The organism is Winogradskyella sp. A2 (genome assembly GCF_046762865.1).
Taxonomy (GTDB): Bacteria; Bacteroidota; Bacteroidia; order Flavobacteriales; family Flavobacteriaceae; genus Winogradskyella.
This window is the reverse complement of sequence record NZ_JBKQXM010000004.1, coordinates 57,672-115,342: the sequence shown is the minus strand read 5'-3', so window position 1 is coordinate 115,342 and position 57,671 is coordinate 57,672. Positions and strand designations below refer to the sequence as shown.

General features: G+C 33.0%; 48 protein-coding genes and 1 other RNA gene (2 of these 49 cut by a window edge). 29 read left to right on the top strand and 20 right to left on the bottom strand.

The features are described from left to right. Positions 1-731 carry the 5' end (the start) of a catalase/peroxidase HPI gene (gene katG, locus ACFWV9_RS09050; protein WP_411894887.1) on the bottom strand. Its footprint begins 1,471 nt before the window's first position, so 731 of the gene's 2,202 nt are visible here — the first part of the coding sequence; the start codon lies at positions 729-731; its stop codon lies off the left edge, out of view. 276 nt (positions 732-1,007) lie between these two features. On the opposite strand from katG, the gene ACFWV9_RS09045 reads away from it, so the two are divergent. Together ACFWV9_RS09045 and ACFWV9_RS09040 are read left to right on the top strand one after the other, a co-directional pair. After that, positions 1,008-1,727, top strand: coding sequence for a hypothetical protein (locus ACFWV9_RS09045; protein WP_411894886.1), 720 nt, complete (start codon positions 1,008-1,010; stop codon positions 1,725-1,727). 65 nt (positions 1,728-1,792) lie between these two features. Continuing rightward, positions 1,793-2,035, top strand: a complete 243-nt coding sequence (locus tag ACFWV9_RS09040; protein ID WP_411894885.1) for a putative signal transducing protein — start codon at positions 1,793-1,795, stop codon at positions 2,033-2,035. An 18-nt stretch (positions 2,036-2,053) separates the two neighbouring features. Here ACFWV9_RS09040 and ACFWV9_RS09035 read toward each other — a convergent pair whose 3' ends face one another. After that, positions 2,054-3,679 (bottom strand): ABC-F family ATP-binding cassette domain-containing protein, encoded by a 1,626-nt coding sequence (locus ACFWV9_RS09035; protein WP_411894884.1) that lies wholly within the window; start codon positions 3,677-3,679, stop codon positions 2,054-2,056. 133 nt (positions 3,680-3,812) lie between these two features. On the opposite strand from ACFWV9_RS09035, the gene ACFWV9_RS09030 reads away from it, so the two are divergent. Beyond that, entirely contained in the window at positions 3,813-5,273 is a 1,461-nt protein-coding gene (locus ACFWV9_RS09030) for a TlpA family protein disulfide reductase (RefSeq protein WP_411894883.1), read from the top strand. 30 nt (positions 5,274-5,303) lie between these two features. Here the strand turns inward: ACFWV9_RS09030 and fsa are convergent, their stop codons facing one another. The 4 genes from fsa to ffs form a co-directional block, all read right to left on the bottom strand. Then, positions 5,304-5,957 (bottom strand): fructose-6-phosphate aldolase, encoded by a 654-nt coding sequence (fsa, locus tag ACFWV9_RS09025; RefSeq protein WP_411894882.1) that lies wholly within the window; start codon positions 5,955-5,957, stop codon positions 5,304-5,306. Positions 5,958-6,074: 117 nt separating this feature from the next. Next, entirely contained in the window at positions 6,075-6,479 is a 405-nt protein-coding gene (locus tag ACFWV9_RS09020; RefSeq protein ID WP_411894881.1) for a hypothetical protein, read from the bottom strand. Positions 6,480-6,525: 46 nt separating this feature from the next. Continuing rightward, on the bottom strand, positions 6,526-7,329 hold the full coding sequence (locus tag ACFWV9_RS09015; protein WP_411894880.1) for an SDR family oxidoreductase: 804 nt from the start codon (positions 7,327-7,329) through the stop codon (positions 6,526-6,528). A 58-nt stretch (positions 7,330-7,387) separates the two neighbouring features. Next, an RNA gene (gene ffs / locus ACFWV9_RS09010) (signal recognition particle sRNA small type) lies at positions 7,388-7,486 on the bottom strand. 89 nt (positions 7,487-7,575) lie between these two features. Between ffs and ACFWV9_RS09005 the strand changes: the two genes are divergently transcribed. The 5 genes from ACFWV9_RS09005 (at position 7,576) to ACFWV9_RS08985 (ending at position 12,237) form a co-directional block, all read left to right on the top strand. Further along, positions 7,576-8,604, top strand: a complete 1,029-nt coding sequence (locus ACFWV9_RS09005) for a glutaminyl-peptide cyclotransferase (protein WP_411894879.1) — start codon at positions 7,576-7,578, stop codon at positions 8,602-8,604. A gap of 32 nt (positions 8,605-8,636) precedes the next feature. Beyond that, positions 8,637-9,323, top strand: coding sequence for a class I SAM-dependent methyltransferase (locus ACFWV9_RS09000; protein WP_411894878.1), 687 nt, complete (start codon positions 8,637-8,639; stop codon positions 9,321-9,323). A gap of 12 nt (positions 9,324-9,335) precedes the next feature. Next, a complete protein-coding gene (locus ACFWV9_RS08995) occupies positions 9,336-9,725 on the top strand; it encodes an acyl-CoA thioesterase (protein WP_411894877.1) in 390 nt (129 codons plus the stop codon). Positions 9,726-9,806: 81 nt separating this feature from the next. Then, positions 9,807-10,577, top strand: coding sequence for a hypothetical protein (locus ACFWV9_RS08990; protein ID WP_411894876.1), 771 nt, complete (start codon positions 9,807-9,809; stop codon positions 10,575-10,577). Between the two features lie 85 nt (positions 10,578-10,662). Continuing rightward, the gene (locus tag ACFWV9_RS08985; RefSeq protein ID WP_411894875.1) at positions 10,663-12,237 is read left to right on the top strand and encodes a hypothetical protein; all 1,575 of its coding nucleotides are present in this window, start codon (positions 10,663-10,665) and stop codon (positions 12,235-12,237) included. A gap of 58 nt (positions 12,238-12,295) precedes the next feature. On the opposite strand, the gene glyA is transcribed toward ACFWV9_RS08985, so the two are convergent. Next, positions 12,296-13,570, bottom strand: coding sequence for a serine hydroxymethyltransferase (glyA, locus tag ACFWV9_RS08980; RefSeq protein WP_411894874.1), 1,275 nt, complete (start codon positions 13,568-13,570; stop codon positions 12,296-12,298). A gap of 112 nt (positions 13,571-13,682) precedes the next feature. Here glyA and fahA point away from each other — a divergent pair, with 112 nt between their 5' ends. Next, on the top strand, positions 13,683-14,963 hold the full coding sequence (gene fahA / locus ACFWV9_RS08975) for a fumarylacetoacetase (RefSeq protein ID WP_411894873.1): 1,281 nt from the start codon (positions 13,683-13,685) through the stop codon (positions 14,961-14,963). A 24-nt stretch (positions 14,964-14,987) separates the two neighbouring features. Here fahA and ACFWV9_RS08970 read toward each other — a convergent pair whose 3' ends face one another. Beyond that, a complete protein-coding gene (locus ACFWV9_RS08970; RefSeq protein ID WP_411894872.1) occupies positions 14,988-16,673 on the bottom strand; it encodes a pseudouridine synthase in 1,686 nt (561 codons plus the stop codon). Positions 16,674-16,776: 103 nt separating this feature from the next. Between ACFWV9_RS08970 and ACFWV9_RS08965 the strand changes: the two genes are divergently transcribed. Next, positions 16,777-17,958 carry a hypothetical protein gene (locus tag ACFWV9_RS08965; protein WP_411894871.1) on the top strand — a complete coding sequence of 394 codons (1,182 nt, stop codon included), beginning with the start codon at positions 16,777-16,779 and terminating at the stop codon, positions 17,956-17,958. Positions 17,959-17,995: 37 nt separating this feature from the next. Here the strand turns inward: ACFWV9_RS08965 and ACFWV9_RS08960 are convergent, their stop codons facing one another. Next, the gene (locus ACFWV9_RS08960; RefSeq protein ID WP_411894870.1) at positions 17,996-18,847 is read right to left on the bottom strand and encodes a C-GCAxxG-C-C family (seleno)protein; all 852 of its coding nucleotides are present in this window, start codon (positions 18,845-18,847) and stop codon (positions 17,996-17,998) included. A gap of 230 nt (positions 18,848-19,077) precedes the next feature. On the opposite strand from ACFWV9_RS08960, the gene ACFWV9_RS08955 reads away from it, so the two are divergent. Continuing rightward, a complete protein-coding gene (locus ACFWV9_RS08955; RefSeq protein WP_411894869.1) occupies positions 19,078-20,262 on the top strand; it encodes a CHASE2 domain-containing protein in 1,185 nt (394 codons plus the stop codon). After that, a complete protein-coding gene (locus ACFWV9_RS08950) occupies positions 20,262-21,056 on the top strand; it encodes a hypothetical protein (protein WP_411894868.1) in 795 nt (264 codons plus the stop codon). Before ACFWV9_RS08955 ends, ACFWV9_RS08950 begins: the two co-directional genes overlap by 1 nt. A gap of 5 nt (positions 21,057-21,061) precedes the next feature. On the opposite strand, the gene ACFWV9_RS08945 is transcribed toward ACFWV9_RS08950, so the two are convergent. From ACFWV9_RS08945 to ACFWV9_RS08905, 9 genes are all read right to left on the bottom strand, one after another. Next, positions 21,062-21,898 carry a T9SS type A sorting domain-containing protein gene (locus tag ACFWV9_RS08945; protein WP_411894867.1) on the bottom strand — a complete coding sequence of 279 codons (837 nt, stop codon included), beginning with the start codon at positions 21,896-21,898 and terminating at the stop codon, positions 21,062-21,064. A 20-nt stretch (positions 21,899-21,918) separates the two neighbouring features. Further along, the gene (locus ACFWV9_RS08940; protein ID WP_411894866.1) at positions 21,919-25,590 is read right to left on the bottom strand and encodes a hypothetical protein; all 3,672 of its coding nucleotides are present in this window, start codon (positions 25,588-25,590) and stop codon (positions 21,919-21,921) included. A 9-nt stretch (positions 25,591-25,599) separates the two neighbouring features. Continuing rightward, positions 25,600-26,742: a tail fiber domain-containing protein gene (locus tag ACFWV9_RS08935; RefSeq protein WP_411894865.1), complete on the bottom strand. Its 1,143-nt coding sequence runs from the start codon at positions 26,740-26,742 to the stop codon at positions 25,600-25,602. Positions 26,743-26,962: 220 nt separating this feature from the next. Further along, on the bottom strand, positions 26,963-30,286 hold the full coding sequence (locus ACFWV9_RS08930) for a CHAT domain-containing protein (protein WP_411894864.1): 3,324 nt from the start codon (positions 30,284-30,286) through the stop codon (positions 26,963-26,965). Positions 30,287-30,405: 119 nt separating this feature from the next. Then, positions 30,406-31,953 (bottom strand): leucine-rich repeat domain-containing protein, encoded by a 1,548-nt coding sequence (locus ACFWV9_RS08925; RefSeq protein WP_411894863.1) that lies wholly within the window; start codon positions 31,951-31,953, stop codon positions 30,406-30,408. Between the two features lie 64 nt (positions 31,954-32,017). Next, on the bottom strand, positions 32,018-32,542 hold the full coding sequence (locus tag ACFWV9_RS08920; protein WP_411894862.1) for a hypothetical protein: 525 nt from the start codon (positions 32,540-32,542) through the stop codon (positions 32,018-32,020). A 25-nt stretch (positions 32,543-32,567) separates the two neighbouring features. Beyond that, the gene (gene ytxJ / locus ACFWV9_RS08915) at positions 32,568-32,951 is read right to left on the bottom strand and encodes a bacillithiol system redox-active protein YtxJ (RefSeq protein ID WP_411894861.1); all 384 of its coding nucleotides are present in this window, start codon (positions 32,949-32,951) and stop codon (positions 32,568-32,570) included. Between the two features lie 98 nt (positions 32,952-33,049). Beyond that, on the bottom strand, positions 33,050-34,720 hold the full coding sequence (locus ACFWV9_RS08910) for a toll/interleukin-1 receptor domain-containing protein (RefSeq protein WP_411894860.1): 1,671 nt from the start codon (positions 34,718-34,720) through the stop codon (positions 33,050-33,052). 2 nt (positions 34,721-34,722) lie between these two features. Further along, entirely contained in the window at positions 34,723-35,895 is a 1,173-nt protein-coding gene (locus ACFWV9_RS08905) for a hypothetical protein (protein WP_411894859.1), read from the bottom strand. Positions 35,896-36,252: 357 nt separating this feature from the next. On the opposite strand from ACFWV9_RS08905, the gene clpB reads away from it, so the two are divergent. From clpB to ACFWV9_RS08855, 10 genes are all read left to right on the top strand, one after another. Further along, positions 36,253-38,859, top strand: a complete 2,607-nt coding sequence (gene clpB, locus ACFWV9_RS08900; protein WP_411894858.1) for an ATP-dependent chaperone ClpB — start codon at positions 36,253-36,255, stop codon at positions 38,857-38,859. 162 nt (positions 38,860-39,021) lie between these two features. Continuing rightward, the gene (locus ACFWV9_RS08895; protein WP_411894857.1) at positions 39,022-39,891 is read left to right on the top strand and encodes a TraB/GumN family protein; all 870 of its coding nucleotides are present in this window, start codon (positions 39,022-39,024) and stop codon (positions 39,889-39,891) included. A 293-nt stretch (positions 39,892-40,184) separates the two neighbouring features. Continuing rightward, positions 40,185-40,847, top strand: coding sequence for a deoxyribose-phosphate aldolase (gene deoC / locus ACFWV9_RS08890; RefSeq protein ID WP_411894856.1), 663 nt, complete (start codon positions 40,185-40,187; stop codon positions 40,845-40,847). Between the two features lie 29 nt (positions 40,848-40,876). Then, positions 40,877-41,575, top strand: coding sequence for a purine-nucleoside phosphorylase (gene deoD / locus ACFWV9_RS08885; protein ID WP_411894855.1), 699 nt, complete (start codon positions 40,877-40,879; stop codon positions 41,573-41,575). Positions 41,576-41,651: 76 nt separating this feature from the next. Further along, positions 41,652-42,536, top strand: coding sequence for a histidine phosphatase family protein (locus tag ACFWV9_RS08880; RefSeq protein ID WP_411894854.1), 885 nt, complete (start codon positions 41,652-41,654; stop codon positions 42,534-42,536). 155 nt (positions 42,537-42,691) lie between these two features. Continuing rightward, positions 42,692-43,438, top strand: a complete 747-nt coding sequence (locus tag ACFWV9_RS08875; protein ID WP_411894853.1) for an SDR family NAD(P)-dependent oxidoreductase — start codon at positions 42,692-42,694, stop codon at positions 43,436-43,438. Positions 43,439-43,446: 8 nt separating this feature from the next. Next, positions 43,447-44,271, top strand: a complete 825-nt coding sequence (locus ACFWV9_RS08870) for an SMP-30/gluconolactonase/LRE family protein (protein WP_411894852.1) — start codon at positions 43,447-43,449, stop codon at positions 44,269-44,271. Positions 44,272-44,274: 3 nt separating this feature from the next. Continuing rightward, on the top strand, positions 44,275-45,525 hold the full coding sequence (locus tag ACFWV9_RS08865) for a glycosyltransferase family 2 protein (RefSeq protein WP_411894851.1): 1,251 nt from the start codon (positions 44,275-44,277) through the stop codon (positions 45,523-45,525). A 10-nt stretch (positions 45,526-45,535) separates the two neighbouring features. Beyond that, positions 45,536-46,822 (top strand): carbamoyl-phosphate-synthetase, encoded by a 1,287-nt coding sequence (locus ACFWV9_RS08860; RefSeq protein WP_411894850.1) that lies wholly within the window; start codon positions 45,536-45,538, stop codon positions 46,820-46,822. A 93-nt stretch (positions 46,823-46,915) separates the two neighbouring features. Continuing rightward, the gene (locus ACFWV9_RS08855) at positions 46,916-47,689 is read left to right on the top strand and encodes an SDR family oxidoreductase (protein WP_411894849.1); all 774 of its coding nucleotides are present in this window, start codon (positions 46,916-46,918) and stop codon (positions 47,687-47,689) included. 7 nt (positions 47,690-47,696) lie between these two features. Here the strand turns inward: ACFWV9_RS08855 and ACFWV9_RS08850 are convergent, their stop codons facing one another. Further along, on the bottom strand, positions 47,697-48,446 hold the full coding sequence (locus tag ACFWV9_RS08850; RefSeq protein ID WP_411894848.1) for a DUF6503 family protein: 750 nt from the start codon (positions 48,444-48,446) through the stop codon (positions 47,697-47,699). 105 nt (positions 48,447-48,551) lie between these two features. Between ACFWV9_RS08850 and smpB the strand changes: the two genes are divergently transcribed. The 4 genes from smpB to ACFWV9_RS08830 all read left to right on the top strand — a co-directional run bounded on the left by smpB (position 48,552) and on the right by ACFWV9_RS08830 (position 54,053). Continuing rightward, positions 48,552-49,010: an SsrA-binding protein SmpB gene (smpB, locus tag ACFWV9_RS08845; RefSeq protein WP_411894847.1), complete on the top strand. Its 459-nt coding sequence runs from the start codon at positions 48,552-48,554 to the stop codon at positions 49,008-49,010. Positions 49,011-49,125: 115 nt separating this feature from the next. Further along, positions 49,126-51,588, top strand: coding sequence for a DUF5686 and carboxypeptidase regulatory-like domain-containing protein (locus ACFWV9_RS08840; RefSeq protein ID WP_411894846.1), 2,463 nt, complete (start codon positions 49,126-49,128; stop codon positions 51,586-51,588). Between the two features lie 9 nt (positions 51,589-51,597). Further along, a complete protein-coding gene (locus tag ACFWV9_RS08835) occupies positions 51,598-52,122 on the top strand; it encodes a hypothetical protein (protein ID WP_411894845.1) in 525 nt (174 codons plus the stop codon). Positions 52,123-52,211: 89 nt separating this feature from the next. Continuing rightward, entirely contained in the window at positions 52,212-54,053 is a 1,842-nt protein-coding gene (locus ACFWV9_RS08830; RefSeq protein WP_411894844.1) for a Xaa-Pro dipeptidyl-peptidase, read from the top strand. Here the strand turns inward: ACFWV9_RS08830 and ACFWV9_RS08825 are convergent. Next, positions 54,050-54,691 carry a protein-L-isoaspartate(D-aspartate) O-methyltransferase gene (locus ACFWV9_RS08825; RefSeq protein ID WP_411894843.1) on the bottom strand — a complete coding sequence of 214 codons (642 nt, stop codon included), beginning with the start codon at positions 54,689-54,691 and terminating at the stop codon, positions 54,050-54,052. The genes ACFWV9_RS08830 and ACFWV9_RS08825 overlap by 4 nt on opposite strands. 152 nt (positions 54,692-54,843) lie before the next feature. Here ACFWV9_RS08825 and ACFWV9_RS08820 point away from each other — a divergent pair, with 152 nt between their 5' ends. The 3 genes in view from ACFWV9_RS08820 to ACFWV9_RS08810 are tightly spaced (at most 26 nt apart) and all read left to right on the top strand, a layout consistent with a single transcriptional unit that may run on beyond the window. After that, positions 54,844-55,803, top strand: a complete 960-nt coding sequence (locus ACFWV9_RS08820) for a Gfo/Idh/MocA family protein (protein ID WP_411894842.1) — start codon at positions 54,844-54,846, stop codon at positions 55,801-55,803. 26 nt (positions 55,804-55,829) lie between these two features. After that, on the top strand, positions 55,830-56,717 hold the full coding sequence (locus ACFWV9_RS08815; protein ID WP_411894841.1) for a 3-hydroxybutyryl-CoA dehydrogenase: 888 nt from the start codon (positions 55,830-55,832) through the stop codon (positions 56,715-56,717). 22 nt (positions 56,718-56,739) lie between these two features. Next, a protein-coding gene (locus ACFWV9_RS08810) for a DUF1015 domain-containing protein (protein WP_411894840.1) crosses the window boundary here: on the top strand, positions 56,740-57,671 show its 5' portion. The gene runs 307 nt beyond the window's last position; only the first 932 of its 1,239 coding nucleotides appear in the window; the start codon lies at positions 56,740-56,742; its stop codon lies off the right edge, out of view.

Here is a 57,671-nt window from a genome sequence, read left to right as displayed (position 1 = left end):
GAAGCTAACGGATCTGGGTTACCATCTGGCCCTTCAGGATTTACATATATCCAACCCATCATAACAGCTGCTAATGGATCTTCCAAGTCTCTTTTTGTTGGATCTTTTTCTCCATCATATCGTGCTGCATTTTCTCCCCATTCAGTTTCACTTCCCCAATACACATCCTGTTCTGGTTCATAAATATCTTCACGTCCACCAGAAAAACCAAAAGTTGGGAATCCCATAGATTCTAAAGCTACATTTCCAGCTAAAATCATTAAATCTGCCCAAGATAGCTTGCTTCCGTATTTTTGTTTAATAGGCCATAATAACAAACGTGCTTTATCCAAGTTTCCATTATCTGGCCAACTATTAATTGGAGCAAATCTCTGATTTCCTGTAGCCGCTCCTCCTCGACCATCACCAACTCTGTAAGTCCCTGCACTATGCCACGCCATACGAATCATTAACCCTCCGTAATGCCCATAATCCGCTGGCCACCAATCTTGTGAATCAGTCATTAGATTGGTTAAATCTTTCTTTAACTCATCATAATCTATCCCTTTAAACGCTTTAGCATAATTAAAATCTTCTCCATAAGGATGATTCTTTTTAGCGTGCTGCCTTAAAATATTAAGCTTAAGCTCGTTTGGCCACCAATCTCTATTATTGATACCATGACCTGCAGTTGATTTCTGATTTCCTGCTAAAAAAGGACATTGACTTGGGTCTCCACTACTATTATTCATTGATTCTATATTTTGTGATTAACACTTATTTCTATGCACTGTAAAGTTATGAAATTATGTATTTGAGAATTGAAAGTATATATACTATATTTTTATTTTCTAATAGGAATTATCAATAACTACATTATTTAGAATTGTTTTAAACAATGGTATTCGAATTCGTTTTGTTTAATATTTAAGGTTTTTACATGAATTTTGTAGATAAAAACTTAAACACATTTGTTAAAGACTTGCAATGCATTGCTTTGCGTATTACTTTTATAAAAAAAATCGCTTATGCTATTGAAAAAGACAAACATTGAAGAGAGATTACAGCGCTTAAAAAACAAACAGAATAATGAGCATTTAATACTTGATGCGGTTTATAATATTCTGGAAGAAGACAATAATAAAGATTCTCTTATTATTGACACATTATCTTCACATAATTCTTCAGACAAAAACGACTTTGAATTTGATCTTTTAGAAACAAATAGAATTTATCATATAAACCAAATAAAGGAAATATGTATAGATTATAGATTACGTTTTTTGGACTCCAAATATTTTAAAGGTGAGCTTCCTTATGAAGCAATATCTAAAATTAAATCTATAGAAAAAGATCATAACACCAAGCTAAACGGATTTAAGATAATTGCTCCTTCTAAATTGTTTAAATTAGAAAATGCTGATGATCCATTACTCTTTGCCCCAATTGGCAATGGTTATTACTACCTTATCCATAAATGGGGAAATGATTTAAATCCATTTAGAAAATTATTAATGTGGCCTTATAAGAGTTTTGGTAATTTAATTGTCGCTACCCTTCTTATAAGTTTGATCGCTACTGGATTATTCCCTGAAGGTATTTTTTCTAACAAGCCGAATTCTGCACAGGCTGGAATGATTTTCTTTTTTATTTTTAAGTCAATTGCAGCAGTAGTACTTTATTATGGTTTTGCAGCTGGAAAAAATTTTAATACTGCTATTTGGAATAGCAAGTATTTTAATGCCTGATATTTGTCATGTAACATTCTTAAAAATTTCGTAACTTATAGGTATAATATTAATATCATCTAATTATGAGCGAATCAGAATATACCAAAATATACTACGGCAATTTTATTTTAGTAACTAGAGTTAAAGATGAACTTGAAAAAGCTGATATAATACCTATAATAAAGGATGAGGGCGAATCACAACGTTTAGCAGGTTACGGTTCCATGAATCAAGGGTTCCAAGAAGTATATGTGCATAATGATGAACTAGAAAAGGCTAACGTCATTGTTGAAAAGGTAAAAGCTGAGATGGAAGCTTCGGCTTAATTACCCAATAGGTAACATTTATACGGTCTGAGCATACATTTTTTCTCGTTGCTCCTTTATTTTTTTGTCACCCATGTATTCATCAAATGTCATGTATCTGTCTATTACACCATTTGGAGTGAGTTCAATTATTCTATTACCAACGGTTTGGGCAAACTCATGGTCATGAGTGGTCAACAAGACCGTACCTTTAAAATTCTTTAAGGAATTATTGAATGCTGTGATACTTTCTAAATCTAAATGATTAGTTGGCTCGTCTAACATTAATACATTAGCCCTAATCATCATCATTCTACTAAGCATACAGCGTACCTTCTCACCACCTGATAATACATCAGACGTTTTTAAAGCTTCTTCTCCACTAAAAATCATTTTACCTAGAAATCCCCTAATGTAAACCTCTTCTCGCTCCTCTTCTGTTGTTGCCCATTGGCGCAACCAATCCACCAGTGTTAATTTATTATTGAAATACTCACTATTATCTAATGGAAGATACGATTGTGTAGTTGTAACTCCCCAAGCATATTTTCCGGCATCTGCCTTCTCCTTACCATTTATTATTTGGTAAAATGCTGTTGTTGCCCTAGAATCCTTAGAATATACTACAACTTTATCACCTTTGGATAAATTAAGGTCTATACCTTTAAATAATAGTTCACCGTCAAGACTTGCAGTTAGGCCTTCAATATTTAAAATTTGATCACCTGCTTCCCTCTCACGTTCAAAAATTATTGCTGGATATCGTCTACTAGATGGCTTAATATCTGATATATTTAATTTATCAATCATCTTTTTTCTACTTGTAGCCTGTTTAGACTTGGCAACATTTGCAGAGAAACGACGGATGAATTCCTCTAGTTCCTTTTTCTTCTCTTCTGCTTTTTTGTTTTGCTGTGCGCGCTGTTTAGCAGCTAATTGAGATGATTGATACCAAAATGAATAGTTACCAGAGAAATGATTAATCTTACTAAAATCTATATCTGAAATATGGGTACAAACCGCATCTAAGAAATGCCTGTCGTGGGAAACAACAATTACACAATTGTCATAATTGGCTAAAAAATGTTCTAACCAAGAAATAGTCTCATAATCTAAGTCATTTGTAGGCTCATCCATAATTAGAACATCAGGATTACCAAAAAGTGCCTGTGCCAGCAAAACTCGGACTTTCTGCTTACCATCCAAATCACCCATTAAACTGTAATGTAATTCCTCTTTTATTCCAAGGTTAGATAACAACGCAGCTGCGTCACTATCAGCATTCCAACCATTCATTTCTTCAAATTGTACCTGCAACTCTCCAATCTTTTCCGCATTCTCATCAGTATAATCTGCATATAAGGCGTCAATTTCTGTTTTGAGTTTATAAAGTGGTTTGTTTCCTTTTAAAACAGTTTCTATAACTGTATCCTCATCATGTTTATTATGATTTTGTTCTAAAACAGACATACGTTTTCCAGGTTCTAAATGAACATGCCCAGAAGTTGGATCCATTTTTCCTGACAAAATCTTTAAAAAGGTAGACTTACCAGCGCCATTTGCTCCAATAATTCCATAACAATTACCACTATTAAAGGTAGTATTTACCTCATCGAATAGTATGCGTTTACCAAATTGTACTGATAGATTAGAAACTGATAACATTTTGTACTTTTTAAATTCGCGACAAAAGTAGAAAATTAAAGCTACAAGACGAAATAATCATACACTATAACAAGATTTAACGAGGCCTTAACAACAGATGAATGTTTCAAGACATATTTTTGTTCAACTAACAATGGCTAAAACACTTATTTTAATACGAACTGTAAGTCTTTTTATAGGACTAATTGCAATGACTTTTGGATGTAAATCAAAAAGCACATCTGAAGGCGATATTGCATTTTTAGGCGGTGAGATTGTTAATCCTAAAAACAAGAGTGTTGTACTTTACAATACAGATGGTAAAGTTGTTGATTCTTTTAACCTTGACGCTAATAATAGATTTAAGCATAAATTCACAAATTTAAACCCAGGATTATATTCTATTACACATGGTGGTGAATATCAAATGGTTTTGCTAGAACCAAATGATAGTGTAATGTTTAGATTAAATACTTATGATTTTGACGAATCATTGGTTTTTACTGGAAAGGGTGCAAAAAAGAACAACTATTTAATCAAGACTTATCTTTCTAATGAGAAAGAAGCAGACAAGTTAGTAGAATATTCTAAAATGGAACCTGAAGCCTTCCACACTTTTATTGAAGATCGAAGACAACGCCATTTAGATAAACTTTATGCTTTTTTAGAGTTAAACCAGCAATCTGATTTTTTTAAATCTATTCTAGAGGCAAATATCAATTACAATAATTTTGCCGACAAAGAGATTTATCCGTTTGCTTATTTTGGAAATAATAAATTGATTCATGTTAAGGATTTACCTGAACAATTTTATGCGCACAGAAATGAAATTGACTATGATGCAAATCACTTAAGTCGTTTCTTTTCTTACAATCGGTTTTTATTTTCACATATTGATAACCTCGCAATAAGTTCATTTTATGAACATAATGAATTTCATAGTATGTTTGATAGACACTCAATGGAATACAACAAATCAAAATTAGACTTGATTGATAGTATTATTACCGATGAGGTCATAAAGAATAATCTTTTAAAATATAAGGCAAGAAATTACATTAGCCATAATCATACAGAAGTTGAGGCTAACGAATTATTAGAGTATTATCTCAGCAAAAGTACAAATGAAGAAGACAAGACCTATATGAAAGATTTAGTTGCTTCTTTAAAATTACTTAGACAAGGAAATCCATTACCTAACCTCGAAATTGTAAGTTTTGATGATAAAGAATACCAATTAAATTCTATGATAAAAAGACCTACAATAATTTATTTTTGGTCTTCTAACTCAAAGGCTCAATATAGAAATAGTCATTATAAAGTTAATTCTTTAAAGAAAGATTTTGATTATATGGATTTTGTATCCATTAACGTAAATGATAATGACGACAAGTACTGGAAAAAAATAATTAGTAATTACGATTTCTTAACTACAAGTGAATATAAGTTTAAAGACTCTAATAAGGCTAAAAAAATATTAGCGGTAAATTACTTGAACAAAGCTATAATTGTGGATGAAAATGGAATTATTCTTCATCCAAATGTTAATATCTTTAAATCAGATTTTTCTGAAAAACTAGAAGAGTTATTACAAAAAAAGCACCTTATTAAATAAGATGCTTTTGTTATTCATTTATGGAATGTACTAATTTCCTTTTTTATAATCCGCAAGGAATTTTTCCAATCCAATATCTGTTAAGGGGTGCTTGAGCAATCCAATTATAGAGCTAAGTGGTCCGGTCATAACATCAGCACCTAATTTAGCACAATCTATAACATGCATTGTATGTCTCACAGACGCAGCTAAAATTTCTGTTTCAAATGCATAATTATCATATATATGACGAATTTCAGCAATTAAATTAAGACCATCTGTTGAAATATCATCTAACCTACCAATAAATGGCGATACATAAGTAGCACCTGCTTTAGCTGCCAAAAGTGCTTGTCCCGGAGAAAAAACCAGTGTTACATTTGTCTTAATTCCTTTATCAGAAAAGTACTTACAAGCTTTAATACCATCTTTAATCATAGGCAGTTTAATAACAATCTGGTCATGTAATTCTGCGAGTGCCTCACCTTCTCTAACCATACCTTCGAAATCTGTTGATATTACCTCTGCAGACACATCTCCATCTACAATGTTACAGATATCCACATAATGTTTTAAAATATTATTTGTACCTGTAATACCTTCTTTTGCCATTAATGATGGGTTTGTAGTAACACCATCAAGTATACCCATATCTTGAGCCTCTTTAATTTGGTCTAGATTTGCAGTATCAATAAAAAATTTCATGCCTATATAATTTGAATTGTTGAGTTTTAAAGTTGGCGCGAATTTACAACTAATAGGTAGTTTTATTCTGTATTCTTATTAAAAATATATTAACAACTTACTAAAAGGAAAATGTAACTATTCTTCAATAATCAAAGTATAGGTTTTAGATGTAGAATAATTGCATAATCTGTCATCAGCACCATCATCTCTAAAGGGCCCATCTACATCTACAAAAATGGTAATTTCAAAAGTTCCAACTTCGGTAGGTGTCCCTTCGATACTTATGGTTCTGAAGTTTACAAAATAATCCATCCCTAAAGGCAACCCTTTTACATCGAAATAATAGTCATAATCTTGGTCTCTAGGTTCATTATTTATCTCAGCTTTTAGATCTATATAATAATAAGTTTCTGTTGATCCTATGGGGAAGGTTTTGTTTTCCAATTCTGGTTCTCTCGGAATAATACAATCAAAAACATCATCACAACCAAAAAATGAAATCGAAAAAAGAAATAGTAATAATATTCGGAGTTTTTTCATAATAGCTAATTTGATTTAGATACATCAAACAGCATACCAATTTTAATTAAAGTTTATAATGATTCATTAATAATCTTTCATAAACTTTATCAGGCAATATTCGTTTTAACACAATGGAAAATTTTTGCATAAATGCTCCTACCTTATAATGAATCCTTGGCTTAGGGTTATTCATTATTTTTAGGATTGCTTCAGCCATTTTCTTAGGGTCGCTTCCTTCATCTACATGATCATCCATCGTTTTTAATGAAGCCCCATATTGGGTCTTATAGGGTGAATTATTTAATACAGGAGCGTGGTATCTACCTGAAGCGATATTGGTTGCGAAATCTCCAGGTGCAACATTTGTCATTTCTATATTAAATGGTTTCAACTCCATTCTAAACGCTTCTGTAATAATTTCCAATGCACCTTTACTTGCACTATAAACGCCTCGATATGGTAAACCCATATATCCTGCAATAGAAGTAATATTAATTATGAGACCTGATTTATTTTTGCGCATGCTAGGAAGCACAGCTTTAATTACATTTATTGGACCAAATAGATTTGTTTCGAAATTACGCCTAATTTCTTCCTCAGGAATTTCTTCTAATGGACCGGTAATACCAGCACCAGCATTATTGATTAAAACATCTATTTTTGACGCCTTTGATAAAACTTCATCTACACATTTACTAATAGTCTCAGCTTTGGTAACATCTAATGCAACAAGAGGAAATTTACTTTCTTTATAATTTGTGGGATTTCTACTAGTACCAAAAACAACAAAACCCTTCTCATCAAGAAATTCACCAATAGCTTTTCCAATTCCAGAAGATCCACCTGTTATTAATACTACTTTAGACATATAAAAAATGTTGTGAGACTTCGAAAATACAAATTTATAGGAGACTTTATTGTACAAAAAAGGGCAAGCTACCTACATCACACCGCTACGACCGCGTACCTTTGCTGCGTTCCCGCCCTGGAGGATTAAGCAGGAGCTGGTTGTGTAGGACTTGCCCGGCGGCAAAGATACAATCTTTTAATACTTTAGCAATGATTTTTAATCTGAATTTTAATTTAATAACTTGGGCAAAAATTAAAGAAAATAATGCGTTTATATAAATATATCATTGTCATTTGTTTGAGTCTTTTTCTTGCTAATTGTGGCGAAACAAATGCATCTAAACAAAGTGGACTTTCTATTAATACTATTTCAAAAACTATTACTCTTGGCGATCAATTAGGCCTTACAATAAACAATCCTAAAAAGCTAAATATAGAGTCTGTTTCATTCAAGATGAATGAAAAAGACATTGAGCCAAATCATGCCTTAAATTCAATTCATCTGGGCAAGAATACTATTAGTGCGGTAGTAAGTTTTAATGACAAAACTGAGACAATAACTAAAGAAATAGAAGTTTACAATAATAAGCGTCCAGATATTTATACTTACGAAATAATTAATACTTACCCTCATGATATTTCCTCTTATACTCAAGGTTTAGAGTTTTATAATGGAGAACTCTATGAAAGTACAGGACAACGTGGTGAATCTAAATTAAGAAAACTAAACTTTGAAACTGGAGAGGTTTTAAAAAATTTAAATCTTGCTGATGCATTTTTTGGTGAGGGTCTTACCATTATTAATGATAGTATATATCAACTTACATGGCAAAGTAAAAGAGGTTTTATTTATGACATAAATACCTTCGACAGATTAGGTACCTTCAATTATGGCAGCAGTAACGAAGGTTGGGGATTGTGTAATGATGGAAAGCAACTATATAAGTCTGATGGTACGGAAAAAATATGGTTTTTAAATAAGGAAAATCTTATCGAAAATGGTCATATTGAAGTTTATACAGACAAAGGGAAAATACCAAGTCTAAATGAGCTAGAATGGATAAACGGAAAAATTTATGCCAACATTTATCAGCGAAACGGTGTCGTTATCATCAATCCAGAAAACGGTGCAGTTGAAGGTGTTATTGACTTTAAACCATTGAGAAAACTAGTATCTCAACACACTGACCTAGATGTATTAAATGGCATTGCTTATAATCCAGAACGAAAGACAATTTTTGTTACAGGTAAAAATTGGGACAAACTTTTTGAGGTTAGTATAAAGAAAAAATAGATTTCAGAAAATTAATCCATTAACTCTTAATTATGATCCAGTTTTTAAAAAGGAATAAAAAATTAAATAAGCTAATAAGTATACTCTCTCCAAAAAGTTTAGAGACAAGATTGCAATTAAGAGCAGCTGACGAAACTTGTGATTATATTGAAAAAAATATGTTACTAGTCCATTCAAATATTTCTAGGAATGCAGTTTTAAAAACTGCATTGAAACATGTAACAATTGATGGTCAATATTTAGAATTTGGTGTTTTCTCAGGAAAAACAATCAATTTAATTGCTAAAGAGAATCCAACCAAAAAAATATATGGTTTTGATTCTTTTGAAGGTTTGCCTGAATCTTGGAGAGATGGATATTTACCAGGTCACTTTGATAGAAAAGACAGTCTTCCTAAAGTACTTAAAAATGTAAATTTGATTAAAGGTTGGTTTTCGGAAACATTACCTAAATTCATAGAAGAGAATAAAACAAACGTTGCTTTTCTTCATATAGATTGTGATATATATTCGTCCACAGTAACAGTATTAGAACTCTTAAAACCTTTTATAAAGCAAGATTCAATTATAGTTTTCGATGAATATTTTAATTATCCGGGTTGGAAAGATGGTGAATATAAAGCCTTCAAAGAATTTACGGATTTGCACAAAATTAAATATGAATACATCACTTATAATAGATATTCTGAACAAGTAGCTCTCAAGATAAATCAAATTTAACTTATCAAACTCTTGCAAATATTCGAAAAAGACTTAATAGTCACCAAGGCAGATCTAGATCAACTCAATCATGTGAACAATGTACGTTATGTACAATGGGTTCAAGATATTGCAGAAGCACATTGGACCAAAAACACCCCAAACAAAATACTAGAGCGTTACTTTTGGGTTTTAGTAAGTCATCTCATTGAATACAAATACCCAGCAGTTTTAGGTGATGCTCTGAAACTTAAAACTTATGTTTTAAAATCTGAAGGAGTAACTTCTATTAGAATTGTTGAAATTTATAATGCAACTTTAAATAAGTTGCTTGTAAAATCAGAAACAAAATGGTGTTTTATGGATAAAGAAAAACAAAGACCAACACGAATCATTTCTGAAGTAGCTAAATTATTTGATTAACATTTATTTAGGTTAAAGTTTCATTAAGGCGTTATTGAATTGTATACAAAATACTTTTCTTTATTCTATTAATCACATTTAATGCGCCAATACCTTTATTCGATACTACTACTCCTTTTCAGTATTCAGATAACAAGCGCTCAAATACTTAAAGCAAAAGTATATGATGCAACAACGACAGTTAAAGGCATTAAAGTCTATAACAAAACTCAAAAAAGAATCACAGCTACTGATGATGAAGGTAATTTTTCCTTACCTGCAAAAGTTGGTGATAGCATAAAGTTTCAGTCCCTATTTCACCATCCTAAAACTATTGCGGTTTCAAAATCTCACTTTAGGGAAACAACTATTTTTGAACTCAAAAAAATAATAAATGAATTAGACGTAGTTGAAATAGAATCAGAACCAAAACAACCTGTCTTTGTTTTAGAATCGTATAATACAGAGCTACAAGATTTAATAAAAGAAGATATAAAACGAAATCCTCATTTATACACACCCGAAGGTGCAAGTTATGGTGTTGATTTTGTTTACTTAATTGGTCAAATCGCAAAACTTTTCAAAAATAAAAACAAATACAGGACAGCGATTTATCAGCCTCTATCCTATCGTCAACTTGATTCTCTTTTCAGTAATAGTACACTTTTCAATGAAAGATTAGTCCATGAAGACTTAAATATTCCAACCGATAAAACTAAACTCTTCTTTGATTTCTGTACTGCACAACAGATAAGTTCAGAGCTACTAAAAGAAAAAAAACAAATGGAGTTATTAGAATTGTTAATGACTAACAGCAAAAACTTTTTAGCAATATTAGACGAGTTCGAAAAAACCAAATTGAAAAAAGACTAGAGCAAGTACATATTTCTTTTAAAATCATAATAAATCATAACTTCAAAAGTTATATTTTTAACCAATAATTATTCAATTATTTTTTATGAAGCGATTGCTTTCATTCTTTCTTTTTTTTGGAATTATAGTTTTTTGGAGTTCTTGTAGAAATGATTTTGAATTCTCACCAAGTACTGGAAACTTAGGTTTTGCCAAAGACACAGTGTATTTAGATACGGTTTTTACAAATATTGGATCAAGCACTTATAATCTTAAGGTGTATAACCGTAGTGATGAAGATATTGTTATACCAACTATTCAGCTAGAGAATGGCATTAATTCCTTTTACAGAATGAATGTAGACGGTTCTACAGGATTACAAGGGTCTCAAGAAGGGAAATTCTTTGAAAATGTGGAGTTATTGGCCAATGATAGCCTTTTTATCTTCATAGAAACCACAATAGATATTGAAACATTAACTGCATCAGATACTCAGTTTCTATATACCGACAAAATATTATTCGATTCAGGCAACAATCAACAAGATGTGGATTTAGTGACTTTGGTAAAAGATGCTATTTTTATTTATCCCAATAGGGATACCACAACTGGTATTATAGAAACGCTCACCTTTGATGTAGATGGAGATGGAAATCCGGATGAGACTACATTACAAGGTCGGTTTTTAGAAAATGATGAACTAACATTTACCAATGAAAAACCTTATGTTATCTATGGATATGCTGGAATCGATGAAGGTAATACATTAACTATGGAGGCTGGTGCAAGAGTTCACTTTCATGCTAACTCAGGTATTATTGTAACTAATGGTGCATCCTTAAATATTAATGGCTCTATTAGTGCTGATCACGAAATTCTAGAAAACGAAGTCATTCTTGAAGGTGATCGCTTAGAACCATTATTTACAGATGTGCCAGGACAATGGGGAACCATATGGCTATTTAATGGAAGCATAAATAATACGATTAATTATGCAACTATAAAAAATGCTACAATTGGTATTTTATCAGAGGGTAATCAAGATGTACCTAATGATAAATTGATTATTACAAATTCTCAAATTTATAATTCTAGTGCATTTGGTATTTTAGGAAGAGCAACATCAATTACAGGAGAAAATGTAATTATAAATAACTCAGGGCAATCCTCATTTGCAGGAACATTAGGTGGTAAATACAATTTCACACATTGTACAATCGCTAATTTTTGGAATAGTAGTTTTAGACAGTTTCCGGCTTTGCTATTAAATGACTATGTTGAAGATGAAGAAGGTGTAACGATTACAAATGATTTGGTTGAAGCTAATTTTAATAACTGCATTGTATACGGTAATGACAATCCAGAATTTTTCTTAGATAGTAGAGGAAGTGTTTTCAATTTTAAATTCACAAATTGCTTGTTGCGCTTCGATAATGATAATCTAGCCAATACTGGTAACTACATGTTTGGTGATAGTAACTTCTATGAAAGTAACATTTTTAATATAGATCCCGATTTTAATAATGGGTTCGAAAACCTTATGCAAATTGGAGAAGATTCAGGTGCCAATGGTATAGGTTTACCGTTATTTGCATTACAAGTTCCTAATGATATCTTAGGAATAGTTAGAGGCGCTTCACCAGATGCAGGTGCTTTTGAAAGTATTCCATTCGAAGATTAAAAATCAATAAAAAAGCCTTACACCAAAAATGTAAGGCCTCTTATTTATTTTCTATGTATTAAGCATTAAAAAGTGGTCTTCCGCTCATCAATTTGTTAACTTTCACTGCTACACCTTCGAGTACAGTTTCATTCTCATAATTAGTAATAACCTCGTCAATTAAATCTACAACATACGCCATATCATTTTCTTTTAATCCTCTTGTAGTAATTGCAGGTGTACCAACTCTAATACCAGAAGTAACAAATGGGGATTCTGTATCAAACGGCACCATGTTTTTATTCACGGTAATATCTGCTTTTACAAGAGCATTTTCTGCATCTTTACCTGTAATGTTCTTATTACGAAGATCAATAAGCATCATATGATTATCTGTACCACCAGAGATTAAGTTATAATCTTTGGCAACAAACGCACGTGCCATAGCATCGGCATTTTTCTTAACTTGTAACATATAATGTAAAAAGTCATCACTTAATGCCTCACCAAAGGCAATAGCTTTGGCGGCGATGACATGTTCTAGTGGGCCACCTTGATTACCAGGAAAAACTCCAGAATCTAACAATCCAGACATTTTACGCAACTTTCCACTTTTTAGGGTAATTCCAAATGGATTATCAATATTCTCTCCCATCATAATCATGCCACCTCGTGGTCCTCTCAATGTTTTATGTGTTGTGGTCGTAACTACATGGCAATGTGGCATTGGATCATTTAAAATACCTTTTGCAATTAGACCAGAAGGGTGTGATATATCGGCTAACAAAACTGCACCAACATTATCAGCTACTTCTCTAAACTTGGCAAAATCTATATCTCTAGAATATGCCGAAGCACCTGCGATGATTAATTTTGGTTGCTCCTTCTCTGCTACATCAGATAACATATCATAATCAATATATCCAGTATCTTTTTTAACGCCATAAAATGTTGGCCTGTATAATCTTCCTGAAAAATTTACTGGAGAACCATGTGTCAAATGACCTCCATGAGATAAATCAAATCCTAAAATAGTATCACCAGGTTTAATACAAGCATGAAAAACTGCTGTATTTGCCTGACTACCTGAATGTGGTTGTACATTAGCATATGCTGCACCAAACAATGTTTTTGCTCTTTCAATTGCAATCTGCTCTACCTCATCAACTATTTCGCAACCACCATAATAGCGTTTACCAGGATATCCTTCTGCGTACTTATTGGTTAATACTGAACCAGTCGCTTCCATGACCTGTTCGCTAACAAAATTTTCAGAGGCTATAAGCTCTATCCCATCTGTCTGGCGTTCTCTTTCAGCCTGTATAAGTTCAAAAATTTGTTCGTCGCGTTGCATAAATTTTGTCTATATTTAAATGAAAATCAAAAATAGTAAAACATTAGTTTTAATATTAAAAATTATGTAGGTTTGAATAGAAATTAATGAACATTTAATCAACAAAAGTATTATGCCGTTATCAGCAAATAACCCAAATAGAAAATCTTGGTTATACGTCAATAAATATTCTGATTTTCCAATTCAGAACATTCCTTTTGGTGTTTTCCTTACTAGGGAAGATATTATTACTATTGGAACAAGAATTGGAGATGCAGCAATTGACTTAGGTGCTATGCATCAATTGGGCTATTTTGATGGAATTCCGTTAACTGATGACATCTTTCTACAGGATTCATTGAATGATTTTATTGCTGATGGTAGAAAAACTTGGCGCGCTGTAAGAAATAGAGTTGCTGAAGTATTTGATGCTAATAATGAAACATTAAAAAATAATACGAAACATAAAGAGATCATCTGCTTTAGATTAGATGAAATTGAAATGCAAATGCCAATCCACGTTGGTGACTATACTGATTTCTATGCCAGTAAGGAACATGCCACAAATGTAGGTTCCATGTTTAGGGACCCAGAGAATGCTTTAATGCCTAATTGGGTACATATGCCTGTAGGTTATCATGGCAGAAGTTCGTCAATAATTACAACTCATATTCCTATTAATAGACCACAAGGGCAAACTTTACCAGAAGGTGCTGATAAACCTGTTTTTGGTCCAAGTAAATTAGTGGATTTTGAAGTAGAAATGGCTTTTATTACTACTGATGCTAACGATTTAGGTGAACCAATTCCTGTTGAAGAGGCTGAAGAATATATCTTTGGATTAGTCTTGTTAAATGACTGGTCTGCAAGAGATATTCAGAAATGGGAATACGTACCATTAGGGCCATTCTTAGGAAAGAATTTTGCGTCGTCCATGTCACCTTGGATTGTTACGTTAGATGCTCTAGAACCTTTTAGAGTAGAAAGCCCAAAACAAGATCCAAAACCATTACCATATCTTCAAACTAAAGGAAAGCATAGCTTTGATATTCAATTAGAGGCTGGTATTGTTCCAAAAGGCGGAAAAGAAACTACGGTTTGTAAAACAAACTTTAAGCATATGTATTGGAACATGGCTCAACAATTAGCGCATCACACCATTAACGGTTGTCCCGTAAATTCAGGAGATTTGATGGGTAGTGGAACAATTTCAGGACCAACAGAAGATTCGTATGGATCCATGTTAGAACTTACTTGGAAAGGTTCTAAACCAATTAAAATGAAAGATGGTAGTGAACGCAAGTTTATAAACGACTATGACACCGTTGTAATGCGTGCACATGCTGAAAATGATGATGTCCGTATTGGTTTTGGACAAGTAAAAACACAATTACTTCCTGTTTTTAAGAAATAATAAGCAACGGCAAATAAAATAAAATCAAAAAGAAGGCTCACTTTCAAAAGTGAGTCTTTTTTTAGTTATGGGATGTTCAAAACTTAATTGCTCAGCGTGCAGATGCAACCTATCTGCTCGCTCACCATAAAGATCATCACCAACAATTGGTACATTTAATCCTCTATGATGTGCAGCATGGACTCTCAATTGATGCGTCCTACCTGTAATAGGATAAAAATTAACTCTCGTTTTACCATCAATAACTTCTAATACCTCATATTTGGTCTTGGCTGGTTTACCATGTGTTTCACAAACAAGTTGTCTCGGTCTGTTATTAAGATCTACCCGTAATGGTAATTCAATAATGCCACTAGGTTCATTAAGTTCACCATCAAGTAAAGCTATATAACGTTTTTCAATACTTGGCTCTATAAATTGTTTTTGAAGGTTTTTGTGTGTCTTCTCATTCTTGGCAACGAGTAATAAACCTGAAGTAGACATATCAAGTCTATGAACCAATAATGGACCTTTAGCTTCGGGAATATAATCTTGTATTCTGGTTAAAACTGAATCTTTGATTAATTTCCCAGGAACCGATAAAAATTCATGAGGTTTATCAACTAATAGTAAAAATTGGTCTTCGTAAATAATGTTTAGCTCTACTTCAGTATTGGTTGGTTGCTCCATAGGGTTTGGTGCAACATTCAAACCTTTCATCATATGTCCCAAAATGGGCTCGCACTTACCACGACATGATGGATAGAATTGTTTATGACGTCTCACTTCTGACTTTGGTGAAGCGCCCCACCAAAATTCAGCCATAGTAATAGGTTTTAATTCGTTCTCAAATGCAAACTGAAATAATTTTGGTGCCACACACTCTCCAGCACCAGCAGGTGGTTGTTCTAGTTGTGTAGAGTTAAAAATTGAAATTAGTCCTTTACTTTCACCCTTGAAGTTTAAAAACTGATATTGCTTATGTATCTCTTTTTGTAACCTAGCAGATTTAACCTTACGTTCCTGTTTTAGTGCATTCATTTCTCCCTCTAAACCATCTAAAACTTTACTTTGTTCATCAATCTTATGTTGCCATTCGGTTTTTAAATCTCTTAATCTAAAGTGGTAATAAATACTTTGCTTTTTAAGGTCTTCTAATAAATATTGATAATGCTTTTCTTTTAACTTAACCTTACCCTCCGCCCTTTCTTCATCACGTTTCTTCTTTTCATTTTTTTGTAATGCTTTAAAATCCTTTAGTTCTATTTCGAATTGAGATTTCAATTTCTCAAGGTTCTTTTTGGCTTCAATATATTCCGAAGCAGATTCTAAAGATTCAAGTTTAGCATTGATACTATTTAACTCTGCTTCCCCTTTTTTATAAAAACCAGTTTTATCTAAAGTATCATAGATGGGTGGCACGAAACCTTTAATAAAATTCTGCTCAGCCAATTTACCAGAAAAGCCTGCGAGGTAGCCAAGATTTTTATTTCGGTCTTCAACTATCATGACGCCAAACATCTTTCCTATTGGCAATCCTGAACTAGTTTCATCCAATCCGAAGTTATGTTCAAAATCTATTTGCCTATCCAAATATTCCTGAATTTCCTCAGAGGCTAATACACAAAGTTGATGTGGTTCATAATAAAAAGGATAGGTGAATTCTTCGGGCAAATCCGTTACAGACACCTTATTAAGACTATGCAAATATGAACCATCAGTTTTAAACATTTTGCAAATTTAATGGATTGCAATACATCGAAAACATAAATGTACTTATAAGTTTGGCATGATGATTGGAATTTCTCTTACATAACCTTTAAAATACAAGATTATGAAACGATTTTTACTATTTACAGTCCTTGTTTCGGTACTCGTATCTTGTAGTGCCAAAAAACAAATAGAAGAAGCTATTAGCCATGGTAACTATGACCATGCCATTTCAGAGGCTTTAAGAAAACTTGAGAACAACAAAGACAAAAAACGTAAACAGGCATATGTTATTATGCTAAAAGATGCTTATGATAAAGTTCTTGAAGAAGATTTGTTACGAATTTCTCAATTGAAGAAAGATGGCAATCCTGAGTTATATAAAATAATATATGAAAGTTACGTAGACTTGGAGGAAAGACAGAATGCAATAAAGCGAATTATGCCTTTAATTATTGACGGTAAAGCAATAAGCTTTGATTTTAATGATTATAGTAACCCATTGGTTGAATACAGATATAAAACTTCTGATCATTTAATGGACAAAGGATTAAATCTTCTAGATACAGGATTAAAACGAAATGCTAGAGAGGCTTATGGTTTATTTGAGTATGTAGATGATATTAATCCAAATTTTGAGGATGTTAGAGTACTTATGAATGAAGCACATATAACAGGAATGAATTATGTGCATGTATCAATTGCAAATGAAACACATCAAATGATACCTCAGCGATTAGAAACTGAACTTTTGGATTTTAATACTTACGGCATTAACCAGTTTTGGACAACTTACCATGTTGTACAAGATGATTCCCTGCAATATGATTTTGCAATGCAATTAAAACTAAAGCGAATTAATGTATCGCCAGAAAGAATTAACGAGAGACAACTAATAAGGGAAAGAGCAATTGTAGATGGTTGGGAATATCTTTTGGATGATAACGGTAATGTTGCTAAAGATAGTTTAGGTAATGATATAAAAATTGATAAAATCATTACTGTAAGAGCCAGATTTTTTGAAGTATTGCAAACCAAGTCTGCTCAAGTCATTGCAGATGTTGTTTATACAGATTTGAGACAAAATCAAATCGTAGATTCATTTACACTAGATAGTGGCTTTGTTTTTGAAAACGTCTTTGGGCGATTTAGAGGTGACAGAAGAGCTCTGAATAGAGATGACAGAAATTTATTAAGACAAAGACAAATAAGATTTCCAACAGATGAACAAATGGTTTTTGATTCTGGTGAAGATTTAAAACAGAGACTAAAGCAAGTCATAAACTCTTATAGAATTGAAAGTTAAAATTAAAACCTCCCAAAATTGGGAGGTTTTTATATGTCTAAGATTTACCTAAAGTCTCAATTAATGCCTCACAACCACCTTTTCTAATATATTCAGAATGATCACTAAAATTTTTAAATTCTTCACCTGTTATTTTTTTACATGATATTTCAGAAGTTGTAATTTCATTAAATGATTTAAGAATTCTTTTAGCAATCTTATTATTAAAATAAGGTGGCAGTTTTTTAGGGTTATTGCGACACCACTCTAATGTTTTCATCCAAATTGCAGCACTCAATGCACCACAAGCATTTCCACTAAGACCTAGACCGCCTGCAAAACCAGCCACCATTAGAGCTTCTTCATTGGTTCCTCCCATTTTTTTAACAACTTCTGAAGCACAGCTAACTGGAGCCATTGTTAATTTAATATGATCCTGTTCCAATCCTTTCTTAGCTGATTCTATAGCTTCTGGCGCCCATTCTTCTGCAAGATTAAAGCACTTACTGTTTTCCATGCCTTTTAAATAGGTATTTATCATTAATCTAAATATACCAGCTAGATTACTAATACTGTAGCCTAATATTTCCTTACAATTAACCGCTTTTGACCTGTTCTTAAAAGATTCAAGAACATATTGAGTGGCTGTTACAGCCACAGCTATCGCCTTATCTTTGTCCTTATGTTTTCTGTAAGTTTCAGCTCCAACTGCTAAAGTAGCTCCCCAAAGCATACCACATTGATGACCTTGGTTCAAAATACCACCTGCAAGAGGATTAAGGGCTGTTTCGGCCAATTCATTCGGATAACCAAATTCACGGTTTAAAATATTTGCAAACGTATTTGAACATGCTCCACATTCTTTAAAGGTTTCTTTTGCCTTTATATTTTTACTTGTAGATAACTCCATTATATTCTCATTTCTATTAGAGTCTAATAAGGTATTAATAAGAAGTAATTTATAAACTGATATTAATCAATAAGGCATAAATTGTCCTTTCACGTAACTAATAATTATATTTCTAATAATCTATTCAATTGAGAGGATTTTTCTATTCAACTAAAACTTTATTTCTTTAATCCTCTTTATTTATTTAATTCTAAGATAAATATGTATCTTAGAGACGCTATTAATCCTATATGAAACGAAAAACAAAACTTCTTTTCAGAGATGCGTTTCTCTCTACTATTCTTTCTTGTATTTTATTAGGGCTGTTATGGTCTATAGTTTTTTTTAATAGTAGATTTTTTAACCCAATACATCAAGCATTTGAAGATTTTAGTTTTTTAGATGTGTTTTATTCAGAAAAACTAGAGGAAAGCAACAAAATTGCTGATGATGTAATTTTGTTGAATATCGAAAATCATGGAAGAGATATTATTGCGCCTTTATTGGAGACTATTCTAGAAGAGGATCCAAAAGTTGTTGGCTTTGATGTTATCTTAGAAAAGCATCAAACACACAATTATGCAGATACGCTTCTAAGAAAATTACTGCAAAATGAAAAAGTAATTACTTCATTTAGTTATGAAAACAACACTATAATTAATAACGAATCCTTTTTTAATCTCCCTAAAGAATCTGGCTTTGTAAACTTCAATTATAATGATAATACCAATGTAATAAGGGAATTTGAAGCATATAAAGAAATAGCAGGGAAAACACGCTCCTCATTTGCAACCATGATTGCTAAAAAGTACTTGAAATCTAAAAAATGGAAAAAATATAACTATGAGGAGAAACTACAGGATGCTCAATACATTAAATACAAAGGTAATATTGAATCTTTTCCAGTATTGACAGCCAACGACTTTTTATTTGGTGAATCTAAATCCTTCTTAAAAGACAAAGTTGTTATTATCGGTTATTTAGGAAAAGAGAATTCTGACAATAAAAGTGACATAAATGATAAGTTTTGGACACCATTAAATAGCAGAATAGCTGGTAAAAGCGATAGAGACATGTATGGTGCAGTTGTACACGCCAATATAGTTGATATGCTTATTAATAATGATTTAATCCATAAAGTTTCTAATTTATGGCTTGGCATAATCACTTTTGTTTGTATGTATCTCTCTACCATGTTTTATATGAAGCTTAACAAAAAGTATAAAATTAGTTACCGCACAAGAAAACAGACTTATCAGTTTATTTTTTCTGTTAGTTTATTGGTACTAGTATTTTGGCTTCTGACTATAGATATTTTACTAAGACCATTTTTAATTATTGTAGGTGTATTAGTTGCTGGCAGTTATTTTAAATACTATAAGCATTTAACACGTCACCTTAATACTAAACGAAAATTTAAAACTTATTTAAAATAATGAAGTTACTACTAAAAATCCTCCTTCTAGGACTAATATGCTCCAATATGTCCTTGGCTCAAAAAAATCATTTATTTGTTTTAAAGTTTGAAGGCGAACCTAATATCATTCATAATGATACCACTCAAATTGTAACAAACGGTTCTGTTATTAAAAAGAAATCAAAACTTGTAATGCATAGAGATGATGTGGCAGTATTAATAAACAACAAAGGGGATGTTTTTGAGTTGTACCAAACTGGTACTTTTAAGCATAAAGACCTACTGAAATTATCACCTAAGAAAAACAACAACTCATTCAGTAGAAATTTAATAAACTATTATTGGAAAGAATTTACCAATACAATGAATAAAGGCTATAGTAAAAGTGGTTTTGTTTATCGAGGCGACTATGTAAACTTATTACAACCATTAGACAGCACAACTCTTCATTCTGGTGAAATTAAATTTGAATGGACTGCTATAGAGAACAAAACCAAACCCTATTACTTTATTTTAAGGGAAAAAGACGCTGAAAAAGTGACTAAAATAGGGACTCATGATACAGCTATTTCCCTTTTCATAGATGATATAAACCTTAGCTATGGTAAATCTTATGAGTGGACTGTTGTAGAAAGTAAATATGAAAACCTCGATAAGCTAGATTATAGCACATTTAACCTACTCAGCAAATCAGCATACCAATCCAAGCAAGAAGAACTTGCTACACTATCTGATTTTTTAAAATCCTTAGGTTATAAACCTGAGGAAATTAAAACCATGTTATGTGCTGATTATAAGACTTGTCTCAATTAATAATTTTAATTTTTAATAAATCTTGTTTTATAAACCTGGTCATCTGTTTTAATCTCAAGTAGATAAGTTGCCACCTCTAGTCGGGAAATATCAAGATCGCTTCCCGTAAAGCCTTGAACATTCAAAACAATACGGCCACTAAGGTCAATTACTGTTATCTCTGCTTCTCTATCCAGTCCCGTAATATAGAGTGCATCCTTTGCGGGATTAGGATAGATCGACACCGTTGATATATCATTTAATTCCGCGGTACCCAAAGAATCAAATACAAAGCTTGAACCTCCTGGTGTAAGCCCGCCATAATAGTCCTGAGTCAGGTTGCCATCGTTCAGATCTACATTTATGGTCTGCGACAAGGTAAATCCATTGGAGGCAAGACCTGTCATAATAGGGTCGTTATTGTCCAGAATCTCAATTACCCAATCTTCCGAAACCGTGCCAACATCTACCGAAAACATTGGTATTCCTATACCAGCTGTACTTGGCTGGGTTAAAAGAGAAGTTGGTGCTGGCAATGTGAAAACCAGAAGATCTTTTGATCCATCCCCAACACCGAATGCTGATAGGATAGCAAGACCAGTAAATGAGACGTTTACAGTCCATTCTGTTCCAAACAAGGGTGTCAAGCTATTTGCTTCCAGGCCAATACCGCTTGTAATAGCCATAGTGACGCGTATATCGCTGTATTCCGGATTTGCATTGGTAAAATCCGGTGTGGCCACAAAGGTAATCTCTTCAGGATTGCCAGTTCCGTTATAGTCACTGATAATACCAAAGGTGTATTGCTGAGCATTTATACCAGCAAAAAATGTTAAAGAGAAAAAGAGTAATAATCGTTTCATATAGTTCTGATTTTTAATTTTTAATCATTAGGTCTGTTAGATTCGTTGTATTCCTTCATCCAAACATCAAAATTCAATCTGGCCTGAGGAACCGTATTAGGCAATTGCTCCAATATGCTATAACTGAAGGACTGGAATATCTGGTTAATGGGATGACCCAAAACATTGTCCCTAAGTACGTTGGTATCATTGCTCGATCCTATAAAACTTCCGACGCCGTTCAGGTTGACATCTACATTGCTGTAACCCGAAACATTAAAACTAAAGGACTGAAAGATGATATTTATAGGGTCGTTCAGGATGGTGTCGCGCAATATATTGGTATCGTTGGAGGTACCGATAAAATTAATCTTGCCATCGCCATTGATGTCGCCTGCCCAGAGTGCCCTGGACCCATCGGGTAGAATTACCTGTGCGTTGCTGCCAAATGTATCGGTACTTCCATCGCTGAAGTCCACTACGGTTGCCGATTCTGACAATGCAATTGGAGCAGAGCTCATTATACCCAAATGGTTGCGGTGGTTCAACGCTATATAGTAATTACCGCTAGAAACCGGAAAGCTCAAATCAGATAGCCCGTCAACATCCACTATATCTCCATCGCGTTGGACAAGGCCAGAGCGTGAAGCGACAATAGTTGATGCATTTGATCCGTCCCTTAATTCTACCCAGACCCAATCAACTATAGCATTGGGTCCTATAGTATTAAAAACTGAAGAATCACAGTTCAAGTTGTCAGTGTAAGGACTAGTTGTAGGAATCAAATCATTAACCCTTAAATCATCGCGCATAAGTGTCTCTTCTCCTATATTTGGGTTTAAAGATGGACCTTGAAGACTAACAATCGGACTTATCAAAGTATTACAATATGTACCAGAAACAGTAACAGTAGCAGGTATTCCTCCACAATCTGGCAAAAAGCCTTCTGCATTAAATATGTATTCGCCTGGACCTGTATACGATGTTATTGGTTGGCCATTTGTATCGAACCAGAATTCATCTGGATCAAACAAAGGATCATTAGTTCCATCTACAACTTCTAATTGATTAAACAAATCACCCAATGAATTTACATCAGATTCACAAACAAATTGATCAGGTCCTGGATCGAACGCAATGGTTACATTAGGCAAATCCCAACCTGCACTATCACTAACATCAAAATTTATAGTCCCAACGGATACATTTGTTGTTACCGAAAATGAATAACCATATGAAAATTGACCTGCACCAGTATCAGGGAAATCAACATCAAAAGCACTAATTGTACCAGGTCCTGATACATTCACATTAGAATTACTGTATTTGCTTGATTGGAAGTTTACTCCATTTATACCATTTAGGTTAATACTTTTTGAACAAACTACTCCATCACCTTGATTTGTTTCTCCTGCAACTGGAAAATCTTGTATCTCAATTGTTCTAAACTCAATATATTCGTTTGTGCATTCATCTAATGCAGTAAATATCACATATATAAATAAGGAATCACTAAAAAACGGATCATCGAGTTCAAAGTAATCAAGTTCATAGGTCCAACCAATCCCCTCAGTCCTATTTAAGGTAATTCCTCCATTATTGGCCAACCAAGCATCAATTTCCGTTTCATTACCATTAGGATCGTAAGTAATTATTAAATCTTGACCAGATTCAACTACTTCCAATTCAATAAAATCAATTGTAACAAACGTAGGTTCACCAGCGCAATCTGCTAAAAAGTTTTTCGCATTAAATTGATATACTCCAGGTGTAGTAATTTCTGTTAATGGAGGTGTATTAGGATTAGCTTCTAAATCATCAAACTGGTTGTACCAAGAGTTCGCTGGATCAAAAACATTACCAAAATCACTAGCCTCATTATATACTGAAGCATCTACATCTAAAGCAATCTGCAATTCATCATACAAATCTAGTAAATCCACACTTCCAAAATTACATACTTGAACGGTAATATCTGGTCCAGGATCAAATGGAATTATAACATCTTGAACAGTATAAATAGTTGAAGATTCGACATTTAGATTTATATCACCAATGGTAATTGGTGTTTCTACAAAAGCCTGAAAATTATAACTAAACTGTCCAGCACCAGTATCAGGAAAATCAACTACTGTACCAGAAACAGTAGCTCCAGGGAAACCACCCGCTTGGGTAATAGTGACATTAGACGAATTAAATTTAGACGAATTAAAGTCGGAAGTAGCAATGACGTTTAAATCATAAGTTGTAGCCTCGCATTCTACTGAGCCATTGCCTACATTATCGCCTGCTGATGGAAAGTTTTCAAGTTTTATGAAAGCTGTACTACTACCAATCTGATTTTGGTTTATATCTAATACTTTGAACTCAATTGTACATTGAAAAAATGTATCACTTGGAGGATTAAAACTTTCATTTAACTCTGAATCGATTAGCTCCCATTCCCAAGTAACACCCTCACAATTAGTTGCTATTGCACCACCATTATTGGCTAGCCAAGCATCTATTTCTGCATCATTGCCATTTGGGTCGTATATAATTGTAAGATCTTGGGCTTCTTCATTTATTATTTGGTCAGTAACAAGCGTTACAAATACAGGTTCACCAGCACAGTCTTCTAAAAAGTTTTTAGCATTAAACTGATAAACGCCAGGTTCTGTAATGGAGGTTAGATTATCTGGTCTGAGATTTGGTTCAACCTCTAAATTATCATTTTCATTATACCAAGAATTCTCTGGCTCAAAGACATTACCAAAATCTTCTGCTTCGTTAAACTCTGAAGTATCTACATCTAATTCAATCTCTAATCTATTATATAAATCTAAAAGACTTAAATTATTAAAATCACAGACATAAACTGTAATATTTGGTCCAGGCTCAAAAGCAACCGTCACATTATTTGCAGTATAAGAAGCTGTAGTTTCATAAGTTCTTGGTAACTCATTTCCAATAGTTACTGTAGTTTGTACTTTATAATCAAAATTATAGGTAAATTGACCTGCACCAGTATCTGGAAATTTAACTGTAGTTCCACCATCTACTAATTGTAATCCTGGTTTACCTGCGGTTTGTACAATTTCAAATGAAGATGAGTCGAATTTTGCATCTGTATAGTCAATACCATCATTATCAAAAAAAAGATCGTCATCAAAGTCACCGACAGGAAATGAGTCGTTACAAATAGCACCTCCATTACCAGCACTCTCACCTGCTGAAGCAAAATCATTAAAAATAATTGAAGCATTAGTCGTAGCATTATTTCCAAAATCACCTTCAGCGGTAAACTCTATCAAAATAGTTAATCTATCTAATGTTTCATCGCCATCAGTATCGGATAAATTATCGCTTAAGATATTATAACTCCAAATTAAGTCTCCACAATCTAAAGAAGTAGCAGAAGCATTACCATTGTTATTAAGCCAATTGTTCACAATAATATCATTGCTACTATCAAAATCTAAAACTAAATTCTGAGCTTCTTGTGTTATTAATACTTGACAGCCATTTAATTCACTATTTATAAACCCTTCTGATACAGATAAGTTTCCAACTACAACTTCTCTTATATTAACTTGGCCAAGTGTAAATATCACGTCTAAATTACCTGCAGTAACTGATACACCACCACTATCCAAAGTACTTTTTTCTATAGTCTGCCCATAAGCACAAAAACTCATGAGAAACACTAAATAAAATTTTAAAATCGTTTTCATAAGCTCTATTTAATCTCGATTTTCTAAAGCTTCAACCCTATTTAGAAGCTCTTGTAGCAGCTGTTGTTGAGCATCTATGGTTTGTTGCAGTTGCTCAATAATATTTTGTTGCTCCTTAATTCCAGCTGTTAAAACAGGTATTAAACCAATATAATTAACACCAAGATATTCAATTGAAGGATCATTTTTGGTTTTCCCTGGGTGTACGTTTACACTCACTAAATCTGGAAAGATTTGTTGTAATTCTTGTGCAATAAAGCCTATTTGAGGTTTCTCTGACACATTCATAGATTTTATATATTCTTGCTTAAATGTGTACGAACTTGGACTTAACTGTAATAATGAGTTTAAAGCAGAGTTATTATCTACTTGTCGAATATTATTTTTAAATTTTCTATCTGAAACGTTGGTTAGCGTACCAGTATAATTCATGTCTCCAGATGCATATATTGCATAATTTGTTGCACCACCTGCAGCATATCCAAAAACTCCATAATTATTACCAGTATTAGATCCAAATGATTCACCAACGGTACCATAATAAGTACCACTACCTATTCCTTGTACCTGTCCTAAAATACCCATAAAACCGCCAACTCCATAAACACCAAACCCATAAAAGTCGGTAACCGTATTCTCACCATAAACTCCTGCATTATCAACAGAACCAACATGATTCTTTATTCCATTAACCGCATGGTCCGTGAAGCCAATTGAGTTTTCATTTACTATTAATTTTCCATTTATAGTTATATCACCTGCAGGAAAACCCGGTGAATTTAGAGTATGTAAAGCATAGGGTACACTTTTAAATTCAGTTGTACCTAAATCGACAAAACCAGTTCCTGAGTCAATCTCAGTTCTTAAAGATGTTGTTCCACCACTCCAATTAATAGCAGAAAAATTATCACTCGTAGTACCTGCTCCAATATTCACAATAGCAATTCCATTAACATCTGTAGACGTATTATGAGTTTCTTGATAAACTTGATTAGCATCAGAAAAAATCGTAAATCTAATATCAATAGTTTGACTCGATAAAATATTACCTGTATTGTCTTTAACTAATGCTTTATAATTTATTGTATTGTTCTGTGAGAATGATAAAAAAGAAATAAATAAAATTATTCCAAAACATGATAATCGTGTCATATTTTAACAGGGTTGATATCCTCAAAATAGACCTATTTTGATAACGACTTGGGAAGAAAAACAATGAGATATTTTTCCGAGGATATGATTAATAGCGTCACTAATGTAAGAAAAATATTTAGTTTTTCTGACAAAACCCTTCAAACCAACAAAATATACCTATTAAGAGGTAAGAATTTTAGTTATATGTTGATTAGTATAATTAAAGGAATCAAATGCATTATTCAAAAAGTACAAATGCTGCCCAAGCCTCTGGATTATTGGGTTGACTTTTCTGCATTTGTCTCTGGGTATCAATAAAAGCATCTCTAATAGACTTTCCTTTAGTCCAATTATTATAAAAAGTAATCATAAATAAGGAAGTTTCCTCATCTGGCACTTCCCATAGGCTCATTATCAAGCGATCTACTCCTGCCTTTTTAAATGCACGCTGTAAGCCATAAACACCTTCGCTTCCATCAATATCTCCTAAACCTGTTTTACACGCACTTAAAACCACTAAATCGGTATTGGATAAATCTAAGTTGGATATTTCTAAAGCTGTAAGAATTCCGTCTTCTACTTCATTTGGTGGATTGTAACCATTTTTCCAAGCATAATTTGCACCAGCAAGAATTAGTCCAGATCTTAATAAAGGATCATCAGCTAAACGGTATTGATCTTCCATACTGAGACCAGTATCTTCAGCAACTTGATTATATTTTTCAAAGAAATAACCATGCGTTGCAATGTGAATGATATTAGGACTATCTCCGCTTAAGGCCTTAAAATTAGACTCAGTTGCATTACTATCCGTTAAGGTAGATACCTGACTTTTAGTATTTAAAATCGTCTTGATACTTTGCATCTCCGAAATAGTACCTTCTAACTTTGTCCAACTTTCACCTCTACTCTTGGAACCTCTACTTTTTTTAAGGTTATGATTGTCTGCATATGAAATACGTCTTTCTTCCGTTTTAACCTCATTGGTTAATTCATATTCGTAATTTATACCACCAACTAACAGTGAGGTATCAAAACTAATAGCACTTATCTGTTCTGTTAATTTATAGGTACTACTTAATTGGTTAAGATCATATAGTTCCACAAGATTTTTATTGTCCTTTTTAATAGCTACAAATGCTATTTGATTTAATAGACCACTTGGTGAATAATAAATTGTAGAATTTATTGGTAAATAATTAGCTAATGGTTCCCAAATGAGGTTGTACAAATGTGAATTGGAATAAAGTTGATTAGGTTTCTTCCGTCTTGTTATCTGTTCTAATTCCCTTTCTTCAAATAGATCTACCATAATTGGAAATTCTAGATATGCACCAACTACATAAGCCACATATCTTATTTTATCCGTGTATTTATGATTCTCTATGACATTGAAATGTGAAAATTCTATTGCAAACTCATTTGGTTTTAGCTGACGTTTCACTTCCTCCCAATTACGAACTAATTTTGCACCTTCCTTAAAGTTTGAATTATAAAGACGTACCAATTCTGCCTCTTTAGTGTTTATGATCTTTGTTAAACTATCAATATCTAGAGTTCTTTTGTTAAAAGATTGTGTTAATACTTTAGCATGCTTACTCTTTAAGAATTTATAGGATGTGATTTTACTATTTATTTCGTCATCATTTAGTTGTTTTAATTTTAATAATACATCTTTAGAATTATTGAGCAATAAGCCTTTAAGCATCAATTGATTATTTAAATTCAGAGCATTTAAGTTATCATTTTTAAGGTCCTTGGTAATAGCTAATGATTGTAATTTGTTAAAGTTTAAGGTTACCATTTTAATAAAGGCTTTCTTTTCATTCTCACTACTAAATTGAAAGATTTTATCAATCTGATTTATAAAAACACTATTAGATTCAGCGAGGGCTACAATAGCTTTTTCTGTGTCTCCAAGTCCTAAATATGTTCCACTGAGTTCTTCTAAAAACTGACCATAATCCACATGGTTCTCTCCGAGAATTGTTTTAAGATTTTTAGTCGCTTCTTCAATTAAGGGTAAAGCCTTATTATATGCCTTAGTAAGATTATATGCCTTTGCCAAGTTGTACTTTCTGTTAAAATAAGCTTCACTCTTTATACTATCATGCTTCTCAGAATAATCTAAATTTTTTTCCATCAATCCAATAGCCTCTCTTGTATTACCAAGACGAAACATTGTCTTAGCGTAATCATTGAGCATATAACCGTAAAAGTCGTGCCACTTTTCACCTTCTGGAACCTCAACAATTGTCAAAGCATCCTTAAAATAGTTAAGTGCATCACTATAATTACCTTCTTCAAAATACAGCTTACCTATATTGTTTAAAAGTTTAGCATATTCTTGATGCTTCACACCATGCGAAACCAACATAGATTCTTTAGAATCTTTGTAAGCTTTATGAGATAACTCATATTGACCCATATTCTGGTAATAATAAGCTTTATCCATGGTTCTAATACTATAGGTTTCAGAACCTTTGTCTACAAGTTTAATAGCTTCTTCTATATAATCTACCGCCTTTTCGAAGTTACCAATTCTGTCATAATTGAGACTAATATTTCCTAAAACAACAGCAATAACACCATTGTAATTCTTATCATTTAAATCCAAAAGGGTTTGATAGGATCGCTCCATCAACAATATAGATTCTCTATAGTTATTTCGACCTTTTTCTATAAGCGCCAAAATATAATTGGCCAAAGCATATTGATAGTAATCTTTATCATCCTCATCGAGCTTATCAAAAAGATCTAAACTCAACTTTTGGTAATTATAAGCCTCATTAAACATTTTTTCGACTCTATAAATATTAGCAACAGTAGTTAAAGTGCTCGAATACTTTTGGCTATACCTACCATATTTGTTTTCAACATATTTTATTAGATCTTCTACAGCTTCATTGGCTTCTTTCATATTACCAAGCTGAATATAAATGGGTACCAATTCAATTAAAACGATATCTTTTGTCAATGAATTAGATTCTGGTATTCCCTCTAACTTTAAAAGGGCTTCTTCAAGATATTTCTTAGCCTCAAGATTATTTTTTAATGTACCTTTATAACCCTTACCCAAACCAAAAAGTACTCTCACATAAGTACTATCATTTATAATCCCATTTTTATCTAAAATAGCTTGTTGCTCCTTATATAAGGTTATTGAACTGTCAAACCTGTTTTTTTTTAATAATTCGTCTGCTAGAATTCCTATTTGCTTTGAAAAAGTATATTGCTTTTTACCTCTAAGGGTTTTAGAATAAGACAGTATTTCTTTATTAAGTTGTAAAGAATCTATATAATCAAATTTATTTTGAATAATACTCGCCTTGTAAAACTGATAAAGTGACTTACCAAATTTGGGTTTGGGTTTATAAGTTGCTTCTGCAATTAAATAGGCATCCTTTAAATATGGTAATGCGAGATGTACTGAATCTTGTTCTAAAAAATCTACTCCTAGAGTATAATTTTCTTTCCAAAGTTTTGGTTTTAATTCCTGCGCTTCAGATAGAAAAAATGAAAATAGGATAAAAAGGAATAATACAATTCTGAATAATTTCATAGTACTTGGTGTAATAGCAAACACAACGCTCATGGGTTAGTATAGAAGCAGAATTAGGGACAAATAAAATTAAGCTTTTTATATAATATTAGTTCAACACAACGAACAATACCTATAGTCTAGTATTTAATTTTACAATTTGGTAACCAGGACTGAATTTTGGCAAATTCAGCCTCAGAAATGTTAGTTTTCTTAATATTTAGCATCTTCAGGTTTTTCAAGTTTTTAATGGATTCTGGAAGCGCCTTTACCTTTGTTCTACTAAGATTGAATCGTTTCAAATTAGTCAAATTTCCAATTTCATTTGGAATAACAGAAACCTCACTATCAGATAATATAATCTGCTCAAGATTTGTCATATTCCCTATTTCTGGTGGTAAACTTTCAAAGGAGTAGCCTCCTGTAAATGCCATACCTTTAACATCAAGCTCTGTTACTTCTAGTGGGAATTCTTCAAGATCACCATCATAAACAGTCATCATTACCAAAGTTGGTCCGTACTGACCTTGGCTAATATTACTTTTATAAATGCTACCACTAGCTTCTATTTTGGCCTCTTTTTCCTTATCCTTAGAATAAAAATAATAACGACCACTTAATTCATCCGCCATGGACTCTCCAAGATCCTCAATCTTAAACTCAAAATTGGTTGGTACATTTAATTGATTCAAAGTGTTATAATCATTCGCTAAATTGGAATTTTTGGCAAGACCTTTTCTTTGTGATAATATAAGTTTTGACAGATTTCTTACACTTTGGTCTGAACCACGCATAACCGCATTATTATGAGCATCTTCATAAGCTTCTAAATACTTAGATGCTTCATCAAAATTACGGGTTTGAAAATAGGCTGTTGCCAAATTCATATAAAGTCCTTGCGCAACTTTTCTATTAATTTTCGCTTTATTATCATCTAGGTTTACTTGCTCCAAATGGCTTAACCAAGTATTGATTGGTACCTTCAAAGCCTCGGTAGCATCAGCAGTAACTTTGCCATTCTTCGAAATATTTTCATATACTTTGATGGCTTGACTTTGTGCCTTATCTAAAGCACTATAATCCATCTGTCCTCCTTTACCTGTATAAACATTGACAGTATATTCTACGTAACCTGAGGATATTGCCGATTTGGCGTCTTGCCTGGCTTTTTCAATAAAACGCTCATTAATTCTTTGGTGCTGTTTATTTTTCCATTTGGCCTTGTCTTCTTTCCATGCTTCCTCTAAAACTTGAGGATGCCAATAACACTCATCATCACCATAAACTAAATTGATAGTTTCATCCACTAAACTGCCTGTTCTTTGATAACTATTAAATTCTTTTGCATATACTATGTCTCCTGAAGAATTTTCTACAATGAGATAGGAATCCTTAATTTCTGCTGGCACGCTGTATTGATATACAGTAATCTTTTTTGCATCCTTCAAAACATTTTTGCTACCTGAAGCAACACACACTTCTTCAGCTTCGAAGGATTTTGGTTTTTTAAAGCTTGTTCTGCCCATTGCAAACGAATAATTAAGCTCAGATGGACTTATAGAAATATCATACTCTGGAACCGAAAAATATACTGATGTGACAGATTCAGATTTTGCCCTTTGAGAATAAATTGATGAACTGTACAAAAAAATGAAAAGCAAAAAGAACTGAGAGAATTTGTTCGACATAGAAAAATTGAATTAATAGCACTTAAATTTAGTGCTTTTTGGTTAATTAAATATTGTCTAAGTCTTAATCCGTCAAAATATACTCAACGTTGAGTAATTCAATTGATTCAATTATACCTAAGTCTAATGAGCTCTGCTGATCATATGTTAATATGCAACTTGAATCTTCGCCTAGTTGATAACAAGGTGTTGAGGCATCATTTGAAAAGCTTCCTGATGATTCTAATCCATCAGCATTAATTGTTAAAATCGGCACTCCATTAACTGCATAAGCATTTGGATTGTTCAACATAATTTCAAACTGTAATCTTGATGTATTATTCCCAGTATCTGGCGTAAAAATGAAACTTAAAACTTCGTACGAGAAATTTTCTAGAGTTGGAGGCTCTATCAACTCAGGTTCTGTTGGCTCAGGGAAATCACATGGCACTTCTTGAGATATATTATAACTGTAAGTTTGACTGTTAACTATATAAAACTGAGGTATAGTTATCGTTTTCATGCAGTCACCATCGTCATCTTCTGCTGGACAACCAAAAAAGAATGCTGTAACTAATAACAAAAGAATGTAGTTCTTATTTTTAATCATAAAATTATAAAACCAATTAGAAATTTTAGGTATGCTTTGCTAAATCCATATCATTAATACCACCATGCGAGGCATGTGTAATAACAATACCGTTTTTTATTACCAATAATTGAGGCGATTGGTGTAGTACTTGAAATTTATAACCTACTTCATTAGAAACGTCCCTGTAACTCAGTAAGTCTAAATAATACAGATCTGCATTTGATTCTAAATCATATGATGCTATAAATTGGTTCATAACCATTCTACTTATACCACAACGTGTTGAATGCTTAAAAATTAACTGTGTTTTTACTTTAGACTTCTCAGCAATCTCTTGTAATTGACCTAAGTTCGTTAAGGGTATCCATGGTAAAACTTTTTCTTCTTTAGGTTCTGAAGAACCAAACATATTTTTTAAAAATCCCATAACTAAACTTGCTGTGAAGTAATATATTTTTGATAGTAATTATATTTTGCAATTTAATCAGAATAACTTTATCTAATTACAAAAGAACTTAATCTAATTTATTTGGGAGAATCACTAAACTTTGATGTTATCATATCAATAAAATTCGGATTTCTGCCAATCTCTATGAAATTAAAAGTACGGTAAGGGTCTGGCACTGCTTCAAAACTGAATGTGAGCATGTTAATATCAATCAGTTTTTCTACATAACGGTTCACAGCTAAATCTAATTCATTTCTGCAATGATTTTTACCATAATATTCATCTGTCACAACAGGGATAAAACATTTTGTGTCTACAATCGCCCACATATACTTTGAAGTAAACGCTTCTCCAATTCCAATACTCTTTTTATCAAAAAAGATATTCAGTTTATCTCCATCTGGTTTTCTATATGCTGCCAAAGGCTCATACACATTTTTCTCTACCCATTCTGCTTTTGGGCCATGGGAATAACTAATGAAAATATCATATTTTTCAGCCCCTTCAGCCACACCAGTCACTAAAAATTTGTAGGCAAACAACCAACACAAACCTGCAGAAACTATTATGGCCACAATTGTTTGTCCAACTGGAATTACAGCATTAAACGTCAGGATCACCTTATAATAAATAAAAAGTAATAAAAGAGATGCCAGCGCTGATAGAAATGCTATAATTAAAGGTTTTGTTTTTAAAGATTTTACATATTTAAAAATCAATGCAAAAACAATTGCGACAAATAATGCATAAAAAAGCATCTGACTTATAATTACCCATACATTTTCAAGTGGTAATTTCAATCTAATATTTTCATCCAATAAGTCGCTAATTGCCCAGGTTACAACATAGGGTCCTGGAACCGACGAGTTTCCTAAATCAATAACATCACTTACTGGATCACCTACAATCATAATTTTTTCATCCATATCAATTACCTGATCTTCTGGACTCATACCTTCGTAAGGCAGAAAACTTTGTAATGACAAAATACTATCAGGTTGAAAAAAATAGCTCCTTTCTTGCATTTCGCTAATTGAAGCATAAGGCACTATTGAACCTCTTCTCTTTTCTTGTAGCAACATTGTTTTTGAATCACCTAAATCACGAACCACCTTATGAACTAGTGATTCAATTAAAATATTGCTTTGCATTGACTCTGAGAAAAAATAAAAGTCATTCTCGTAAGAGGCCATATTAGTTTCACCATAGAAATTGGTATGATACCGACCAGAGCCTGAACCCTCTTCTTCAGGGTCATCCGCTAAAACGGAATACACTTGTACGAGATGCTGTTGTTCTAAATTATCAAAACTCACATTATCTATCCCAACACTTTCTGTAGAAGCATTTATATTATATGCAGCGTAAACAGGACAACCAAGAGCTTTTAAATTTTCAATGGCCATTAATAAATCGTCCATCTCAGTATTGTCATTTCCAAACCAAATATCTAAAATCACACCTTTAGGGCCATTATCATTTATGGTTTGTTCAATAACAGCATTGAGCAGATTAATTGTATTTCTTCTTTTACGATAAAATGACTCACAACCACTCTCACCAGGAGGGTTTTGATCTATATGTACAAACACAATATCCTTATTAACAATAGCTTCGTCTTCACTAGTTCTATTACTATAACCAACCAAATAATTGTCTACTACTCGCCAGTTACCTAAATTCAAAGCAAGAATAAAGGTGATTAAAAAAGTGATAAGATAAATTGCTAGCCTTTTGAGAGTGAGCATTCTTAGTATTTTAATGCATACTTTGACATTAAATCGTAATAATATTCACTAGATACATCACCTGTAACCTCATAAGCCCAACCTATCAATCCATATATTTCAGAAAGTTCAGAGCTGATAATATCGTAGGCTTCATGATCCTCTTCTTCAAAATAATCGAGTGTATCAAGGTAATTCAAATCTTCAACGTTCCAATTTGCCAATTCAACTAAAATGTTATATGCATTACCTATCCATGCATTGGCGTTTTGTACATCACCTGACTTTGCTATTGCTTCAGACATTGATATTACTGCTTCTAGTGTATACAGATCATCAGGACCATAATATTCTTCAAAAATTAATCTGGCTTGATTAAATGGATCTACAGCGTTTTGTGGTTGATCAAAGTCCATATAAAGATCACCAAGACATAACAAATTATCTGCGCGTTCTTCGGGATCGATAATATTGTAAATTTCATTACTTATATAACTTATGGCCTGAGAATAATCCGCATACTCAATTGGTTGATCACTCGAGTAAAATTGTTGATCTCCTGCAGATTGCATTCTAGAAACAGCTTGTGTAATAGGCTCACCACGTTTATTAGTTGGAGCTGATTGACCGTTTATACTTAATGGAACTTGGTCAATGATATTTATAGAACCTTCCTCTGTAGTTATTATAGCTTGTTCATTGTTTCCTGCTGACATATCCGTAAATGTAAATTCGGTACCTCTAGCTGCCGATGTTGTTCCTCTACCATTATTTACTCTATAATTATAACCAACAGATTTATTTACATAACTTTTAACTTGAGCACCCTGACCCCTTACATAATGGTTTTCACCTTTCGGTGTCATTTTAACCGTGTACTCCATAGTCTTACCTTTTATAGAAGAGCATATTTGCCTACCTGCGGGTGACTGTAACATAACAATTGTATAAGGAGGAATTATTAAACGTGTACCTGATTGTAATTGATCTCCAACCTTAAGCACGGAAGAACTTCCTCCATTTCCTGGAAGCATTACTGTAGTATTTGCCGACTGCACACTTTGATTGTTATATTTTAAATTGGTCACAACACTTTGGGCAAACATGCTATTTAGCCCAAACAAGAGCATACAGGATGTATAAACAAAAATGCAGGTACCATGATTTAGGGCTGAAATAGAAAAATTTCGTTTCATGATTAATAGGATTGAATTAGTTAGTAATGATTTAATCATTAACATCAACTTGCTTATAAATTTACATCGAACTGAATTTTTGATCTAAACATATGTTAATAAATTAATTAATCGTTTTCTAAATATAATAAATTTACCTTGGTTACTTCAAAAAAAATATCTTCTAAATCATTTGACATACTATGCATAAATTTCTTTGACCAACAGATGTTTTTTAAAGTTTATACCGTCAAATCGTCACTCTATAATGCACTAAATCAGACATTTTGTCGTTTTTTTCTTACCTATTGGAGTTGGTAAGATTATTGAACAATGTTAGGCAAAAACAACACAAAAAATTGATTAACACATAGAAAGATGAATTTTAATAATTATACAATTAAATCACAAGAAGCCGTGCAGCAAGCACAACAGCTCGCACAAGGTTTCGGTCATCAACAAATAGAAAACGAGCATATTTTTAAGGCACTTTTCAATGTTGATGAAAACGTTTTGCCTTTTCTACTAAAAAAGCTTAATGTTAATGTAAATATGCTTCAACAAGTTTTGGATAAAGAAATACAGAGTTTTGCTAAAGTTTCTGGTGGAGACATTATGCTTTCAAGAGAAGCTAGTAAGGCATTAAATGAGGCATCTATCATTGCCAAAAAAATGAAAGATGATTACGTGTCTATTGAGCATTTAGTTATAGCCATTTTTAAATCTAAAAGTAAAATATCTCAGATTTTGAAGGACCAAGGAGTTACGGAAAAGGGTCTACAATCTGCTATAGTAGAGCTAAGAAAAGGCGGAAGAGTCACCTCTCAAAGTCAAGAAGAAACGTATAACTCACTGAGTAAATACGCAAAGAACTTAAATCAACTGGCCAGAGATGGAAAGCTAGATCCTGTTATTGGTAGAGATGAAGAGATAAGAAGAATACTTCAAATCCTTTCCCGTAGAACCAAGAATAACCCGATATTAGTTGGTGAGCCTGGCACTGGTAAAACAGCCATTGCAGAAGGTCTTGCACATCGAATAATTGATGGTGATATACCTGAAAACCTTAAGGACAAGCAAATCTTTGCCTTAGATATGGGAGCACTAATTGCTGGTGCTAAATTTAAGGGCGAGTTTGAAGAACGCCTAAAAGCCGTTATCAAGGAAGTAACAACTAGCGATGGTGATATCGTACTTTTTATTGATGAGATACACACCTTAGTTGGCGCTGGAGGTGGACAAGGCGCAATGGATGCTGCCAACATTTTAAAGCCTGCCCTTGCTCGTGGTGAATTACGTGCCATTGGTGCCACTACCCTAGATGAATACCAGAAGTATTTTGAACAGGATAAAGCCTTAGAGCGTCGATTCCAAAAAGTGAACGTTGATGAGCCAGATACAGAAAGTGCAATTTCTATCCTTCGCGGTATTAAAGAGAAATATGAAACACATCACAAGGTTCGTATAAAAGACGAAGCTATCATTGGTGCTGTAGAATTATCAAATAGATATATTACAAATCGATTCTTACCAGACAAGGCAATTGACCTTATGGATGAAGCCGCTTCTAAACTGCGTATGGAAATCAACTCTAAGCCAGAGGAATTAGATGTTCTGGATAGAAAGATTATGCAGTTAGAAATTGAGCACGAAGCGATTAAACGTGAAAAGGATGAGACCAAACTTAAGTCTTTAAAGGCAGAATTAGCAAATCTTAAGGAAGAACGCAACGAACTCAATGCCAAATGGAAAAGTGAAAAGGAAATAGTAGAAAATGTTCAAAATATAAAACAGGATATCGAAAACTTTAAGCTTGAAGCAGAACGTGCAGAACGTGAAGGTGACTATGGTAAGGTAGCCGAAATTCGCTATGGTAAAATTAAAGAGGCCACTGAAAAGTTAGAGGCTTACCAAAAGCAATTGGCAGAACAGCAAGAAACCGCTTTAATCAAAGAAGAAGTTACTTATGAAGACATTGCAGATGTTGTGGCCAAGTGGACAGGTATTCCTGTTACTAAAATGATACAGAGCGAGCGTGAAAAACTATTGAAGCTTGAGGATGAATTACACAAGCGTGTTGTCGGACAAGAAGAAGCCATTGAAGCTGTAAGTGATGCTGTGAGACGTTCTAGAGCTGGTTTACAAAATCCTCAGAAACCTATTGGGACATTCCTTTTTTTAGGAACAACAGGTGTGGGTAAAACAGAATTGGCAAAAGCTTTGGCAGAATATCTGTTTGATGATGAAAATGCTATGACACGTATCGATATGAGTGAATACCAAGAGCGACATGCCGTAAGCAGACTCGTTGGTGCACCTCCAGGATATGTTGGTTATGATGAAGGTGGTCAGCTTACAGAGGCTGTTAGACGTAAACCTTATTCAGTTGTACTATTGGACGAGATTGAAAAAGCACATCCTGATACCTTTAATGTTCTTTTACAAGTATTAGATGAAGGAAGATTAACGGATAATAAAGGTCGTGTTGCAGACTTTAAGAATACTATTATCATTATGACCTCAAATATGGGAAGTCAAATTATTCAAGAACGTTTTGAGGCAACTAAGGATATTCAAAGTGCTATTGAAAGTGCAAAGGTTGATGTACTAGGTTTATTGAAGCAAAGTGTTAGACCAGAATTCTTAAATAGAATTGACGATACCATAATGTTTACACCATTATCTAAAGAGAATATTCTAGATATAGTTGGACTTCAATTAAAGAATGTCACAAAAATGATAGCGGAACAAGGCATTACTTTTGATGCTACACCTGAAGCTAAAGCGTATTTGGGTGAAAAAGGGTACAATCCAGAATATGGTGCAAGACCTGTAAAACGTGTCATTCAGAAGGAGGTTTTAAATCAACTTAGTAAGGAAATACTATCAGGACGTATCACTACAGAAAGTATTATTCTTCTTGATGCCTTTGACGATAAACTAGTCTTTAGAAATCAAGGTGACCTGGTAATTGAAGAAATATAATAATACCTGTAACAATATAGGTTTAAATCAGTCTTTATATTGATTGGTTGGTTAAAGCAACACCTAGTTCAAGTCGGATCGCTTTCGATAGAAAAGGTGTTGCTTGCCTTTTTGTAACATTATCATAATATTTGCTACTTATAGATCAAATTAAAAACTTCTATGAAATATTTACTATCTCTTTTAGCAATAACATTTCTTTCAACTTCAACAGTATTAGCACAAAAATTAGAGAATTCAACCCTTTGGAAAATTGAAGGCAATGGATTGGATAAAGCCTCTTACCTATTTGGTACCATTCATATAACATGTGATGCGACTTTAGAAAGTGACGTAATTATAGCACTTGATGAGACAACTCAAGTAGTCTTAGAAATTGATATGGATGATCCAGAGATGCAGGTCAAAATGATGAAGGGTATGTATATGAAAGATAGCAAAACACTAAAATCTATGGTTAATGATGAGGAATATATAGCTATTGATTCCTTATTTATAAATAATATGGGAATGTCTGTAAAAATGTTTGAAAATGTGAAGCCTTTCTTCTTAACCTCAATGCTCTATTCAAAATTTATTGATTGTCCTATGCAATCTTTTGAGGCCGAACTTATAAAAATAGCTTCAGAACAAAATGAGGAGATATATGGTTTAGAAACTATAGAGGATCAAATTCAGGTATTTGAAGACATACCGTACGAAGACCAAGTAAAAGAATTAGTAAGAACAGCCAAGGATAACATGGCTTATGATAAGGCTAATTTCGCAAAATTAATGACGATTTACAGCAATGAAAATATTACAGAAATGTTAGATATGATGAATGATGATAGCTATACTAGCATTGCTGATTATCAAGATAAATTGTTAGATGATCGAAACAAAAATTGGATTCCAAGAATTAAGGAATATGCAGAAGATCAAGGAACATTTTTTGGCGTTGGAGCCGGTCATTTAGCTGGAGAAAATGGTGTCATCAATCTTCTAAGAAAAGCTGGTTACACAGTGACAGCCGTTAGAGATTCGGAGTAAGTTCTACATTTTTATAATATATAGAGTCCATATTACGGGCTCTTTTTTTGCTCTATAACACACTTGTACAACTAACTGTTTGTCAGTGCTTTAAAAATAACGATTGTTGTTTTTCGATGAAATGCATGATATTTTGCAATATTTAACATTCATTTTAACGGATAAATTATTACTTTTATCGAGCTATTTAATTCCACAATACTTAAGACTCCCTTAATTAAGTCTGGTAAATCCCTCTGGCAGTAGAGAGAATTACTATGGCATTTTTTATTAAACCCCTACAAATAAATTAAATGGAATTAAATAGATTTATAGACCATACCCTATTGAGTGCGTCCGCTACTGAAGCAGATATTTTAAACCTTTGTGAAGAAGCACTTAAATATAAATTTTATTCAGTTTGTGTAAACGGTAATTATGTATCCTTTGCTAGACAAGCTTTAGGAAGTTCTGATGTTAAAGTATGTACAGTAGTTGGATTTCCTTTAGGTGCAATGTCTACAGACGCCAAAGTTTTTGAAGCTAAAAAAGCCATTGAACACGGTGCTTCAGAAATTGATATGGTAATTAATATTGGACGCTTAAAAAGTCAAAACCATGTAGAAGTCCTTAAGGATATTAGTGCAGTAAAACGCGCTATTGGCCATATTCCTTTAAAAGTAATTTTGGAAATAAGTGAACTTTCAAAAAATGAAATTGTCAAAGCATGCGAAATTTGTATTGATGCTAAAGCCGATTTTGTAAAAACATCTACTGGCTTTTCTTCAAGTGGAGCTACTTTAACTGCTGTAAAAATTATGCGCAAGACGGTAAAAGACCAATTAAAAATAAAGGCCTCTGGTGGTATTAGGGATGCTGAAACCGCTTTAAAATATATAGAAGTAGGTGTTGATAGAATTGGTGCTTCAAGCGGTGTTGCCATGATGACAAATCAAACTTCCATTTTAGAGTATTAAAATTTCTATACTTTGACTACCTTTACAATATGAGTGTACATATTGGCGCCAAAAAAGGCGAAATCGCAGAAACTATTTTATTGCCTGGAGACCCATTACGAGCTAAATGGATAGCCGAAACTTTTTTTGAAAACCCTGTTTGCTTCAATGAAGTACGAGGTATGTTAGGCTATACAGGTACTTATAATGGCAAAAAAGTTTCCGCCATGGGAACCGGAATGGGAGTTCCTAGCATTTCTATTTATGCAAATGAATTAATTACAGAATTTGGTGTTAAAAATTTAATACGTGTAGGTAGTTCTGGTTCATATCAAAAAGATGTGAAAATTTATGATGTCGTATTGGCAATGGCAGCTTCCTCTACTTCTGGTGTTAATGAATTACGATTTGGTGGTGCTGACTATGCTCCTACTGCAGACTTTGGCCTATTTATTAAAGCAGTTGAAGCAGCAAAAGCAAAAAACATTCCGATTAAGGCAGGCAACGTTCTTTCATCGGACGAATTCTATGAAGATGATATAGAATCCTATAAAAAGTGGTCAAAATTCGGTGTATTATGTGTAGAAATGGAAGCCGCTGGACTTTACACAGTTGCTGCTAAGCATAACGTAAATGCTTTAGCGATTCTTACAATTTCAGATTCTTTAGTAACTGGTGAAAGAACAACTAGTAAAGAACGAGAAACAACATTTAAAAGCATGATAGAAATAGCTTTAGAGTTAGCATAGTATTATTTAACAAACTTTTTCAACAAACACTTTTATTCTAGTTTATCTTTGAATTAATCAACCAAACTCATTCAAGATGAAATCTATCTTTTCGGCATTGTTATTAATGCTTTCCATTACTGTATTTGCACAAAATTCTTCAGATCAAGTACAAATTGAAAATACTTTAAACAATTACATAGACGCATTTTACAAAGGCGATACCACAAAACTAAAACTCGCTATAAAACCGCGTTTAAACAAGTTTGGTTATTGGAAAAACAAAGAATCTGGCAATTACGAGTATTATGCACATATGAGCTATGATAAGGCAATGCAGTTTGTGCAGAAAATGAATGACGAAGGTAAAACCAGAGATGAAAAAATTATAAGAAATGTTGAAGTATTAGACATTGGCAATCACATTGCATCTGCAAAAGTTACTGCTACCTGGGGAATTGACTATGTACAGTTATCTAAAGATAATGGACAATGGATGATTGAGCAGGTAATCTGGGAAGGGCCTTATGAGAAGGAAGCAACTAAGAAAACATCTACATATTATTTAATTCGTCATGCAGAAAAAGATCAGTCTGATAAATTAAACAGAAATCCGCATCTGACGGATGTAGGTAAGGTTCGTGCTGAGAATTGGGCCAATATTTTAAAGGATGTCAAATTTGATATGGTCTATTCTACAGATTACCATCGCACCAAAGAAACTGCGATGCCAACTGCTAATGCCAATGGTGTTGAACTTACATTTTATGATCCACGAAATATGAATGTTGAATCATTTAAAAAAGACACTAATGGTAAAACGGTACTTATTGTTGGTCATAGTAATACCACACCTATGTTTACTAATGGATTGATCGGTGAAAAGAAATATAAAATGATTGAAGAAAGCAATAATTCTAATCTATATATCGTAACAATTTCTAAAGATTCAAAAACATCTACACTTTTAAAGGTTGATTAGTACAAAAAAACCGACGAAACTACCTAATTATCATAATTTTAATTGCTATAAATAGTTTAATCGAATATAGAGTACTTCTATAGAAAAAAAGTAATTTTTAAATTTTAAATACCTAGATTTGAATTCTAAATTTACTGAGATTATCTTATACATCTATGAAGACAGTTATGTTATTGGGTGGCACCAAAGGTGTTGGAAATGAAATTCTTAAATCCTGCCTAATTAAAGGCTATAATGTTGCATTCTGTGGTAGAGATGAAAAATTAGGCAACCAAATAGTAGAGGCTTCAGAATTTAAAGACCATTTATACTTCCATAAAATTGATCTTAATTCTATCAATGGAATTGAAGATTATTATAATCAAACAATCAAAAAGTTTAACAAAATTGATGCGTTGATTGTTTATGCAGGTATAACACCTGTGGCCTCCATAATCGATACCGATGAAGAAGTATATGACAAGATTTTTAATGTAAATCTTAAGGCACCCTATTTCTTGCTCAAACATGTTCTAAAATCCATGATGAACAATAAATCTGGTTCTATCGTATTTTTTGGATCTGCACATATGGATTATGGCCAAGAAGACAGAGCACCTTATGCCCTAACTAAAAGTACTTTATATACATTATCAAACCATATAGCCCATCACTATGCAAAATATGGTATTAGATCAAACTATTTAGTAATGGGATGGACAAATACCGAAGGTGAAATTCAACTAAGAGCAGAAGAAGGAGTAAGTGAAAATGAACTTAAAAATAAGGCAAAAGACATAATTCCTATGGGTAGAATGCTGAGCCCATTTGACCCAGTTCCGGCAGTTATGTATTTCATATCTGACAATTCTGCTATGACCACAGGTTCATTAATGAGAATAACTGGAGGAGAATATATCTAATTAAGAGTATGGCTTCAACCATAATATATCATTCACAAGAGGCAGAACTGTTTGAAGGACCAATATTTGATCCTCAAAACAAGCTTTTATATTTTGTCTCTATACTAGATGGATTAGTCTTTTGCTACTCGCCTATTTCAAAAGAGATATTGAGTATAAAATTAGATTCACCTGTAAGTAATGTATATCTTTCTAATGAAAAGAAAATTGTTATTGTAGCCTCAAAAAATGGTTTTTTTGAAGTTAACTTCAACAACCTTAAAAGTACCTTTAAATTTCAGATTGATATTGATGATAATGTGAGATATAATGATGGTATACAAGATTCCATGGGACGATATATTATAGGTACCATGGGGTATCCGGAAGTAGAAAATAATATCGGGAAGGTATACTCATATTATAAAAATAAATACAAAGTTCTCATAGAGAATACTACCATTTCAAATGGTTTAGCTTTTTCAACAGATAAAAAATTTATGTACTTTATCGATACACCAACTAAAAGAATTGCAAAATATGCCTATGACATTAAAACTGGCGATGCTACCTTTATTTCTGATGTTGTTGAATTCACCGAAGAGGGAAGTCCAGATGGGATGACGATAGATAAAAATGGAATGTTATGGGTTGCTGAATGGGGTGGTTCTTGTATTACACAATGGGATCCAAATTCAGGAAGAAAAATTAACGAAATTAAACTACCGCATACCAATGTAACATCATGCTGCTTTGATGATAATAGAAACCTTTATGTCACAACGGCAAATAATGGTCTAGAACCGAATAATTGTGGTAGTGCATTATACTATATTGAATTAAACAAATCCTAACCAATGAAACCTACTAAAATAAGTGTAATAGTTCCTGTTTATGGAATAGAAAAGTATCTACCAAAATGTATTGAAAGTATTCTCGATCAATCTTTCGAAGAGTTCGAATTAATATTAGTAGATGACGGTAGTCCTGATAAATGCCCAAAAATTTGTGACCAATATGCCAAGTTGGATCCAAGAGTAAAGGTTATTCATAAGAAAAATGGAGGACTTTTATCAGCACGTAAAGCAGGTCTTGAAGTAGCTAAGGGAGTATATATCGCAAATGTTGATGGTGATGATTGGGTGGATAAATATTACTTGGACACTTTATACAAACTTGCAATTACAAATAATGCAGATTTAACTGTAACTGGGCATTTCAGAGAATTTAACGGAAAAATTGAAACCATTAAACCATCCAATCCTGGCATTTACACGGAAGACCAAATAAAGTCATCAATAATTCCAAAAGCAATTTTCAATGGTGAGTTTTGTGAACATGGTATGACAACTTATGTTTGGAATAAATTGTTTAAAAAGGAATTACTCACTCAAGTTCTATTTGATGTCCATAATGACATTTTAATGGGTGAAGATGCAGCCATAACCTATTCTTATTTGGCTATATCTAAAAGTTTAGTAATTAGTAAAATACCACTTTATTACTATCGACAAAGACATGATTCAATTGTTAAGTCTATTGAAGATCCAAATATGGAATATTATAGATTGGGATTATTAATGAATCATTTAAAAATAAAATTGTCGGATGTGCTAGATGAAAATTTATTGGCTACCCAATTAAATTACTATCTCTATTCTCAATTGTTGGTGAGATCTGGTGGATTGATTCAAATAAATGATACACCAGAATTTTTTAACCCTTTTACTGATGTTTCAAAAGGCTCAAAGATTGTTGTTTACAGCTCCGGTTCATTTGGCCAACATATATTATCTACCAATCTTAAAACCAACTATTTTGAAATTGTTAATTGGGTAGATGTGGATTTCCATGACTTAAAAATTGGAAATGCCTCTGTACAACCTATTAGTTCAGTGGATGAAGATGATTTTGATTACTTAATTATTGCTACTATTAATCCTTCTACTCATCGATTAATTAAAAGTGAATTGTTGCTTATGGGAATTCATGATGATCATATCGCACATTTTAAAACGGAAGAAGCAGAAATAAAACAACTTATTAATGATATTGGATTTGATAAAAATTTTCTATTTCAACAAAATATTGAACAATTAAAATTATAGCTGAAAAATTATGTCTAAAAAAATAATAATCCTTGGTGGAAATCCAGAAACAGGTGTGTTAGTAGAGGTTGCCAATAATATGGGACTTCACACTATCGTTATAGATCCTAACCCAAATGCGCCAGCTAAGAAATTTGCAAAAGAGACCTATGATATTGACGGTTTTGATATTGACGGAATAGTCAAAGTTGCAGAAGATAATAATGTTGATGGAGTGCTAGTTGGTGTAGCAGATATTTTGGTTAAACCGTATAAAGAAATCTGTGATAGACTAAATCTTCCATGCTATGCTACTGATGGCACAATAGAAGCATTTTGCAGTAAAAGTGGCTATAAACGATATTGTGCAGAACATGGTGTACAAGATATACCAGGTATTTATCTTCATAAAGACGAGGAAATAAGAAAACCCGAGAATGTGCAGTTACCGTTAATGGTAAAACCTGTTGACAGTGGTGGCGGTGTTGGTATGAAAATCTGTAGAAATGAAGAAGATTACAGACAGACTGTAATTAACGCCTTAAAATTCTCTAAAAAAGGAATTGTTATGGTAGAAAAGTATATGGATTCTAATTGTGATGATATGGCTGTATATTATACTTTTAAAGATGGCGTACCTTATCTATCAGCAACATACGATAGAATATTAACTAGAATCCAAGGCGATTCTAGTCCAATAGCATTATCAACCGTTTATCCTTCAACATATACAAAATCTTTTGTTGAAGAAGTCCATCCAAAGCTAAGTGAACTATTCAAAGCTACAGAAGTTCAAAACGGTGTTTTAAATGTTCAATTCTTCGTTGAAAATGGAGTATTCTACAGTTATGATCCTGGGTTCCGTTTGCAGGGTGAAGCACCACATATCCATTTAGCGCATATTAATGGGTTTGACCATAGAAAAATGCTACTGAACTTTGCATTAACTGGAAAATTTGGCGAAGACAACTTTGCTGAACTGAACGATTATATGTTCCAAGGTAAAAGCGCATGTTCTATTTGGATACTTTTAAAAGACGGAAAAATCGAATCAATAAAAGGATTAAATGAAATTAAGAATCATAAGAACGTCAATTTTGTAGTAGAACGTTTTAAGGAAGGTGATACCGTGATGCCTGAATGGGTTGGTACAGAGAGACAGATATTGTACAGAATATATACAGCTTGTAATTCCATAGAAGAGACTAATCAAACCATTCTTGACATAAAAGAAATTTTAGATGTTAAGGGTGAAAATGGAGAAGATATGATAATTGAATGGACTCCATTATGGAATCCCGAAGATTACAACAATTAGTAAATTAAATGAAACTCAATAATAACCAATCAAAAAATATTTGTTATATATACCCTTAATATGAGGTGTTTAAATGAATAGATTCTTAATAAAATGAAAAAAAACATATTAGAAACTTTTAGTCTAGAAGGCAAAAAAGCCATTGTCGTGGGTGGCGCTGGGGATCTTGGTATAGCAATGGTAGAAGCCCTATCTGAAGCTGGAGCCCAAACAGTAATTATTGACTATGATAAAAGGGCATTTAAATTTAGTAAAGAATTTAAACAAAACGGACTTGATGTAGAAGCTATTCAAGCCGATGTGAGTATTAAATCTCAAATAGATGACTCCTATGCCAAAGCATTAGAAATTTTAGGCGGTAGAGTTGATATATTGATTAATTCCGCTGGAATTCAAAGGAGATATTCTAGTGAAAATTTTCCAGATGACGAATGGTCCAAAGTAATTGCCATAAATCTAGATGCAACTTTTCATTATTGCAAACTTGCCGGTAATACTATGCTCAAACAAGGTGGTGGTAAAATCATAAATATTGCTTCTTTAATGAGCTTCCTAGGGGGTATCACTATTCCTGCATATGCAGCTTCTAAAGGTGGTGTAGGTCAATTAACCAAGGCCTTATCAAACGATTGGGCTTCAAGAGGTATTTGTGTAAATGGAATTGCGCCTGGATATATGGATACACAGCTAAATACTGCATTGATTAATGACAAGAAAAGAACGGAAGAGGTGTTTATGAGAGTACCAATGAAAAGATGGGGAACTGGAGATGATCTTAAGGGTCTTGCTGTATTTTTATCTTCATCAGCAAGTGACTATATTACTGGCACCATAATACCAGTAGATGGAGGCTATCTGGGAAGATAACCTAATTTTATAAGTCATTAACGACAACATTCTTAAGCTCAATTTTAGATAATAAATTGAGCTTATTTTTTTCAAAAAACTTACCCAAATCAATTAGTGACAATAAACTCTCTGAAGACTTGTAATTGTTATAGTCTATAAATCTAATTCCTCCTACATATCGTTCATTATAAGCCTCTCTAAAACGCATGCCAACACCATCATCCTCATTGTATGAATACGCGAGGTATTGTACTTTAAAATTCTCTTTATCAATCCAATAGATAAAAACATCTTCAAAATCCTCTCCTCCACCTTCTTTGTTAAACGTAACCTTAATTTTGTAATAGGCTTTGTTTTTTATTTCCTCTTCTCCTAACAAGGTTTTATTAACAGCACCATCATTTAATCCATAAGGTAAAACAGAAAAATAATGTACAGAGTTAACCGATGCTTTATATTTTGTGACCATAGAATCAGCAACCTCAATAAACTCTTCGCCCACTAAACGTTTAAATTCATTATTAGTTAAGAAGTCCGTTATACTATCTGTTACATTTAAAAAACTTCTAGCCAACAAAAAATTTCCTTTTTTTCGCTGTGCAAAATAGGATATACCCCGAAAATCAAAACTGATTTCCGACCTGTTAAATCGCTCACCACCAGACACTTCAATGGATTTATCAATTATCTCATTAGCAGTTAAAATTGGCTGTTTTTGCTCTTGCTTACAACCAATAGTTAACAGAATTAATAAAAGTATATATAAATGTTTCATTCCAGAGGTTTATTCTCAAGTCGTAAAACTAACAATTAGCTTACTAAGATGAGTTTATAGTAATAAACTTTTAACTTTTCACTTTAACAACTACCTTTGCAATCCATGCAAAATAAGGTGAACATACTTAATAAAAAGGCTAAATTTCAATACGAGATAGTAGATAAATATACTGCTGGTATTGTACTAACTGGCACTGAGATTAAATCTATCAGAGCAAGTAAAGCCTCTATTGCTGAAAGCTTCTGTGAATTTAATGACAGGGGAGAACTTTTTGTTATAAACATGACTATTGAAGAATATGCTTTTGGCAATTACTATAACCATAGGCCAAAAGCTGAACGAAAACTTCTACTTAACAAACGAGAACTAAAAAAACTTGAAAAGGAAGTCAATATAAAAGGTATGGCCATTATTCCGCTTCGGTTGTTCATAAATGAAAAAGGCTTGGCAAAACTAGACATAGCACTGGCTAAGGGTAAAAAGCTTTATGATAAGCGAGAAACAATCAAGGATCGGGACAACAAAAGGAACTTAGATCGCATTAAGAAAAGTTTTCGATAACCTTAAGAATGCTATAACCTATACGCATTTAAAATTAATCTAAGTTTGAAACAAAATAGGCTGTTATTCGTTTAAATTCAAAGCCCATTCAATTAGCCATTATCAATCAAAATCAATGAAGAAAGCACTACTCTGTCTAGTTTTTACTCTATTAAGTTATACAATTACTGCACAAATAAATGGTACTATTACAAATACCGAAAATGAGCCATTACCATTTGTAAATGTTATTATTGAAAACACCTACAAAGGGACAACTACCAACGATGATGGTTATTACGAGCTTAACATTACAGAAGCTAAAGCCTATACACTTGTATTTACTTATTTAGGTTTTAAAACCGTTAAAAAGAAAGTAACAATAAGCAAGTTTCCTTATAAGATTGATGTTACCTTGGAAGAGGGTTCTCTTTCACTTGGAGAAGTAATTGTTAATGCAGAAGAAAATCCTGCAAACGCTATAATGCGCAATGCTATAGCAAAACGAAAGGAGAATCTAGAAAAAATCAATTCTTACAAAGCCGACTTTTATTCGCGCGGACTTATTAGAATTAAAGATGCACCTGAGAAAATATTGGGTCAAGAAGTAGGTGATCTAGGAGGTGGTTTAGATTCTACCAGAAGCGGTATTATCTATCTTTCTGAGACTATTTCAAAAATTCAATTCTTAAGACCTGATAAATTAAAGGAAAAAATAACCGCATCAAAAGTTAGTGGTGATGATAGCGGATTTAGTTTTAACAATGCCATTGATGTAGATTATAACTTTTATAATAACACAGTGGAATTTGGTAATGAAATAATCTCACCTATTGCTAATAATGCCTTTGGGTATTATAGGTATAAATTAGAAGGTGTGTTTTATGATGACAGAGGTAATCTAATAAATAAAATCAATGTCATTCCTAAACGCAAGAACGATCCTATTTTCTCAGGATCAATTTACATTGTCGAAGACCAATGGACCATTTATGCTATAGAGCTTGATATTACAGGTGTGCAAGCCAGAATACCTGCGGTAGATATAATTTCCCTTAAACAGAGTTTTTCATATTCTGAAAAAGAAGACATTTGGGCAATAATATCGCAAAGTATAGACTTTAAATACAAGTTTCTTGGTATTAAAGGAGATGGCAGATTTACGGCGGTTTATAGTAATTACAAATTTAATGGTGTTTTAACATCAAAGGACTTTGGACCAGAATTGGTAGCTTTTGAAGATAAAGCTAATAAGAAAGATTCTTTATTTTGGAAACAAATCCGACCAGTACCTCTTACTACAGAAGAAAGTACTGATTATATTAAGAAAGATAGCATACAAAACGTTAGAGAATCAAGACCATATTTAGATTCTTTAGATAGAGAGAATAATAGATTTAAACTAAATAATGTTCTTGGCTACACTTATCAAAACTCTTTTAAAGATTATAGTTTTGGCTTTGATATACCTTTAGGTGGTTTTCAATTCAATACTGTTCAAGGTTATGCAGCTAATGCCAATATATTTTATACAAAAAATTACGATGACTTTAAGCAATATTTCAGGGCAAATGTTGGTTTTCAATATGGGTTTTCAGAAAGAAAATTAAGAGGAACTGGTGCTTTGTCCTTTAAGTTTAATGACACTTCAAGAGCTTTTTTAACTTTAACTGCTGGTGTGCAGGTGGCACAATATAATGCATCTAATCCCATACGACCATTCTGGAATTCAGTAGCAACTCTATTTTTTGAAGAAAATTATATGAAACTGTACGAACGCGGTTTTGTACAATTAAATTACTCAGAAGAATTATTTAATGGTTTTCGTTTCTATTCTAGTCTCTCTTATGAAAATAGAAGTCCTCTGTTTAATACGACTGATCAGACCTTTTATCCACAAGATGATAAAGAATATTTAAGCAACAATCCGTTAGATCCCATCAATTCTTCTGCACCATTTGAAGTTCACAATATTATAAAATTAAATGTATCTGGAAGATTTAACTTTGGTCAAAAATATTTGAGTTATCCTGATAGCAAATTCAATGTTTCAACGGACAAATACCCAACCCTAGTTTTAAGTTATGAAAAAGGACTGGGTTCAACTAATGAAGACTATAATTTTGATCAAATTAAAACTAGGCTTTACCAATCTTTCAATATAGCAGATAAAGGAAGGTTTAGTTATAATATGAGAATAGGGAAATTCTTTAATGCTGATGATATAGCTTTTATGGATTATCAGCATTTTAATGGCAATCAAATAAATGTTAGTAGTCGTGGTAATTATACCGATGTCTTCAATAACCTAGGTTATTACGACTTAAGCACTAACGATAGTTATTTTGAAATGCATACAGAACATGACTTCAATGGTTTTATACTTGGTAAATTACCATTAATCAATAAACTAAATTTCAACCTTATAATTGGTGCTCATAACTTGGCTACACCAAACAATATACCCTACCAAGAGTTTACTATTGGTGTGGATAATATTGGTTGGGGTAAATGGCGTTTCTTGAGGGTAGACTATGTACGTTCTTATCAAAGTGGTTTTCAAAGCGATGCCATTTTATTTGGGTTAAAATTCTTTTAAATTTACAATATGAAATATTTCATTTTACTTATCTCATTTATTTCCTTAGGATTAAATGCTCAAGACACAGAAGAAATAGACTACTCAAAACAAGTAGCTACATTAGACAGTACTATTGAAACCCTATATGCAGTTATTTCAGGTGATGCTGGTGTAGAACGCGATTGGGATTTATTTAAGCATTTATTTAATGAAAACGCAAAACTAATTCCATCTGGCAAAAACAAGGAAGGAGAGCATATAGTTAGATATATGACACCAGACGATTATATTAAAACCTCCGGAAAGTGGTTATTTGATAACGGTTTTCATGAGATTGAAATTAATAGAGAGACACAGACTTTTGGAAATATTACTCAGGTATTCAGCACCTACGAATCATTTAGGAAAAAAGAGGATAATGAACCGTTTATGCGAGGTATTAATAGTATTCAGTTGATGAATGATGGTGAACGTTGGTGGATAATCAATATCTACTGGATGCAAGAATCTGAAGACAATCCAATACCGGAACAATATTTATCTAAGCAATAATCCTATTTAATTCAATCTTAAATATCTGTTATAATTTATGTAGTCATAACAGAGCATGCTATATTTAACCAAACTAAAAACTCCATCAAATGAAGCTATCCTTAAAGACAAAATCAATTCTATCAGTTGCATTAATCTTTTCTATTTTAAGCTGTGCACAAAAAAGCAACACAAATGCAAAACCAATATTTGAAGATGGTGAGGCTCAAATTGTAGAAGCATTTAACAATCCAGACAATTGGTTGCGACATGATCTTTGGGTAGAAACTGAATTTGATACTGACGGTGATGGAGATCTAGATAGAATGCATGTTTCAGTAACGCGACCAGAACAGACTGAATCTAATGGACTGAAACTTCCCATTATTTATATCACAAGTCCATATTTTGCAGGTGTTGCAGCCGATGCTCCTGGTACCATGTGGAATGTTGAACACGAACTTGGTGAGATTGGTGAAGAACGATTTCATCCAGAAGTAAACCGAAGAGGACAAAGACCAATAATTTCAAATTCACATATTAAAAAATGGGTACCTAGAGGTTATATAGTTGTACACTCAAGTTCTCCCGGTACTGGACTTTCTGATGGAGCACCAACAATAGGTGGTAAAAATGAGTCACTTGCACCTAAAACTGTTATAGATTGGCTATGTGGAAGAGCAAAAGGATATACTGAAAGAGACGGCGATGAAGAAGTTAAGGCGTATTGGTCTACAGGTAAAGTAGGTATGACAGGTACATCATATAATGGTACGCTGCCTTTAGCAGCGGCAACTACAGGAGTTGAAGGATTAGAGGTTATTATTCCTATTGCGCCAAATACATCATACTATCACTATTACCGCTCAAACGGACTTGTTCGTTCTCCTGGTGGATATTTGGGTGAAGATATTGATGTCCTTTACGATTTTGTGCATAGTGGTGATGAAGAGCGTAGACCCTACAATAATAAAACGGTAAGGGACACTGAGATGCGAAATGGAATGGACAGAGAAACAGGTGATTTAAATGAATTTTGGGCTAGTAGAGATTATCTCAATCAAATGGATAACATGAAGGCTGCATTATTAATGTCTCATGGTTTTAATGATTGGAATGTTATGCCTGAGCACAGTTATAGAATCTATAATGCTGCAAAAGAAAAGGGATTACCAACTCAGATTTATTACCATCAATTAGGTCATGGTGGCCCACCTCCTATTTCAATGATGAATAAGTGGTTTACAAAATATCTACATGGAATTGATAATGGAATTGACAAAGAAGAAAACAAAGCCTATATAGTACGTGAATATGATGATAGGTTAAAACCTACTGCATACAAAGACTATCCTAATCCGGAAGCTGAATATGTAAAATTAAATTTAAATTCTGGTGGCAACTCTAGTGGCAAACTTGGTTTAGACATTTCTTCAAACCAAGTGGAATCCTTAATAGATGATTACAATTATAGTGGTAAAGATTTAGCAACCACTGAATCTTCTACAAATAGATTGCTATATACAACAGCAACGTTAACAGAAGATATGCATATTTCAGGTGTACCCAAGATTAGTGTCACCCTATCTAGTAATAAATCGGCTGCGAATCTATCGGTATGGCTAGTGTCTTTACCATGGGATAATAGTAATAAAGTAAAAATTACAGATAACATCATTACTAGAGGTTGGGCGGATCCAAAAAATTATAAGTCTATCACTGACGAAGAAGATTTAGTACCTGGGAAATTTTACACTGTAGATTTTGAACTTCAGCCAGATGATCAAATTATTAGAAAAGGACAACAGATAGGGCTTATGATATTTTCAAGTGATTCAGAATTTACATTACATCCAAAACCCGGAACTGAATTATCGGTAAAATTAAATGAGACCTCTTTATCATTACCAATTGTTGGTGGTAAAGATGCTTTCAAAAAGGCGACAAACTAGTTTTTATCTTCTAATAAGGGAACAAATCTGAATTCTCCAAATTCATGTTTCTCAAATTCCTTTTCTCCCTTTCTTATAAAAAGGGTCATTGTTTGCACGCTATCTCCAACAGGGATAACTAGTCTTCCTCCTATTTTTAACTGACTTAACAGCGTCTTTGGTACAAATGGTGCACCTGCCGTAACGATAATACTATCAAATGGTGCTTCGTCAGGTAACCCTTTATAACCATCTCCAAAAATCAATTTTTTGGCTCTATATCCAATTTTTGGTAAAAATTTGGAGGTTTTCTTAAACAGTTCCTGTTGGCGTTCTATACTATACACCTTCGCTCCCAGATCAATCAATACAGCACACTGATAGCCACTACCTGTACCAATTTCCAACACTTTGTCACCAGGTTTAACCTGCATTAACTCTGTTTGAAATGCGACAGTATAAGGTTGCGAAATTGTTTGATCAGCTGCAATAGGAAATGCCTTATCTACATAAGCATGATCTATAAAGCCAGAATCCATAAAAAGATGTCTAGGGATTTTCCCAATAGCCCTTAAAACATGCTCGTCCTTAATGCCTTTCTTTTTAACTGTGTCAACCAATTGCTGACGCATTCCTTTATGCTTAAATGTATCCTTCAAAGTAGAATTAATTTATCCCAAAATTACTGGAAACTACTACAAGTTCAAAGCATGAAGCAAAAGATTATTTTATTGTTGTTATCTCAGCTTTTTAGGTTTTCTTTTTTATATTTTTAATTGAAAACGACTATTTTTGTTAAAAACTAAAAAATATGCTAAAAGCCGGTGTTCTTGGTGCAGGTCATCTTGGTAAAATTCATCTCAGACTTATTAATGAATCTCATAAATATGAGCTTGTTGGTTTTTACGATGCAGACCCTGAAAACGCCAAGCGAGTTACTGCCGAATTTGGATACAAATATTTTGATTCAATTGAATCATTAATTGATGCGGTGGACGTTGTCGATATTGTAACCCCTACGCTATCTCATTATGATTGTGCCAAACAAGCGATAAAAAAAGGGAAGCATATTTTTATTGAGAAACCAATCACAAAAACAGTTGAAGAAGCGGAAACTATAAGAACTTTAGTAGCTGAACATGGTGTGAAAGGTCAAGTTGGCCACGTAGAGCGTTTCAATCCAGCTTTTATTGGTGTAAGAGACCAGATAGTAAACCCAATGTTTATTGAAACACATCGTTTAGCAGAATTTAATCCACGAGGCACAGATGTACCTGTTGTTTTAGACTTAATGATTCACGATATTGATATTATTCTAAGTGTTGTGGATTCACCCGTAAAACATATTTCTGCAAGTGGTGTTTCGGTGGTAAGTGAAACACCGGATATTGCAAATGCACGTATTGAGTTCAAAAATGGTTGTGTAGCTAATCTCACTGCAAGTCGCATTTCATTAAAGAATATGCGTAAATCGCGTTTTTTCCAAAAAGATGCCTATATATCAGTTGATTTTCTAGAAAAGAAATGTGAAGTCGTAAAAATGAAGGATGCTCCTGAAAATCCTGGAGATTTTGATATGATTCTTCAAAATGCCGAAGGAATAAAGAAACAAATCTATTTTGATAATCCTTCTATCGAGAACAACAATGCAATATTAGATGAGCTAGAAACTTTTGCAGATGCTATTAACAACAACACCAAACCCATCGTAACACTGCATGATGGCACGGAAGCATTGCGAGTGGCGACAATGATAATCAATCAGTTCTAAACTAAAATATTTAAAATTAGAAACTAATGAAAAATGTAGCAGTAATTGGTGCAGGCACAATGGGTAATGGAATAGCCCACACGTTTGCACAATCTGGATTTAAAGTGCAATTAATAGATATTAATGAAGATTCCTTAAAAAAAGGTATGGAAACCATTTCTAGAAATTTAGACAGAATGGTAACCAAGGAAAAAATCACGGAAGCCGAAAAAACTGAGACTATAAATAACATCACAACTACTACAGATGTCTCTGCAGGTGTTAAGAATGTTGGGTTAGTTGTTGAGGCAGCAACCGAAAATGTAGATTTAAAGCTTAAAATTTTTAAGCAATTAGATAAAGAATGTCATGATAATACCATCTTAGCAACAAACACATCTTCAATCTCAATAACCCAAATTGCTGCTGTTACAGCTAGACCTGATAAGGTAATTGGAATGCATTTTATGAATCCAGTACCTATAATGAAATTAGTAGAAATCATAAGGGGTTATAATACAAGTGATGAGGTTACCAACATTATAATGAAACTTTCTAAAACATTAGGTAAAGTTCCAACGGAAGTAAATGACTATCCAGGTTTTGTTGCTAACCGTATATTAATGCCAATGATAAACGAATCAATTGAGACATTATACAATGGTGTTGCGGGAGTACAAGAAATTGATACAGTAATGAAGCTCGGAATGGCGCATCCTATGGGTCCTTTGCAGTTAGCTGATTTCATTGGGTTAGATGTGTGTTTATCAATCCTTAACGTTATGTATGATGGTTTTAAAAACCCAAAATATGCGCCTTGCCCTTTATTGGTGAATATGGTGAGAGCTGGTAAATTAGGTGTAAAATCTGGAGAAGGATTTTATAACTATTCCGAAAGCAGAAAGGCAGAAAAAGTTGCTAATCAATTTGTATAATACCAGCAATTAAAAATCAAACATGGCAAAAGTAGTTCCTTTTAAAGCTGTTAAACCAACACGTGCAATTGTTGGACTTGTGGCTTCGCGACCTTATCAAAGCTATACAATTGACGAGCGCGATTCTCGAATGGATTATAATCCATACAGTTTTCTGCATATTGTTAATCCAGGTTATAAATACGACCAAGTTATTACAGGTACTGAACGTTATAAACTTGTTAGAAACAGATACTTAGAATTTAAAGAAGACGGAATTTTTAATACAGATGAAAAGCCAGTGTATTATGCTTATAAAATTGTTAATAGACATGAGCAAGAATTCAATGGGATAATTGCGGCTACAAGTGCAGAAGACTATGAAAAGGATATTATAAAAAAGCATGAGGATACTATCGCTAATAGAGAAAAAACATTTAAAAATTATTTGCAAACCGTAGGCTTTAATGCAGAACCTGTTTTACTTACCTATCCAGATAATGATGTTATCTCAGAAATAATAAAAGAAGCTCAAAAAAATCATGCCGAATTTGAGTTTACTATGACCTATCGTGACACTCATTATTTATGGAAAATAGATGATGAAGCACAAATTGAAATACTTAAAAAAGAATTTGAACAGATTGATACCATTTATATTGCAGATGGCCATCATAGATCAGCTTCATCCTATTTACTTTACATGGACGAAAAGGAGAATAACCCAAAACATAACGGAGATGAATCCTATAACTTCTTTATGTCTTATCTCATACCAGAATCTGAATTGGTAATTCAAGAATTTAATAGATTAGTTAAAGATTTAAATGGTCTCTCCAAAGAAGAATTTCTAATAAAGCTTGATGCTATGTATAGGATTGAAAATCGAGGTGCAATACCCTATACTCCATCGAGACCTCATCACTTTAGTATGTATTTAGATGGTGAATTTTATTCACTATATCTGCGAAAAGC

What these genes read in the sequence shown, in the direction of transcription:
- ACFWV9_RS09020 (WP_411894881.1), bottom strand. Translation starts at nt 6,479, where the DNA reads ATGAAAAAACTCCGAATATTATTACTATTTCTTTTTTCGATTTCATTT.
- ACFWV9_RS08895 (WP_411894857.1), top strand. Translation starts at nt 39,022, where the DNA reads ATGAAATATTTACTATCTCTTTTAGCAATAACATTTCTTTCAACTTCA.
- fahA (WP_411894873.1), top strand. Translation starts at nt 13,683, where the DNA reads ATGCCGTTATCAGCAAATAACCCAAATAGAAAATCTTGGTTATACGTC.
- ACFWV9_RS08970 (WP_411894872.1), bottom strand. Translation starts at nt 16,673, where the DNA reads ATGTTTAAAACTGATGGTTCATATTTGCATAGTCTTAATAAGGTGTCT.
- ACFWV9_RS08840 (WP_411894846.1), top strand. Translation starts at nt 49,126, where the DNA reads ATGAAGAAAGCACTACTCTGTCTAGTTTTTACTCTATTAAGTTATACA.
- deoD (WP_411894855.1), top strand. Translation starts at nt 40,877, where the DNA reads ATGAGTGTACATATTGGCGCCAAAAAAGGCGAAATCGCAGAAACTATT.
- glyA (WP_411894874.1), bottom strand. Translation starts at nt 13,570, where the DNA reads ATGCAACGCGACGAACAAATTTTTGAACTTATACAGGCTGAAAGAGAA.
- ACFWV9_RS08935 (WP_411894865.1), bottom strand. Translation starts at nt 26,742, where the DNA reads ATGACACGATTATCATGTTTTGGAATAATTTTATTTATTTCTTTTTTA.
- ACFWV9_RS08880 (WP_411894854.1), top strand. Translation starts at nt 41,652, where the DNA reads ATGAAATCTATCTTTTCGGCATTGTTATTAATGCTTTCCATTACTGTA.
- ACFWV9_RS09035 (WP_411894884.1), bottom strand. Translation starts at nt 3,679, where the DNA reads ATGTTATCAGTTTCTAATCTATCAGTACAATTTGGTAAACGCATACTA.
- ACFWV9_RS09040 (WP_411894885.1), top strand. Translation starts at nt 1,793, where the DNA reads ATGAGCGAATCAGAATATACCAAAATATACTACGGCAATTTTATTTTA.
- ACFWV9_RS08820 (WP_411894842.1), top strand. Translation starts at nt 54,844, where the DNA reads ATGCTAAAAGCCGGTGTTCTTGGTGCAGGTCATCTTGGTAAAATTCAT.
- smpB (WP_411894847.1), top strand. Translation starts at nt 48,552, where the DNA reads ATGCAAAATAAGGTGAACATACTTAATAAAAAGGCTAAATTTCAATAC.
- deoC (WP_411894856.1), top strand. Translation starts at nt 40,185, where the DNA reads ATGGAATTAAATAGATTTATAGACCATACCCTATTGAGTGCGTCCGCT.
- ACFWV9_RS08925 (WP_411894863.1), bottom strand. Translation starts at nt 31,953, where the DNA reads ATGTCGAACAAATTCTCTCAGTTCTTTTTGCTTTTCATTTTTTTGTAC.
- ACFWV9_RS08855 (WP_411894849.1), top strand. Translation starts at nt 46,916, where the DNA reads ATGAAAAAAAACATATTAGAAACTTTTAGTCTAGAAGGCAAAAAAGCC.
- ACFWV9_RS09045 (WP_411894886.1), top strand. Translation starts at nt 1,008, where the DNA reads ATGCTATTGAAAAAGACAAACATTGAAGAGAGATTACAGCGCTTAAAA.
- ACFWV9_RS08965 (WP_411894871.1), top strand. Translation starts at nt 16,777, where the DNA reads ATGAAACGATTTTTACTATTTACAGTCCTTGTTTCGGTACTCGTATCT.
- ACFWV9_RS08920 (WP_411894862.1), bottom strand. Translation starts at nt 32,542, where the DNA reads ATGATTAAAAATAAGAACTACATTCTTTTGTTATTAGTTACAGCATTC.
- ACFWV9_RS08850 (WP_411894848.1), bottom strand. Translation starts at nt 48,446, where the DNA reads ATGAAACATTTATATATACTTTTATTAATTCTGTTAACTATTGGTTGT.
- ACFWV9_RS08870 (WP_411894852.1), top strand. Translation starts at nt 43,447, where the DNA reads ATGGCTTCAACCATAATATATCATTCACAAGAGGCAGAACTGTTTGAA.
- ACFWV9_RS08950 (WP_411894868.1), top strand. Translation starts at nt 20,262, where the DNA reads ATGAAGTTACTACTAAAAATCCTCCTTCTAGGACTAATATGCTCCAAT.
- ACFWV9_RS08940 (WP_411894866.1), bottom strand. Translation starts at nt 25,590, where the DNA reads ATGAAAACGATTTTAAAATTTTATTTAGTGTTTCTCATGAGTTTTTGT.
- ACFWV9_RS08860 (WP_411894850.1), top strand. Translation starts at nt 45,536, where the DNA reads ATGTCTAAAAAAATAATAATCCTTGGTGGAAATCCAGAAACAGGTGTG.
- ACFWV9_RS09005 (WP_411894879.1), top strand. Translation starts at nt 7,576, where the DNA reads ATGCGTTTATATAAATATATCATTGTCATTTGTTTGAGTCTTTTTCTT.
- ACFWV9_RS08985 (WP_411894875.1), top strand. Translation starts at nt 10,663, where the DNA reads ATGAAGCGATTGCTTTCATTCTTTCTTTTTTTTGGAATTATAGTTTTT.
- fsa (WP_411894882.1), bottom strand. Translation starts at nt 5,957, where the DNA reads ATGAAATTTTTTATTGATACTGCAAATCTAGACCAAATTAAAGAGGCT.
- ACFWV9_RS09000 (WP_411894878.1), top strand. Translation starts at nt 8,637, where the DNA reads ATGATCCAGTTTTTAAAAAGGAATAAAAAATTAAATAAGCTAATAAGT.
- ACFWV9_RS08865 (WP_411894851.1), top strand. Translation starts at nt 44,275, where the DNA reads ATGAAACCTACTAAAATAAGTGTAATAGTTCCTGTTTATGGAATAGAA.
- ACFWV9_RS08815 (WP_411894841.1), top strand. Translation starts at nt 55,830, where the DNA reads ATGAAAAATGTAGCAGTAATTGGTGCAGGCACAATGGGTAATGGAATA.
- ACFWV9_RS09030 (WP_411894883.1), top strand. Translation starts at nt 3,813, where the DNA reads ATGGCTAAAACACTTATTTTAATACGAACTGTAAGTCTTTTTATAGGA.
- clpB (WP_411894858.1), top strand. Translation starts at nt 36,253, where the DNA reads ATGAATTTTAATAATTATACAATTAAATCACAAGAAGCCGTGCAGCAA.
- ACFWV9_RS08960 (WP_411894870.1), bottom strand. Translation starts at nt 18,847, where the DNA reads ATGGAGTTATCTACAAGTAAAAATATAAAGGCAAAAGAAACCTTTAAA.
- ACFWV9_RS08990 (WP_411894876.1), top strand. Translation starts at nt 9,807, where the DNA reads ATGCGCCAATACCTTTATTCGATACTACTACTCCTTTTCAGTATTCAG.
- ACFWV9_RS08930 (WP_411894864.1), bottom strand. Translation starts at nt 30,286, where the DNA reads ATGAAATTATTCAGAATTGTATTATTCCTTTTTATCCTATTTTCATTT.
- ACFWV9_RS08875 (WP_411894853.1), top strand. Translation starts at nt 42,692, where the DNA reads ATGAAGACAGTTATGTTATTGGGTGGCACCAAAGGTGTTGGAAATGAA.
- ytxJ (WP_411894861.1), bottom strand. Translation starts at nt 32,951, where the DNA reads ATGGGATTTTTAAAAAATATGTTTGGTTCTTCAGAACCTAAAGAAGAA.
- ACFWV9_RS08945 (WP_411894867.1), bottom strand. Translation starts at nt 21,898, where the DNA reads ATGAAACGATTATTACTCTTTTTCTCTTTAACATTTTTTGCTGGTATA.
- ACFWV9_RS08830 (WP_411894844.1), top strand. Translation starts at nt 52,212, where the DNA reads ATGAAGCTATCCTTAAAGACAAAATCAATTCTATCAGTTGCATTAATC.
- ACFWV9_RS08910 (WP_411894860.1), bottom strand. Translation starts at nt 34,720, where the DNA reads ATGCTCACTCTCAAAAGGCTAGCAATTTATCTTATCACTTTTTTAATC.
- ACFWV9_RS08955 (WP_411894869.1), top strand. Translation starts at nt 19,078, where the DNA reads ATGAAACGAAAAACAAAACTTCTTTTCAGAGATGCGTTTCTCTCTACT.
- ACFWV9_RS08905 (WP_411894859.1), bottom strand. Translation starts at nt 35,895, where the DNA reads ATGAAACGAAATTTTTCTATTTCAGCCCTAAATCATGGTACCTGCATT.
- ACFWV9_RS09015 (WP_411894880.1), bottom strand. Translation starts at nt 7,329, where the DNA reads ATGTCTAAAGTAGTATTAATAACAGGTGGATCTTCTGGAATTGGAAAA.
- ACFWV9_RS08835 (WP_411894845.1), top strand. Translation starts at nt 51,598, where the DNA reads ATGAAATATTTCATTTTACTTATCTCATTTATTTCCTTAGGATTAAAT.